The organism is Halomonas sp. 18071143, assembly GCF_019211725.1.
GTDB classification, from domain to species: Bacteria; Pseudomonadota; Gammaproteobacteria; order Pseudomonadales; family Halomonadaceae; genus Vreelandella; species Vreelandella stevensii.
The window spans coordinates 1,761,909-1,818,027 of record NZ_CP078120.1; the positions used below are offsets into that span (position 1 = coordinate 1,761,909).

The 56,119-nt window shown below is 59.4% G+C and carries 53 protein-coding genes and 4 tRNA genes (2 of these 57 only partly in view); 37 read left to right on the forward strand and 20 right to left on the reverse strand.

The features are described from left to right. Positions 1–2,063 carry the 3' portion of a cation-transporting P-type ATPase gene (locus KVY02_RS08175; RefSeq protein ID WP_218314949.1) on the forward strand. The gene continues 649 nt to the left of window position 1, outside the view, so 2,063 of the gene's 2,712 nt are visible here — the last part of the coding sequence; its start codon lies off the left edge, out of view; the stop codon is at positions 2,061–2,063. A gap of 54 nt (positions 2,064–2,117) precedes the next feature. Here KVY02_RS08175 and KVY02_RS08180 read toward each other — a convergent pair whose 3' ends face one another. From KVY02_RS08180 to ppnN, 3 genes are all read right to left on the reverse strand, one after another. Beyond that, positions 2,118–2,321, reverse strand: coding sequence for a hypothetical protein (locus KVY02_RS08180; RefSeq protein WP_039178069.1), 204 nt, complete (start codon positions 2,319–2,321; stop codon positions 2,118–2,120). Positions 2,322–2,410: 89 nt separating this feature from the next. Continuing rightward, on the reverse strand, positions 2,411–3,139 hold the full coding sequence (locus KVY02_RS08185; RefSeq protein ID WP_016913771.1) for a sulfite exporter TauE/SafE family protein: 729 nt from the start codon (positions 3,137–3,139) through the stop codon (positions 2,411–2,413). A gap of 51 nt (positions 3,140–3,190) precedes the next feature. After that, a complete protein-coding gene (ppnN, locus tag KVY02_RS08190) occupies positions 3,191–4,573 on the reverse strand; it encodes a nucleotide 5'-monophosphate nucleosidase PpnN (RefSeq protein WP_305729929.1) in 1,383 nt (460 codons plus the stop codon). Between the two features lie 215 nt (positions 4,574–4,788). On the opposite strand from ppnN, the gene KVY02_RS08195 reads away from it, so the two are divergent. Then, positions 4,789–5,688, forward strand: coding sequence for a LysR family transcriptional regulator (locus KVY02_RS08195; RefSeq protein WP_081135525.1), 900 nt, complete (start codon positions 4,789–4,791; stop codon positions 5,686–5,688). A gap of 32 nt (positions 5,689–5,720) precedes the next feature. Here KVY02_RS08195 and gcvP read toward each other — a convergent pair whose 3' ends face one another. Continuing rightward, complete coding sequence (gene gcvP, locus KVY02_RS08200) at positions 5,721–8,612, reverse strand: aminomethyl-transferring glycine dehydrogenase (protein ID WP_218314950.1); 2,892 nt, start codon at positions 8,610–8,612, stop codon at positions 5,721–5,723. 164 nt (positions 8,613–8,776) lie between these two features. Next, on the reverse strand, positions 8,777–9,166 hold the full coding sequence (gene gcvH, locus KVY02_RS08205; RefSeq protein WP_016913775.1) for a glycine cleavage system protein GcvH: 390 nt from the start codon (positions 9,164–9,166) through the stop codon (positions 8,777–8,779). A gap of 409 nt (positions 9,167–9,575) precedes the next feature. On the opposite strand from gcvH, the gene KVY02_RS08210 reads away from it, so the two are divergent. Next, complete coding sequence (locus tag KVY02_RS08210) at positions 9,576–10,979, forward strand: alanine/glycine:cation symporter family protein (protein WP_218314951.1); 1,404 nt, start codon at positions 9,576–9,578, stop codon at positions 10,977–10,979. An 88-nt stretch (positions 10,980–11,067) separates the two neighbouring features. After that, positions 11,068–12,180, forward strand: coding sequence for a glycine cleavage system aminomethyltransferase GcvT (gene gcvT, locus KVY02_RS08215; RefSeq protein ID WP_193461524.1), 1,113 nt, complete (start codon positions 11,068–11,070; stop codon positions 12,178–12,180). A 47-nt stretch (positions 12,181–12,227) separates the two neighbouring features. Here the strand turns inward: gcvT and KVY02_RS08220 are convergent, their stop codons facing one another. The 3 genes from KVY02_RS08220 to KVY02_RS08230 all read right to left on the reverse strand — a co-directional run bounded on the left by KVY02_RS08220 (position 12,228) and on the right by KVY02_RS08230 (position 15,059). Then, positions 12,228–13,010, reverse strand: a complete 783-nt coding sequence (locus tag KVY02_RS08220) for a LysM peptidoglycan-binding domain-containing protein (protein WP_193461555.1) — start codon at positions 13,008–13,010, stop codon at positions 12,228–12,230. A gap of 119 nt (positions 13,011–13,129) precedes the next feature. Then, positions 13,130–14,011 carry an acyltransferase gene (locus KVY02_RS08225; RefSeq protein ID WP_081135537.1) on the reverse strand — a complete coding sequence of 294 codons (882 nt, stop codon included), beginning with the start codon at positions 14,009–14,011 and terminating at the stop codon, positions 13,130–13,132. A 151-nt stretch (positions 14,012–14,162) separates the two neighbouring features. Then, a complete protein-coding gene (locus KVY02_RS08230) occupies positions 14,163–15,059 on the reverse strand; it encodes a LysR family transcriptional regulator (protein ID WP_081135540.1) in 897 nt (298 codons plus the stop codon). Positions 15,060–15,245: 186 nt separating this feature from the next. On the opposite strand from KVY02_RS08230, the gene KVY02_RS08235 reads away from it, so the two are divergent. Both KVY02_RS08235 and KVY02_RS08240 read left to right on the forward strand, forming a co-directional pair. Beyond that, entirely contained in the window at positions 15,246–15,944 is a 699-nt protein-coding gene (locus tag KVY02_RS08235) for a CoA transferase subunit A (RefSeq protein WP_016913782.1), read from the forward strand. A 47-nt stretch (positions 15,945–15,991) separates the two neighbouring features. Next, positions 15,992–16,654 (forward strand): CoA transferase subunit B, encoded by a 663-nt coding sequence (locus KVY02_RS08240; RefSeq protein WP_016913783.1) that lies wholly within the window; start codon positions 15,992–15,994, stop codon positions 16,652–16,654. 24 nt (positions 16,655–16,678) lie between these two features. Here the strand turns inward: KVY02_RS08240 and KVY02_RS08245 are convergent, their stop codons facing one another. Next, positions 16,679–17,446: a DUF1338 domain-containing protein gene (locus KVY02_RS08245; protein WP_100730647.1), complete on the reverse strand. Its 768-nt coding sequence runs from the start codon at positions 17,444–17,446 to the stop codon at positions 16,679–16,681. Between the two features lie 129 nt (positions 17,447–17,575). Then, positions 17,576–17,839, reverse strand: a complete 264-nt coding sequence (locus tag KVY02_RS08250; RefSeq protein WP_081135547.1) for a GrxA family glutaredoxin — start codon at positions 17,837–17,839, stop codon at positions 17,576–17,578. A gap of 150 nt (positions 17,840–17,989) precedes the next feature. Between KVY02_RS08250 and hybE the strand changes: the two genes are divergently transcribed. Together hybE and KVY02_RS08260 are read left to right on the forward strand one after the other, a co-directional pair. Then, positions 17,990–18,421, forward strand: a complete 432-nt coding sequence (gene hybE, locus KVY02_RS08255) for a [NiFe]-hydrogenase assembly chaperone HybE (RefSeq protein ID WP_081193238.1) — start codon at positions 17,990–17,992, stop codon at positions 18,419–18,421. Positions 18,422–18,514: 93 nt separating this feature from the next. Then, positions 18,515–19,288: a 3-hydroxybutyrate dehydrogenase gene (locus KVY02_RS08260; RefSeq protein ID WP_016913787.1), complete on the forward strand. Its 774-nt coding sequence runs from the start codon at positions 18,515–18,517 to the stop codon at positions 19,286–19,288. On the opposite strand, the gene KVY02_RS08265 is transcribed toward KVY02_RS08260, so the two are convergent. Genes KVY02_RS08265 through KVY02_RS08275 form a run of 3 tightly spaced genes read right to left on the reverse strand, consistent with a single transcriptional unit; the run spans position 19,285 to position 21,556 of the window. Then, positions 19,285–19,824 carry a response regulator transcription factor gene (locus tag KVY02_RS08265; protein WP_016913788.1) on the reverse strand — a complete coding sequence of 180 codons (540 nt, stop codon included), beginning with the start codon at positions 19,822–19,824 and terminating at the stop codon, positions 19,285–19,287. The genes KVY02_RS08260 and KVY02_RS08265 overlap by 4 nt on opposite strands. 37 nt (positions 19,825–19,861) lie before the next feature. Continuing rightward, entirely contained in the window at positions 19,862–21,133 is a 1,272-nt protein-coding gene (locus KVY02_RS08270; RefSeq protein ID WP_016913789.1) for an ATP-binding protein, read from the reverse strand. A 6-nt stretch (positions 21,134–21,139) separates the two neighbouring features. Beyond that, positions 21,140–21,556 carry a hypothetical protein gene (locus KVY02_RS08275; protein ID WP_016913790.1) on the reverse strand — a complete coding sequence of 139 codons (417 nt, stop codon included), beginning with the start codon at positions 21,554–21,556 and terminating at the stop codon, positions 21,140–21,142. Positions 21,557–21,706: 150 nt separating this feature from the next. Between KVY02_RS08275 and pyrC the strand changes: the two genes are divergently transcribed. Next, the gene (gene pyrC / locus KVY02_RS08280; protein WP_016913791.1) at positions 21,707–22,744 is read left to right on the forward strand and encodes a dihydroorotase; all 1,038 of its coding nucleotides are present in this window, start codon (positions 21,707–21,709) and stop codon (positions 22,742–22,744) included. A gap of 42 nt (positions 22,745–22,786) precedes the next feature. Here pyrC and mtnN read toward each other — a convergent pair whose 3' ends face one another. Together mtnN and folD are read right to left on the reverse strand one after the other, a co-directional pair. Further along, positions 22,787–23,494, reverse strand: a complete 708-nt coding sequence (gene mtnN / locus KVY02_RS08285) for a 5'-methylthioadenosine/S-adenosylhomocysteine nucleosidase (protein WP_016913792.1) — start codon at positions 23,492–23,494, stop codon at positions 22,787–22,789. A 48-nt stretch (positions 23,495–23,542) separates the two neighbouring features. Continuing rightward, a complete protein-coding gene (gene folD, locus KVY02_RS08290; protein WP_016913793.1) occupies positions 23,543–24,403 on the reverse strand; it encodes a bifunctional methylenetetrahydrofolate dehydrogenase/methenyltetrahydrofolate cyclohydrolase FolD in 861 nt (286 codons plus the stop codon). 205 nt (positions 24,404–24,608) lie between these two features. Here folD and KVY02_RS08295 point away from each other — a divergent pair. From KVY02_RS08295 to KVY02_RS08310, 4 genes are all read left to right on the forward strand, one after another. Continuing rightward, a tRNA-Pro gene (locus KVY02_RS08295) sits at positions 24,609–24,685 on the forward strand. A gap of 96 nt (positions 24,686–24,781) precedes the next feature. Further along, a tRNA-Arg gene (locus KVY02_RS08300) sits at positions 24,782–24,858 on the forward strand. A gap of 57 nt (positions 24,859–24,915) precedes the next feature. Continuing rightward, a tRNA-His gene (locus KVY02_RS08305) sits at positions 24,916–24,990 on the forward strand. Between the two features lie 32 nt (positions 24,991–25,022). Further along, positions 25,023–25,097: transfer RNA gene (locus KVY02_RS08310), tRNA-His, on the forward strand. A gap of 94 nt (positions 25,098–25,191) precedes the next feature. On the opposite strand, the gene amt is transcribed toward KVY02_RS08310, so the two are convergent. Next, entirely contained in the window at positions 25,192–28,566 is a 3,375-nt protein-coding gene (amt, locus tag KVY02_RS08315; protein WP_218314952.1) for an ammonium transporter, read from the reverse strand. Positions 28,567–28,914: 348 nt separating this feature from the next. Here amt and KVY02_RS08320 point away from each other — a divergent pair, with 348 nt between their 5' ends. The 4 genes from KVY02_RS08320 (at position 28,915) to KVY02_RS08335 (ending at position 33,025) form a co-directional block, all read left to right on the forward strand. Then, positions 28,915–30,156, forward strand: coding sequence for an NAD(P)/FAD-dependent oxidoreductase (locus KVY02_RS08320; protein WP_218314953.1), 1,242 nt, complete (start codon positions 28,915–28,917; stop codon positions 30,154–30,156). 87 nt (positions 30,157–30,243) lie between these two features. Continuing rightward, entirely contained in the window at positions 30,244–30,453 is a 210-nt protein-coding gene (locus tag KVY02_RS08325) for a hypothetical protein (protein WP_218314954.1), read from the forward strand. Positions 30,454–30,615: 162 nt separating this feature from the next. Next, positions 30,616–32,205 (forward strand): peptide chain release factor 3, encoded by a 1,590-nt coding sequence (locus KVY02_RS08330; RefSeq protein ID WP_081135561.1) that lies wholly within the window; start codon positions 30,616–30,618, stop codon positions 32,203–32,205. Positions 32,206–32,251: 46 nt separating this feature from the next. Further along, the gene (locus KVY02_RS08335; protein WP_081135563.1) at positions 32,252–33,025 is read left to right on the forward strand and encodes a TatD family hydrolase; all 774 of its coding nucleotides are present in this window, start codon (positions 32,252–32,254) and stop codon (positions 33,023–33,025) included. Positions 33,026–33,042: 17 nt separating this feature from the next. Here the strand turns inward: KVY02_RS08335 and KVY02_RS08340 are convergent, their stop codons facing one another. Further along, positions 33,043–33,993, reverse strand: coding sequence for a CAF17-like 4Fe-4S cluster assembly/insertion protein YgfZ (locus tag KVY02_RS08340; RefSeq protein WP_218314955.1), 951 nt, complete (start codon positions 33,991–33,993; stop codon positions 33,043–33,045). 217 nt (positions 33,994–34,210) lie between these two features. Here KVY02_RS08340 and KVY02_RS08345 point away from each other — a divergent pair, with 217 nt between their 5' ends. The 6 genes from KVY02_RS08345 (at position 34,211) to KVY02_RS08370 (ending at position 41,125) form a co-directional block, all read left to right on the forward strand. After that, positions 34,211–34,408, forward strand: coding sequence for a hypothetical protein (locus tag KVY02_RS08345; RefSeq protein ID WP_016913800.1), 198 nt, complete (start codon positions 34,211–34,213; stop codon positions 34,406–34,408). Beyond that, complete coding sequence (locus KVY02_RS08350) at positions 34,409–34,816, forward strand: OsmC family protein (RefSeq protein WP_081193228.1); 408 nt, start codon at positions 34,409–34,411, stop codon at positions 34,814–34,816. Between the two features lie 17 nt (positions 34,817–34,833). After that, positions 34,834–36,858 carry an excinuclease ABC subunit UvrB gene (uvrB, locus tag KVY02_RS08355; protein ID WP_218314956.1) on the forward strand — a complete coding sequence of 675 codons (2,025 nt, stop codon included), beginning with the start codon at positions 34,834–34,836 and terminating at the stop codon, positions 36,856–36,858. A 229-nt stretch (positions 36,859–37,087) separates the two neighbouring features. Continuing rightward, entirely contained in the window at positions 37,088–38,593 is a 1,506-nt protein-coding gene (locus KVY02_RS08360; RefSeq protein ID WP_039178005.1) for a fumarate hydratase, read from the forward strand. A gap of 144 nt (positions 38,594–38,737) precedes the next feature. Further along, the gene (gene cls, locus KVY02_RS08365; protein WP_218314957.1) at positions 38,738–40,156 is read left to right on the forward strand and encodes a cardiolipin synthase; all 1,419 of its coding nucleotides are present in this window, start codon (positions 38,738–38,740) and stop codon (positions 40,154–40,156) included. 51 nt (positions 40,157–40,207) lie between these two features. Next, positions 40,208–41,125, forward strand: a complete 918-nt coding sequence (locus KVY02_RS08370; RefSeq protein WP_218314958.1) for a LysR substrate-binding domain-containing protein — start codon at positions 40,208–40,210, stop codon at positions 41,123–41,125. On the opposite strand, the gene KVY02_RS08375 is transcribed toward KVY02_RS08370, so the two are convergent. Further along, positions 41,122–42,216, reverse strand: a complete 1,095-nt coding sequence (locus tag KVY02_RS08375) for a bifunctional nicotinamide-nucleotide adenylyltransferase/Nudix hydroxylase (RefSeq protein ID WP_096923013.1) — start codon at positions 42,214–42,216, stop codon at positions 41,122–41,124. The genes KVY02_RS08370 and KVY02_RS08375 overlap by 4 nt on opposite strands. A 178-nt stretch (positions 42,217–42,394) precedes the next feature. Between KVY02_RS08375 and KVY02_RS08380 the strand changes: the two genes are divergently transcribed. Further along, positions 42,395–43,294 (forward strand): YihY/virulence factor BrkB family protein, encoded by a 900-nt coding sequence (locus KVY02_RS08380; protein ID WP_016913808.1) that lies wholly within the window; start codon positions 42,395–42,397, stop codon positions 43,292–43,294. 149 nt (positions 43,295–43,443) lie between these two features. Here the strand turns inward: KVY02_RS08380 and KVY02_RS08385 are convergent, their stop codons facing one another. After that, entirely contained in the window at positions 43,444–44,397 is a 954-nt protein-coding gene (locus KVY02_RS08385) for a D-2-hydroxyacid dehydrogenase (protein WP_218314959.1), read from the reverse strand. Positions 44,398–44,596: 199 nt separating this feature from the next. Between KVY02_RS08385 and KVY02_RS08390 the strand changes: the two genes are divergently transcribed. From KVY02_RS08390 to KVY02_RS08450, 13 genes are all read left to right on the forward strand, one after another. Then, entirely contained in the window at positions 44,597–44,872 is a 276-nt protein-coding gene (locus KVY02_RS08390) for an FmdB family zinc ribbon protein (protein ID WP_016913811.1), read from the forward strand. A 65-nt stretch (positions 44,873–44,937) separates the two neighbouring features. Further along, positions 44,938–46,719 (forward strand): aspartate--tRNA ligase, encoded by a 1,782-nt coding sequence (gene aspS, locus KVY02_RS08395; protein ID WP_218314960.1) that lies wholly within the window; start codon positions 44,938–44,940, stop codon positions 46,717–46,719. Positions 46,720–46,816: 97 nt separating this feature from the next. Further along, the gene (gene ruvC / locus KVY02_RS08400) at positions 46,817–47,368 is read left to right on the forward strand and encodes a crossover junction endodeoxyribonuclease RuvC (RefSeq protein WP_218314961.1); all 552 of its coding nucleotides are present in this window, start codon (positions 46,817–46,819) and stop codon (positions 47,366–47,368) included. Positions 47,369–47,437: 69 nt separating this feature from the next. Then, complete coding sequence (ruvA, locus tag KVY02_RS08405) at positions 47,438–48,043, forward strand: Holliday junction branch migration protein RuvA (RefSeq protein ID WP_081135590.1); 606 nt, start codon at positions 47,438–47,440, stop codon at positions 48,041–48,043. 79 nt (positions 48,044–48,122) lie between these two features. Then, entirely contained in the window at positions 48,123–49,160 is a 1,038-nt protein-coding gene (gene ruvB / locus KVY02_RS08410) for a Holliday junction branch migration DNA helicase RuvB (RefSeq protein ID WP_016913815.1), read from the forward strand. Then, complete coding sequence (gene ybgC, locus KVY02_RS08415) at positions 49,157–49,558, forward strand: tol-pal system-associated acyl-CoA thioesterase (RefSeq protein WP_016913816.1); 402 nt, start codon at positions 49,157–49,159, stop codon at positions 49,556–49,558. The genes ruvB and ybgC overlap by 4 nt, the downstream gene beginning before the upstream one ends. 110 nt (positions 49,559–49,668) lie before the next feature. Beyond that, complete coding sequence (gene tolQ / locus KVY02_RS08420; protein ID WP_256357594.1) at positions 49,669–50,346, forward strand: protein TolQ; 678 nt, start codon at positions 49,669–49,671, stop codon at positions 50,344–50,346. A gap of 21 nt (positions 50,347–50,367) precedes the next feature. Next, complete coding sequence (gene tolR / locus KVY02_RS08425) at positions 50,368–50,805, forward strand: protein TolR (RefSeq protein WP_081135593.1); 438 nt, start codon at positions 50,368–50,370, stop codon at positions 50,803–50,805. Positions 50,806–50,818: 13 nt separating this feature from the next. Continuing rightward, the gene (gene tolA, locus KVY02_RS08430; protein WP_218314963.1) at positions 50,819–51,955 is read left to right on the forward strand and encodes a cell envelope integrity protein TolA; all 1,137 of its coding nucleotides are present in this window, start codon (positions 50,819–50,821) and stop codon (positions 51,953–51,955) included. Further along, the gene (gene tolB / locus KVY02_RS08435) at positions 51,955–53,241 is read left to right on the forward strand and encodes a Tol-Pal system beta propeller repeat protein TolB (protein ID WP_081135599.1); all 1,287 of its coding nucleotides are present in this window, start codon (positions 51,955–51,957) and stop codon (positions 53,239–53,241) included. Before tolA ends, tolB begins: the two co-directional genes overlap by 1 nt. 45 nt (positions 53,242–53,286) lie before the next feature. Further along, a complete protein-coding gene (gene pal, locus KVY02_RS08440) occupies positions 53,287–53,832 on the forward strand; it encodes a peptidoglycan-associated lipoprotein Pal (RefSeq protein WP_016913821.1) in 546 nt (181 codons plus the stop codon). Between the two features lie 52 nt (positions 53,833–53,884). Beyond that, positions 53,885–54,691 carry a tol-pal system protein YbgF gene (ybgF, locus tag KVY02_RS08445; protein ID WP_218314964.1) on the forward strand — a complete coding sequence of 269 codons (807 nt, stop codon included), beginning with the start codon at positions 53,885–53,887 and terminating at the stop codon, positions 54,689–54,691. Positions 54,692–54,718: 27 nt separating this feature from the next. Then, positions 54,719–55,480, forward strand: a complete 762-nt coding sequence (locus KVY02_RS08450) for a YciK family oxidoreductase (RefSeq protein WP_218314965.1) — start codon at positions 54,719–54,721, stop codon at positions 55,478–55,480. Positions 55,481–55,534: 54 nt separating this feature from the next. Here the strand turns inward: KVY02_RS08450 and KVY02_RS08455 are convergent, their stop codons facing one another. Continuing rightward, positions 55,535–56,119, reverse strand: partial view of an HAD family hydrolase gene (locus KVY02_RS08455; protein WP_218314966.1) — the 3' portion only. Its footprint extends 87 nt past the window's final position; the window shows 585 of its 672 coding nt (coding positions 88–672); its start codon lies off the right edge, out of view; its stop codon occupies positions 55,535–55,537.

A 56,119-nucleotide genomic window follows, 5' to 3' on the forward strand; every position in this document is an offset into this window, starting at 1 on the left:
TGGTGGCGACCGGAGGGCGCTCGGAAATTGGCAAAATTTCCGAGCTGCTGCGCAGTGTCGAGCAGATCAAGACGCCATTGCTACAGCAGTTGGATAGAGCTGGCCGAGTTCTGGCGGTGTTTATCCTGCTGGCCGCTGGGATCACGGCGCTGCTGGGTAGCTGGCTGCATCAGCAGCCCTTGGGCGAGATGTTCATGGCGGCCGTGGGCCTGGCGGTAGCGGCCATTCCCGAAGGCCTGCCTGCGATTGTGACCATTGGTCTGGCACTGGGCGTTCAGCGCATGGCCAAGCGGCGGGCCATTATCCGGCGGCTGCCCGCCGTGGAAACGCTGGGTTCGATTTCCACCATTTTCTCCGACAAGACCGGCACGCTGACCCGTAATGAGATGACTGCCCAGGCAATCTGGCTGCAGGATGCCCGTTTCACGCTCGAGGGTATCGGCTTTGCCCCGCATGGCAAGCTATACCGGGAAGGAGCTGCCGCCGAGGAGCAGTGCAATGGACTGGCCCATGAGCCTGCCTTGCAACGTTGCCTGTTGGCCAGCGTGCTGTGCAACGATGCCGAGCTGCACCAGGAAGATGAACGCTATCGCATCTTTGGCGACCCCACCGAAGGGGCGCTGGTGGTGGCCGCCGAGAAAGCGGGGCTCGATCACCTTGCATTGCGCCAGCAGTACCCGCGTCTCGATGCGATTCCTTTTGAGTCAGAGCACAAGTACATGGCCACGCTGCATGACCTTGAGGGTGGGTGGCGGCTGCTGGTCAAGGGTGCGCCGGATCGCATTATCGAAATGAGCAGCCATGTGATCACCGATGAAGGCGAAGCCCCGCTGGTAGCTAGCGAGTGGGAGGCGCATATCGAAGCGCTGTCATCGAGAGGCTTGCGGGTGCTGGCGATTGCCGAGAAGGCAATGGAAGAAGGCGCTGAGCTCGATCACCCTCATGTGCAGTCGGGGTTGCGCCTGCTGGGGTTGATAGGGCTGTTGGACCCGCCCCGTGAAGAGGCCATCGAGGCGGTGAAACGCTGCCAGCGCGCCGGTATTCGCCCGGTGATGATCACCGGAGACCATGCTGCCACTGCCTTGGCCATTGCGCGGCAGCTGGGATTTCAGCACACCGAGCGGGCCTTGACCGGGCGTGAAATGGAGGCCATGACCGATGAGCAGCTCGAAGCGATCATTCTGGAGGTGGATGTGTTTGCTCGGGCGTCGCCAGAGCACAAGCTGCGGCTGGTCAAGGCCATGCAGGCGCGTGGAGGCGTATGCGCCATGACGGGTGATGGGGTCAACGATGGCCCGGCGCTCAAACGGGCAGATGTGGGTGTCGCCATGGGCATTCAAGGAACGGAAGCGGCCAAGGATGCTTCGCAAATGGTGCTGGCCGACGACAACTTCGCCACCATCGTCCACGCCATCGAAGAGGGGCGTAAGGTTTACGACAACATTCGCAAGACGATTACCTTCATTTTGCCCACCAACGGTGCCCAAGGGCTGGCCATCATGCTGGCCGTGCTGGCGGGCACGAGCCTGCCGGTGACTCCGCTGCAGGCGCTCTGGGTGAACATGGTGGTGGCCATTACACTGGGCCTGGCATTGGCGTTCGAATCTGGCGAGAAGGATCTGATGCAGCGCCCGCCCCGGGACCCCAAAGCGCCGCTGCTGGATCTCTTTCTGCTTTGGCGGGTGGTGTTCGTATCGCTACTGCTGCTGATTGGCGTATTCGGCATGTTCAACTGGATTCTGGGGCAGGGGGGTAGCGAAGCGCTGGCCCGCACGGGCGCGGTCAATATGCTGGTGGCGGGCAGTGCCGCTTACCTGATCAATAGCCGTTATTTGCTCAACAGCACGGTGACCTGGAAAGGCGTGTTTGGCAGTCGGCCGGTGTGGCTTGCCATCGGGTTGGTCCTGCTGCTGCAACTGGGGTTCACCTACTTACCCTTCATGCAGTTCGTGCTGGTCAGCGAGGGGCTGGCTGCTCACCACTGGCTTGCCATTCTGGTGGGAAGCATGGCCGTGTATGGCGTGGTCGAGGTGGAAAAAAGCATCTTGCGCCGGAAGAGGTGAGTGCCACCGCCTGCCATGGGCAGGCAGCGGCAACGTCAGAGCGTTAAGAGGTGTTCAGTCACTCTGGGCTTTATGGTCGGCAAGGGCCGCTGTCACGGCTTCTTGCCACTGTCCTTCGGTAATGCCCCAGTGGTCGGCCTGGTCCTTGTCAGGACTGCCCGCCGCCGCCGCGTTCAGTTCTTCCGGGGAATAACTTTCAAAACAGTGTTTGGCAAAGGCTTTGGCCTTGCCATCGCTCAACTGGTTGATCATTTCCATGGGTCGCTCCTTTCCCTGGTGCTGAAGTAAGAGGTAATAAGTACCTGATGCCGAGCGCAGCCCGGCAACGGACAGCCGTCAGTATAGCCTCAGGCCATCAATGCATCCACGACGATCTTGACGGCAATCGTGGCCAGCAGGCACATGATGAGCCTGTCGAACCAGCGATGGGGCAGGCGTTTGCCCAGTCGGGCGCCCAGCGGCATGGCCGCCAGAATGACCAGCAGGGCAGCCAGGCTGTACAACGAGCGCTCCCAGGTGAGAATGCCGGCGCTGAGCAGAGCCGGGATCTGTACCAGCGTGATCGCCACGAAGAACACCGAAATCGAGCCGATGAACACCGGGCGCTCCAGGCGCATCGCGTTCAGAAAGGTCACTGACGCCGGGGCGGACATGCCCGCCGCACCTTGCAGCACGCCTGCCACCAGCCCCACCGGCAACACGATGCGCTGCGCCAGCGGGAAGGGCAGCGTAAAGCTGCGGTTGGCCAGCTTGATGGCCAGGTAGAGCACGATGGCAGCCGCCACGCCCAGCGACAGCAGCGTGGGCGACAGCACCACCAGCCCCCAGGTGCCGATCACGATGCCCAGCCCACCGGAGAGGCCGAACCAGAGCAGAAAGCGATGCGGCAGCAGATGGTGGCGGTACTGCCAGACCTGCAGGGCATTGCTGAACAGGTTCGGGGCCACCAGCACGGCAATGGCCAGCTTGACATCGTACAGCATGGTCAGCACGGGAATGACGATGACCGGTACGCCAGAGCCGATGGCACCCTTGATGATCCCCGCGGCCATCAGCGTCAGAAAGGCAACGATCATGCGGCGTTACTCAGATTACTTGAGTACATGAGCTTACTTGAGTACATGGGCTTACTTGAGTACATAGCAGGGCGTGTAGGGCTGTCCGTCCAGTTTCATGCGGCCCTGGGCCACGAAAGAGCCGAGCAGGTCGTCCAGGCGCTGCATCAGCTCGGGCTCTGCGGTCAGTTCGAAAGGCCCGTGAGCCTCGATGGCCCGAATGCCCGGCTCTTTCACGTTGCCTGCCACGATGCCCGAAAAAGCGCGGCGCAGGTTGGCTGCCAGCTCGTGGGTGGGCTGCTGGCGGTGCAGCGCCAGGCTGCGCATGGCTTCGTGGGTAGGCTCGAAGGGTGCCTGGAACTCGCGGGCAATGGTCAGGCGCCAGTTGTAGTAGAACGCATCCTGGTGCTGGCGGCGGAACTCGCTGATCTGCTGGATGCCATCGCGCATGGTGCGTGCCACGGCCGTCGGGTCGCCGGTGATGATGGTGTAGAAGCGGCGGATCTCTTCACCCAGGGTGTAGACCAGAAACTCGTCGATTTTCTCGAAATACTCGGCGGAACTGGCGGGGCCGGTGAAGACCAGCGGGAAGGGAATGTCCTGGTTGCTGGGGTGCAGCAGAATGCCCAGCAGGTAGAGAATCTCTTCGGCGGTGCCCACGCCGCCGGGGAACACGATGATGCCGTGGCCCAGGCGCACGAAGGCTTCCAGGCGCTTTTCGATATCCGGCATGACCACCAGTTCATTGACGATCGGGTTGGGGGCTTCCGCGGCAATGATGCCTGGCTCGGAAATGCCCAGGTAGCGGCCCTCCTTGCGGCGCTGCTTGGCATGCGCGACATTGGCCCCTTTCATGGGGCCTTTCATGGCCCCTGGGCCGCAGCCGGTGCAGATGTCCAGGTCGCGGAGCCCCAGGTGATAGCCGACGTCCTTGGTGTATTCGTACTCTTCACGGGAAATCGAGTGGCCGCCCCAGCATACTACCAGGCTCGGGTCGCGGCCCGGCTTCAGCGTGCCCGCTTTGCGCAGAATGTGGAACACGGCATTGGTGGTGCCTTCGCCAGTGCTGAGGTCGAAACGATTGTGGTGCTGGATCTCGTTATAGACGTAGACGATGTCACGGATGATCGACGACAGGTGCTCACGAATGCCGCGTATCATGCGTCCGTCAACGAAGGCTTCCGCTGGCGCGTTGGTAAGCTTCAGACGTATCCCGCGATCCTGCTGCAGCACTTCGATGTCGAAATCCTTGTAGGCTTCGAGGAGGGCCAGGCTGTCATCGGTGGGGCTGCCGCAGTTGAGCACGGCGAGGGCGCAGCGGCGCAACAAATCATGTAACCCGCTTTTCGAGGTGCTCTTGAGGCGATTGACCTCGTGCTGGGACAGCACTTCCAGGCTGCCTTCGGGAGAAATGATGCTGGAAATGGTGGCGCGGGGTGCTGAAGGTTGCGTCATTGTATGGACTATCCCTGAGTATGATCATGACCAATCGGCATACTAGCATGCTGCTCTCTCACGTTCAGCTGCCTTGCCCTGCTACGGGCACCCGTGCCCGAGGCGGTCGTTTTTTATGCTAGGCTAGAGGCTTGGCGCCGGTAGGCATCCATTCCAGGCGCCCTGGTGATCCTCACTGTGACAGTGACCGTTAATGATGAAGTTGCCGGGAATCCATGTTCAACGCTCAATACTTTCGTACCTTTATCACGCTGGTGGAGACGGGCAGTTTCACGCGCACCGCACGACGCCTTGAAATGACGCAGCCAGGCGTCAGCCAGCATGTCAGAAAGCTGGAAACCTATCTGGATAAAGCGCTGATCGAGCGTCACGGGCGCAGTTTCACGCTGACCGAGTCTGGTCGTCGCGCCTATGACTACGCGCTGAAGCTGTTTGCCGAGCATGAACAGTTCAGGCATGGGCTGGACGATGATTCGCTGGATAGCGGCGAGTGCCGCATTGCCTCCCCGGGCAGCGTTGGGCTGATGTTCTACCCGTATATCCTGGGGCAGCAGCAGATGCACCCCAGCCTGACCGTCAACTACAGCTTTGCCTTCAATCATGAGATCGTCAACGACCTGTTGGAAGGGCGTTACGATATTGGCATCGTCACCGAGCAGGTCAACCATACCGAGCTTGCCTGCACCGTCTGGCACAAGGAGCCCCTGTGCCTGGTGGTGCCCGCCGACTTCGCGGGCAGTTCCTTGGCCGAACTGATGGGGTTGGGCTTCATCAATTACTACGATGGCATTAACCATGCCAACGCGCTGCTACGGGCCAATTTCCCCGACGAGTTCCGCTCCATGACGCATTTTCGCCACCAGGGGTTTACCAACGAAGTCAGCATGGTGCTGGACGCTGTGGCTCGGGGGTTGGGCTTTACCGTTGTGTCACGGCTGGTATTGGAAACTTCTCCCTGGCAGCGCCAGGTGAAGCCGCTGGCACTGCCGCAGGTCATTCACGAAGTGCTCTATCTGCTGCGGCGCAAGGATTCCGTGTTGCCCAAGCGTTACGAGAAGCTGCTCAAGGGTTTCCATGACCAGCGGCTACAAGAAACGACGCCTCTGGAACCCTGAACAGGGCCCCAGAGGCGCGAGGGGAGGCTTACCTAGCGGCGATATTCGTCAATGCTGGGGCACGAGCACACCAGTTGGCGATCACCAAAGACGTTATCCACTCGGTTGACCGATGGCCAGTACTTGGCGGCGGCGACGGCTTCGCTGGGGAAAGCCCCCAATTGGCGGTCATAGGGGCGCTGCCAGTCGCTGTCCATGACGTCGGCCTGGGTATGCGGCGCATTGACCAGCGGGTTGTTGTCCAGCGGCCACTCTCCATTCTCGATGCGCGCGATCTCTTCACGAATGGCAATCATCGCGTCGCAGAAGCGGTCGATCTCGTAGAGTGATTCGGACTCGGTAGGCTCGATCATCAGCGTGCCGGGTACCGGGAACGACATGGTCGGCGCATGGAAGCCATAGTCCATCAGTCGCTTGGCGATATCTTCTTCACTGATACCCGAGGCGCTCTTGAGCGGGCGGATGTCGATGATGCACTCGTGGGCCACATAGCCGTTCTGGCCGCGATAGAGAATCGGGTAGGACGGCGCCAGCCGTTTGGCGATGTAGTTGGCGTTGAGAATGGCGATCTCCGTTGCCTCGCGCAGCCCCCGCGCGCCCATCATTTTGATGTACGCCCAGGAGATGGGCAGGATCGAGGCGCTGCCAAAGGCGGCAGCAGACACTGCGCCACCGGGCTGTACGCCATCGATGGGCGTGACCACATGGTTGGAAACGTAAGGAGCCAGATGCGCCTTGACGCCAATGGGGCCCATGCCTGGACCGCCACCCCCGTGAGGAATGCAGAAGGTCTTGTGCAGGTTGAGGTGCGATACATCCCCGCCGAAGTCGCCTGGGCGTGTCAGCCCCACCTGGGCGTTCATGTTGGCGCCGTCCACGTAGACCTGACCACCGTGCTGGTGAATCACCTCACACACCTGACGAACGTGGGACTCGAACACGCCGTGGGTAGACGGGTAGGTGATCATCACCGCCGAGAGCCGCTCGCTGTACTGCTCGGCCTTATGGGTCAGGTCGGCCAGGTCGATGTTGCCGTTGGCGTCGCACTCGACCACCACCACCTCCATGCTCAGCATGGCGGCAGATGCCGGGTTGGTACCGTGGGCAGAGCTGGGAATCAGGCACACATCCCGGTGGGCTTCCCCTTGGGCGGCCTGGTAGCGGCGAATGGCCAGCAGGCCGGCATATTCGCCCTGAGCGCCAGAGTTGGGCTGCATGGAGATATGATCATAGCCGGTCACTTCCACCAGGAAAGCGGCCAGCTCGTCGATCATCTGATGATAGCCCGCCACCTGGTCGCGAGGCGCGAAGGGGTGCAGGTGCGCGAAGGCAGGCCAAGAGACCGGAAGCATCTCGCTGGTGGCGTTGAGCTTCATGGTGCATGAGCCCAGCGGAATCATGGCATGGGCCAGTGAGAGGTCCTTGTTCTCCAGGCGTTTCAGGTAGCGCAGCATTTCGGTTTCGCTGCGGTAGCGCGTGAACGTCGGATGGCTCAGGAAGTCGCTTTCCCGCTGGTACTCGGCCGGAATGCCTGCCAGCTTGCCTTCCACCACTTGCTCGTCGAGGGCGGCGACGGAAAGACCGTGCTCATCGCCGAGCAGCACATCGAACAGGGTCGCGACGTCATGGGCCGTCGTGGTTTCGTCGAGGCTGATGCCGACATCGCCATTGGCGAAATAGTGCAGGTTGATGTCATGGGTCATGGCGCGGCCATGGATCTTGCCTGCATCGACCTGGGTAAGGCGCAGCGTATCGAACCAGCTATCGTTGGCCAGCTGCACACCCACCTGTTGCAGCCCGGTGGCCAGCAGGGTGGTCAGACGGTGAACGCGGCCAGCGATTTTGCGCAGCCCCTCGGCACCGTGATAAGTGGCATAGAAACCGGCAATGTTGGCCAGCAGCGCCTGGGCGGTACAAATGTTGGAGGTGGCCTTCTCGCGACGAATGTGCTGTTCGCGGGTCTGCATGGCCATGCGCAGCGCGGTCTTGCCACGGCTGTCTTTTGAAACGCCGATGATGCGGCCCGGAATGGAGCGCTTGAGCTTGTCGGAGGTGGCAAAAAACGCTGCATGTGGGCCACCGAAGCCCATGGGTACGCCAAAGCGCTGCGAGCTGCCCACCACGATGTCGGCACCAAAGATACCGGGCTCTTTCAGCAGTACCAGGCTCAGCAGATCCGTGGCCACGCAGGTCATGACGCCCTTTTCCTGGGCCTTGGCGAGCAGCGGCGCGAGGTCGGTGATGTTGCCGCTGGCGGACGGGTACTGAACCAGCGCGCCGAACACCTCCTCGTCTGCCAGTTGCTCCGCCGGTGCAATCTTCAGTTCGAAGCCAAAGAATTCCGCGCGGGTCTTGATGACGTCCAGGGTTTGCGGGAAGACGTCTTCAGCAACGAAAAAGGTGTTGGACTTGCTCTTCTTGTTGCCGCGCTTGCACAGTGCCATGGCCTCGGCGGCGGCGGTGGCCTCATCGAGCAGGGAGGCGTTGGCAAGCTCCATCCCGGTGAGATCCATGACCACCTGCTGGAAATTCAGCAGACCTTCCAGGCGCCCTTGAGAAATTTCGGGCTGGTAAGGCGTGTAGGCGGTATACCAGCCGGGGTTTTCCAGCACGTTGCGCTGAATCACGGCGGGCATGTGGGTATTGTAATAACCCTGGCCAATGTAACTTTTGGCCACGCGGTTCTGGCGTGCCAGCTGGCTCAGGTAATCCAGGGCTTCTGCTTCACTGCGGGGGGCGTCCAGTGCCAGTTCGCGGCCCAAGCGAATGTCGCTTGGCACGGTCTGCTCGATCAGATCTTCCATGCGCTGCAAATCGAGCGCTTTTAGCATGGTGGCGACATCGTCGGGGCCAGGCCCGTTATGGCGTTTGATAAAAGCATCGTGGTCGGCCAGTTCGGCCAAACGGCGTGTTTCAAAAGGCATGGGAAGGTTCCGAACGTGATGAGTAAACCGTGGGGTCTCAGGGCAGCCGGTTCAGCGTGGCTACGGTGCAGCGTGTCCAACCCGCCAAGGGGTAGGCGGCCGCGTGATGCATCAGGGTGTTAACGTGAACGCCTGCACGGAGGCAGGCGTTCGGGTAAAGCTTATCAATCGTCGGCGCTGAGCGACGCCTGATAGGCATCGGCGTCCAGCAGGCCTTCGAGGGCCTGGCCTTCGACGCGCACCTTCATGATCCAGCCGCCTTCGTAAGGGGCTTCATTGACCGTTTCAGGCGCATCTTCCAGCGCTTCATTGACCTCGATCACTTCGCCATCCACCGGCGAGTAGAGATCAGAAGCAGCCTTGACCGATTCGATCACGCCAAACTCCTTGCCCTTGCTGAGGCTCTGACCGACCTCCGGCAGCTCGACGAAGACCACATCGCCCAGCGCTTGTTGGGCGTGGTCGGTGATGCCGACGGTAACGGTGCCGTCCTGATGATCCAGTACCCATTCGTGGCTGGCAGCGTAGCGCAAATTAGCTGGAAGATTGCTCATGAAGGTTCCCTTGTTAAACAGTGGAGTGAACGACAGCATACTAGCGTCTGTCGGTCAGCTTGGCGACTGTTGGGCACGGGTTGTCTAGTGTGCCATGTGCGTATGGTACCTTGTTTCCAATTGGAAACAAGTTTCTCATCAGTGGCAAAAAGAGAAAAAATTGGACGCCATTCACTTTGGGGCGACGCGCGTTTGATTTTCCAAAAAAAGAGGCTTTCTCTGCCGTTTGGCGACATGACCATGGATGTTCACCAGTAAGATGGTATAAAACATGCCAATCTTGCGTTTTTTCAGCGTGCAGTAGACGCTATGGTAGGCAGGCGTAGGAGCTTCTTCCCTGAGCGTCATGGGGGAAGCGTGACCGGACCTTTATAATAAACTTGCTAATCCTTCGGTTAAGGAGAGTCGTGTGGAAATGTTAACGAACCTATTAGGGGCCATTAACGGCGTGGTGTGGGGGCCGTTGATGCTGGTGCTGCTGCTGGGGGTGGGTATCTACCTGCAAATTGGCTTGAAACTGATGCCGATACGCAAGCTCGGCATGGGTTTCAAGCTAATGTGGCAAGGCCGCGATGTAAAACCTGCTGACAAGAGCGCATCGAAAGCCAGCAGTGATGGGGAAATTTCGCCGTTCAACGCGTTGATGACGGCGCTGTCCGCGACGATTGGCACGGGCAACATTGCCGGTGTCGCCACGGCCATCGCGCTGGGCGGGCCAGGTGCTGTGTTCTGGATGTGGATCACCGCGTTAGTGGGCATGGCAACGAAATTCGCCGAGGCGGTTCTGGCGGTGCGTTACCGTGAAACCGACAGCACCGGTCACCACATTGGTGGGCCGATGTTCTATATCAAGAACGGCCTGGGCAAGAAGTGGCTATGGCTGGGCGGCCTGTTTTCATTCTTTGGTGCCGTGGCTGCCTTTGGCATTGGTAATACCGTGCAGTCCAACTCGGTGGCGGATGCCATGGATGCCACCTTTGGCGTGCCCCATTGGCTGACGGGGGTGATCATCATGGTGCTGGCCGGGGCGGTGATTCTCGGTGGTATCAAGCGTATTGCCAAGGTGGCCGGTAAGCTGGTGCCCATCATGGGGGTTGCCTATGTACTGGCTGGGCTGCTGGTGCTGATTGTCAACGCGGGGCAAATTGGCGAGGCCTTTAGGCTGATCTTCTACTACGCCTTCAACCCGATTGCCGCTGCCGGTGGCTTTGCCGGTGCTGCCGTCATGGCGGCCATTCGTTTTGGCGTGGCCCGGGGAATCTTCTCCAACGAAGCGGGCCTTGGTAGCGCGCCCATCGCTCATGCGGCGGCGCAGACCCGGAACCCGGTTCGTCAGGGCTTGATCGCCATGCTGGGCACGTTCATCGACACGATCATCGTATGTACCATCACCGCGCTGGTCATTCTGACCTCTACGGTGTGGATCGATGGCGAAGCAGGGGCCTCTCTGACCGCGCTCTCCTTCGATGCGGCCTTGCCGGGCTTTGGTAATCAGATCGTGGCCGTGGCGCTGGCCGTCTTCGCCTTTACCACCATTCTGGGCTGGTCGTTCTACGGTGAGAAGTGCTGTCAGTTCCTGTTTGGCACGCGCTCCATCATGCTGTACCGCGTACTATTCGTATTGGCCATCCCACTGGGTGCCATCGCGCAGCTGGGCTTCATCTGGCTGATGGCCGATACCTTCAACGCGATGATGGCCATTCCCAACCTGATTGCGCTAGCGCTGCTGTCGCCGGTTGTGTTTAAACTCACTCGGGATTATTTTGCCGGTAAGGACATCCTGCCGGGTGAAGCCCTGGATCACGATAAATAAGCGTCTTTCACAGGCGGGAAGATAAGATCCACCAGAGCCGGGAAGCCTTTAAGGCTTCCCGTTTCTCTTTTGACCATTGAGGAAACCCATGACCGATCTTAAACGTACGCCGCTGCATGCACTGCACACTCAGCTAGGCGCGAAAATGGTGCCCTTTGCAGGCTATGAGATGCCCGTGCAGTACCCGTTGGGTGTGAAAAAGGAGCACGAGCATACGCGCCAGCAGTGCGGTCTGTTTGACGTGTCGCACATGGGGCAGATTCTGGTGTCCGGCGACGATGTGGCAGAAGCGCTGGAGACATTGATTCCCGCCGATCTGGTGGGGCTGAAGGTCGGCCAGCAGCGCTATGGCCTGTTTACCGGGACCGAGGGCGGAATCATCGATGACCTGATGGTGGTGAACGCTGGAGATCACTTCTACCTGGTGGTCAATGCGGCCTGCAAGGATCAGGATATTGCTCATCTACGCACCAACCTGGGTTCTACTCACCAGATCGATGTGCTGGACCGAGGTTTGCTGGCGCTGCAAGGGCCCCAGGCGCGTGATGTCATGCAGCGCCTGTGCCCCGCGGCCTGTGACATGACGTTCATGCAGCATGGTCGTTTCAGCCTGGTCGGTCACGAGGTGTGGATCAGCCGCAGCGGTTATACCGGAGAGGATGGCTTCGAGATTTCCGTGGCCGCAGAAGCGAGCCAGGCGTTGGCCGAAGCGCTACTCGCCGAACCGGAAGTGGAAGCGATTGGCCTGGGGGCGCGGGATTCCCTGCGTCTTGAGGCGGGACTGTGCCTTTACGGCCACGACATGGACATGACCACCACGCCGGTAGAGGCCAGCTTGATCTGGGCCATCGGCAAGCCGCGCCGCCATGGGGGAGAGCGCCCGGCAGGTTTCCCGGGGGCGGATATCATTCTGCATCAGGTGGATGCCAAGGTCCATACCCGCAAGCGGGTCGGTCTGGTGGGGGAAGGGCGTGCCCCGGTACGTGAAGGCGTCACGCTGGTGGATGAGTCAGGCCAGGAGATCGGTCAGGTAACCTCCGGCGGGTTTGGCCCCAGCGTCGGTAAACCCGTGGCCATGGGCTACGTGGAACGGCAATGGGAAGCGCCGGGCACGACGGTGTTTGCGCTGGTTCGGGGTAAGTCGCTGCCCATGACGGTCACGCCAATGCCTTTCGTGGAGCCAGGCTACTATCGAGGGTGAGGTACTTCTGTGCAAGCCCCCAAAAGCGGGGGCTTGCTCGATACCTTCTATCTCAACACCTGTCGCGGGTCGATGGGCTTGCCGCCCTGGCGCAGGTCGAAGAGCAGGTCATAGCGCTGCGTCGAGGCGCTTTGGCCGACTTCGCACAGGGCATCGCCAGCGCTCACCTGTTGGCCAACGTTGACCAGCAGTCGCTCGCAGAGCGCATATACGCTTTGCAGGTTGTCGGCATGATGCACGATCACCACCTCACCCAGCTGGCGCATGCCATCGGCAAAGCGCACTTCTCCAGGCGCCACGGCCTTGGCCTTGGCACCGGCCTGGGTGGCCAGCAACATCGGCTGTAGCGTGCCACGGCTATCGGCACCAAAGCGCCTCACGACCCGATAATCTTCCAGCGGCCAGGGCCAGCGGCGTGCCGACGCGGGCAGGCTGGCGCTGGGCGTTGTCGCAGGCGTCGCGGGTGCTGCCGATGAGCCGCTCGACCCGCCACTGCTGGCTGCGACGGCTCTGCCGCTGCCACTCAAGGGTACGCTGATGATTTGGCCCACCCGCAGTGCGGTGGCGGGGGTGCCAGGGTTGGCGCTTTGTATCCTGCCTGTGGTCGTGCCGAAATGGCGTGCAATGCCAGAGTAGGTATCACCCGCGCGTACCTGATAGCGGTAAGGCCCGCCTGAGGGGGCACGCTCCTGCTGGGTGGGAATCAATAGCCGTTGGCCGACGTTCAGGCGCTGAGCATTGACGCCCGGATTGAAACGCTCCAGACGCTCGATGGGCACATTGGCGCGAGCTGCCAACTGCCCCAAGGTGTCTCCTCGGCCTACCTCGATCCAGCCACCGCTCAATGCGCTGGCACTGCTGCTTTCCGAAGTGCGTTGGCTGGTCGCCGGTGTCGAGCTGGCACAGCCCGCCAGCAGGCTGACAACCAGGCAAGCGCTCAGCCAAAGCCCTAGTCGTGATCGCTGAGAGTGTCCAGCAGCGCGTCTTTTTCCTGCCACAGTGAATTGATCCATGCGTGGAAGCGTTCCTTGTGCTGCGAATCTTCGTGGTAGTTGGCATCCTGCATCCACTCCGGGATGGCAATCTGCCGGGCTTCGAGGGTAATGGGGGCTTCTTTGCCACATAGAAAGCCCATGAAGGTTGGCGTCGGATTGGCATAGCTGATGGTGACATCAAGGATACCATCCAATTGGTTGCCCAGCAGGCTAAGTACTTGTCCGATGCCGCCCGCCTTGGGGCGTAACAGATGACGGTAAGGGCTCTGCTGAGCGTCACGCTTGAGCGGCGTGAAGCGAGTACCTTCCACAAAATTGAAAATCGAAATGGGGGCGTGCCGTGCACGGCGGCAAGTTCGCTCGGTGGATTCTCTGTCGATCGTGGCCAGCTTTGGGTTTCTGGCAATCTGCTCGCGGGTAAAACGTCGCATGAAGGGGAATTCCAGTGCCCAAAAGGCCAGTCCGACAATCGGAATCCAGATCAGCTGATGCTTGAGAAAAAAGCGCGGCATTGGGATGCGGCGGTGCAGCGCCATGAACAGAATGAAAATATCGGTCCAGCTGCGGTGATTGGAGATGACCAGCCACCACTGCTCAGGCGTTAGGTTGTCAGGCACCTGAATGGACACCTGAGGCTTCAACCACAGGCGCATCCACCAGAGGTTCACGCCGATCCAGTTCAAGGCCACCGCGCACAGTCCTTTCAGCAGCCACTCCTTGGCTTTACGGCCGGGAGTGATGACCTTGAGCAGCGTCAAAATAATCAGGGGCACACCCCAAACCAGTGTGTTCAGCGTCAGCAGCAAGATGCTGACAGCCCCTTTGATGATTGGCATACCGCGGTCCTCGATCTACTGATGCTACGCACAGAGCGGCTGCCAGGGCTCCCTGAGGGAAGGCGCGCCAGGAGCACTCTGCGCCTGTAGGGACAAATGCTAATGGAACAAGCGCAGACTGCCCAGCATAACTTTGCCGTGCGTGGCGTGATCAGTGGCGCGCCAGTCCGGGAGTTTTAATGTTTTCGATGAGTACGTTACGTAACGCATGGGCGGCCACCGAGAGCTCCTGGTGAGTCAATATGCCCACTCGACAGGCAATGCCGGGCTCGGTCAGCGGCAGGCAGTGGGCGCCTAGCTCGTCCATTTGTTGAATGCACATGGAGGGCACGGCGCTGACGCCTAGCCCCGCCGCGACCATGCGCCCTACGGTCGAGAGCTGATGGCTTTCGAAAGCCACGGGAAGCTCGATACCTTGCCTTGCCAACTCCTGCTCCAGCAAGCGCCTTACCATGGAGGGGCGTTGCAGTGTGATCATGTCGTGGCGCAGCAGCGCTTGCCAATCCAGGCTTTGCCGATGGGCCAGCGGGGAGTCGAGGGGGACGACGGCCACGAACTGATCTTCGAAGAGTGGCGTAAAGCTCAAGCTGCCAGCGCCCTCGGGGGCGAACGCGATGCCCAGCTCGACCTGTCTGGAGCGCACCATGTCCATGACTTCCTCATTGATGACATCGTGCACGGTGACGTTGATTTTGGGATAGCGCTGGCGAAACTTGACCAGCGCGCCGGGTAGCAGATTACAGGCAAATGAGGGCATGGCGGCCACGCTCAGGCGGCCCAGCTGTAGCGTGAAGCGCTGGCGCAAGCGCTCTTCGGTATTGTCCCACTGGGCCAGCAGGTGCTTGGCCAACGGAAACAGTGACTCGCCTTCAGGGGTGAGGCGAACGCTACGCGTGCTGCGAATCAGCAGCTTGCCGCCCAGTGAGTCTTCGAGCCCCTTGATGGCCAGGCTAAGTGCGGGTTGGGAAAGATGCAGGCGTTCGCATGCCTGAGTAAAGCTGAGTGTTTGGGCCACGGCCAGAAAGGCCCTGAGCTGCTTGACGGTCATGAGGACTCTTTATAAGTTATTAAAATAAATTGATAAGAAAAACAAACTTAACAAATATATCATCAAGCACAACACTGACTCTATCGAAGCAACTGCATCCAGCGCGCAGCTTTTGTGCCAGACTGGTCAGCAACCACGTAACGAACAATATCCGATAACGTTTTACCAACCACGTGAGGCAACACAATGGCAGGATTCGACAAGCGTGTATCTTCCTATGAAGAAGCGATGGAAGGCCTGGAAAGCGGCATGACCGTGATTGCAGGTGGCTTTGGCCTGTGTGGCATTCCCGAAAACCTGATTGCTGAAATCAAGCGCCGTGGGGTCAGCGACCTGACCGTGGTGTCCAATAACTGCGGTGTCGACGGTTTTGGGCTGGGCATCCTGCTCGAAGACCGCCAGATCAGCAAGATTATTGCCTCTTATGTAGGCGAGAACGCGCTGTTCGAGCGGCAGATGCTGAATGATGAAATCGAAGTGGTGCTGACGCCGCAGGGGACGTTGGCGGAAAAGATGCGCGCAGCTGGCGCAGGTATCCCGGCGTTCTTCACGGCCACCGGGTACGGCACGCCGATTGGTGAAGGCAAGGAAGTGCGTGAGTTCGACGGTCGTCACTATATCCTCGAAGAGGCCATCAAGGGTGACTTCGCCATCGTCAAAGGGTGGAAAGCCGATCGTTACGGCAACGTCATGTACCGTCACACTGCCCAGAACTTCAATCCCATGGCCGCCACTGCTGGCAAGATTACCGTGGTAGAAGTAGAGGAGATCGTTGAGCCAGGCGAACTGGAGCCCAGTCAGATCCATACTCCCGGCATTTATGTGGATCGCATCATTCAGGGCACGTTCGAGAAACGTATCGAGCAGCGCACCGTGCGCAGCTAATCAGTTTGCCTATTTTCCATTACTGCTCAACGACAAGAGGTGGCACCATGGCTTTGACACGCGAACAAATGGCACAGCGAGTGGCTCGTGAACTCCAGGACGGGTTCTATGTGAATCTGGGAATCGGCATTCCCACGCTGGTGGCCAACTATATCCCCGACGGCATGGATGTCATGCTGCAGTCGGAAAACGGCTTGCTGGGCATGGGGCGCTTTCCTACCGAGGAAGAAGTCGACCCTGACATGATCAATGCGGGCAAGCAGACCGTGACGGCGCGTCCCGGCGCGGCCATTTTCTCGTCAGCCGAATCCTTCGCCATGATTCGTGGTGGGCATGTGGACTTGACCGTGCTCGGCGCTTTCGAAGTGGACCAGGAGGGCAATATTGCGTCCTGGATGATTCCCGGCAAGCTCATCAAGGGCATGGGCGGCGCCATGGATCTGGTGGCGGGCGCAGAGAACATCATCTGCACCATGACTCACGCTTCCAAGCATGGTGAGTCCAAGCTACTGGAAAAATGCTCGCTGCCGCTGACCGGTGCTGGCTGTATCAACCGTGTTCTGACCGACCTGGCTTATCTTGAAATCAAGGACGGCGCGTTTATTCTCAAGGAGCGTGCGCCTGGGGTCAGCGTCGAGGAGATCGTCGAAAAGACCGCGGGCAAGCTGATCGTCCCCGACCATGTGCCGGAAATGACCTTCGACGCATGACGTGGTGGCGTGGGTCAACGCGACTCACGCCATTTCGCAGCGGGTATGGAACGGTAGCAGAATTTCCGCTAGCCGTTTGTGATCATCTTCCACGTGGCGTTGTGTCAGTGAAAGCCCCCCGAGGCAAAGGCGGTGCTCATCGCCTTCGCTGAAGACGATTTTCTGCGGCATGGCGGGATAGAAGCGATGATCCAGCAGGCTGGACACCGAAAATACCCCGTTTTGTTGGCTATCGAGGGCATGCAGCCCGACGTGTTCCAGCTGTAGGCCCAGTGCGTCCAGCGAGGCATCCAGCGTGGCGCAATCGAATCCGGCATGATGCAGGCGTGGTCCCATGACGGCCAGCCAGGCAGCCAATGGGTGTGCCGTATACAGCTGTTGATAGAGTGCCCAGCTTGGCATGGGCCACGGACGCCCTCGGCACAGCAGGTTGTGGCCCTTGCAGTCGGCGGGGTGGCTCTGCTGTATCAGAGCGGTCAGGGCTTCTCTGGGTGTTCTGGAGAGCGCCCCGACCTGCAGCTCCGCCAGCACCAGCCAGCTACTGTCATCGTTGGGTGCCAGCAGGTGAATCAGTAACCCTTTGTCAGCCATGGCGTAGTGGCCGACGGAACGATAGCCCATTCTGGCCAAGGGGGCGCTAAGCGCACTGGTAGCGAAAGGGCCATGGTTGAGTGTTACCAGCGTCAGGTATTCTGCGCTGGTGCTGATGGGCCATAGCCTGAGTGCACCGATATCCGGATGATTATGGATATAGTCCAGCCAAAGCTGTTGTAAAAACTCCTCGCGCTGCATCGGGATTCCTCGCCGCCTACTGGCTTGGGTAAAACGAACACGGTTATCAAAAGCTCAGTATAGGCAAGTGCGTCGTGGCAGCTTCAACGCGAATCGATGAAGGTTTTAACGCCGGATGATCAGGCAGGGTCAGGAGGCGAGCAGCTGGTTGTCGCGAACGAGCTGGTCGAACTCGGTGTACCCGCCCACGTGCTGCTGGTCGATGAAGACTTGCGGCACGGTGTGGATGGGCTTGCCAGCCGTTTTGGCAATATCTTCCTTGGTAACGCCTTCGGAGGGCATGTCGACGTAGCGATAGCCTTCGATCTTGCCACTGTTTTCCAGATGCTCGGCAAGCTGTTTGGCGCGTACACAGAAGGGGCAGGACATACGCCCAAAAATAACCACGAACATGGCAATGACTCCGTTGAATAAGGTATGGCTTGTACAGTAGTACCCCATTGTGGCGTAGCCCGAGGTGTTTCGCCAATAGCAGGACGCTACGCTCTCCATAAAGCCCTACAATGGGGGCCAGCAACACCGAGCGTTCACAGGAGTACTCTCATGCAAGCCTTGCAGGCCCAGGACTATGGCTATCTGGCCGAGTTGGCGAACAGCTACCGAGACGCATCGTTAGCGGCGCTGAAAAAGGAGGCGCACTACAACCCTCGATTGAGCGTCGATGCGCTGTGTTTTCAATACGGCGAGGTGCGAATCAACGGCGCCAGCACCCTGGTCGGTGCGCTGATTACCCCGTGTGCATTATGGATGCTGGTGGTGCCTGAGCAGGCAACGCTGTCGGCCCCCCTGGAAGAGAGCCTGGTGGTGTCCTTGCCGTCTGGCCGTTATCGGATGACGCTCGAGCGCTTGCCGAACGGTATCGAATTCTATCAGCGATGCATTCTGAACGACCTGAGCGAGCTGGAGAGCCTGCAAGAGGCGTCTCGGCTTGCCCAGCGCATGATGGAGCAGTTGATGTCACCTGCTACTCTCTGAGTTTACTCGGTAGAAGGCAGAAGCCCGAGACTGCACCTATAATTTTAAGCGTTTATACCTTCATTTCAGTCGATTCGATAAAAGGAAGCCTGCATGTCAGCAGATAAAGCGTCAACGCCCCGTGTTGCAGTCGTCACCGGTACCAGCAGCGGTATTGGTGCCGCCGTGGTCCAGCATTTTTGCGAGCAGGGTCACCAGGTCTTGGCAGTGGATTTCAATGAGGCAGGTCAGGAGGTGGCCGATCAGGCCGGTGCGGCGTTCTACAAGGCCGATTTGACCGACCCGGACGCCTGCCGTGGTGCCATTGCCGACGCCGTGAAGCGCTTTGGTGGCGTGGATATCCTGGTGAACAATGCCGGTATTCAGCACGTGGCGGCCATCGAGTCTTTTCCAGAGGAGAAGTGGCGGCAAATCATCGACCTGATGCTCACCGCGCCTTTCCTGCTGACTCAGGCGGCCTGGCCGCACATGCGTCAGAAAGGGTGGGGGCGAGTCATCAATATCGCCTCTATCCATGCTCAGGTGGCGTCACCCGGCAAGGCCGCCTACATCAGTGCCAAGCACGGCATGATCGGTCTGACCAAGACGGCGGCCCTCGAAGGGGGTGAGCAGGGCATCACGGCCAATGCCATTTGTCCGGCCTACGTCAAGACGCCGCTGGTCGACAATCAGATTGCCGACCAGGCAAAGCTCAATAATATGGGTGAGCAGGAAGTGATCGAGAAGATCATGCTGAAAAACGCAGCGGTAAAACGCCTGATCGAGCCTTCCGAAGTGGCCCAGCTAGTCGCCTATCTGGCGTCGGATGCTGCGGGCGCAGTGACCGGTGCCAGCTGGAACATCGACCTGGGCTGGACCGCCCACTAACGGCGTACCGGGCGCTTCTGCAGCTTGCGCTGAAGCGTCCGGCGATGCATGCCAAGGGCTCTTGCCGTGGCCGAAATGTTGCCATCGTGCTCCTGTAGCACTTTCTGGATGTGTTCCCAGGTAATGCGGTTGATCGAGGGCGGGTTGTCGGCCAGCTCCACGTTGGGGTCGGCTTCCGGGTGCTCGAAGGCCGCCATGACGTCATCGGCGTCGGCGGGTTTGCACAAGTAGTTGATGGCTCCCAGCTTGATGGCTTCGACGGCGGTGGCAATGCTGGAGTAGCCGGTGAGTACGACGATACGGCAGCCCGGCACGGTGTTGAGCAGCTCGGGCAGCAGTTTGAGCCCCGAGCTGTGCTCGAGCTTCAAATCCAGTGTGGCCATGGTGGGCAGGAACTGCGCGGCGGTCGCCATGGCTTGGTCGGCGTCATGGGCCACCATCACCTCGAAGCCACGGCGCGTCAACGCGCGGCTCAGTACGTGACAGAACATTTCATCATCATCCACGATCAACAGGCGCTGGTCTTGGTTCTGCATGGCATCCTCGATGGTCTGACTTGGCACTGATGGCAGGCTAGCCCGGTGCGGAGCAGCGTGGCAGCGTCACTTCCGTCAGTGTTCCCCCTTCCGGGTGATTATACAGGCTGACACCGCCACCAAACCGATTGATCGTGGCGTGCGTCAAAAAAAGCCCGATGCCCATTCCCTTGCTCTTGGTCGACACGAAGGTGTCGCCCAGCTGGTCGGCAATCGACATGGCGATACCGGGGCCATGGTCGCGGATATCGATCACGACGCTTTCCTCGTGCCAATCCAGGCGAATGGCGATGTGCTCGGGGTTGGCGTCGGCGGCGTTGTTGAGCAGGTTGGTGAGCGCCTGATCGAGGGTGGCGTCCACGGCAATCCACGGCCGTCCCCGCCGCTCGGCCACGTCGAAATGGTGGTTGACGTCAGGACGAATCACCAGCCAGCGCTGAACCACGCCGGCCAGCCATATCTCGGCATCGAGGATTTCCGGTTCGGCCATGCGGCGTCGGTCGGCGTTGTTGACCAGGTGCTGCAGCCGGGATTTGCAGATATCCACCTGCTGACGCAGCAGTGCGATGTCATCGGCGAGCGCAGAGCCTTGCGCTACATCGGTCTGCATCTCCTTCAACAGCACGGCCATGGTCGACAGCGGCGTGCCCAGCTCATGGGCGGTGCCAGCGGCCTGAGTGGCCACTGCCAGCACCTGCTCGTTGCGTAGCGCGGCTTCCCGGGTGCGTGACAGTGCCTTGTCGCGGCTGCGTAGGGCATGGGCCATCTTGTAGATGAAAAAAGTCACGAGCCCTGCCGACAGGCCAAAATTGAGCCACATGCCCAGCACGTGCAGGCTTAAAGGGCCGTCACTGCTGATATGACCTAGCTGCGGAATGGGGTGGTAGAAAAACATCAGGAAGGTATAGCCGCCCATGGCACAGGCAGCAATGATCCAGGCATGTCGCCACGGCAGCGTGGCAGCGGCAATGGTCACCGGCACCAGGTAGTAGGTGATGAAAGGGTTGGTAGACCCCCCGGAAAAATAGAACAGCAGCGTCAGGCCGGTAATGTCTGCCAGCAGGTGGGCCAGATACTCGATATGGGTGACCGCCCTGGGGCGGCCCAGCCGCCACCAGGTGGCAATGTTCAGCATGCCCATGGCAATGACTACGCTGACCACCGCCGTGACCGGCAGATTGAACGCTAGCAGCTCGATGCCGACGATGATCGCCATCAGAAAGCCCGTCCAGGTAATCCCCCGGACGATGGTCAGCCGGACCAGATTGCGGTTGGGCGTGGAGAGCGGTAGGGGCAGGGCGGTAGCCATGGACGATTACTTGTTCGATGTCTTGACGCTATGAATCACGAACTTGATGAATAGCGTCATGACGAAGGTTAACCAACCCGCCGATGCCAGCAGGTTGAACAGCAATATCTTGGGTGGCAGCCAGGCACTCCCCAACAGCGTTTCCAGCAGGATATGGAAAAACATGGCCAGCAACAGGGGCAGGGCCAGGGTATGCATCCACATGTCGGTGCGCCGCTTGCGGATATGGTAACGCATCAGCAGGTAGCGCAGCGGTCGGTGTGCCCAACTGAACAGCAGCAGCGCGCCTACCACGAACAACATGGCCAGCGTCGGCTCGGTACTTTGTTGATACATGGAAATGGAGATCGACCAGGCAAGGCCTAGCCACACCAACCCCTCTATGCTGGCAATGACATCCGCATAGCGTCGTACGTTCTGCATAAACAACAGCATCCTTGGTCTTACAACGTGGCGTCATGATACGACACTTGGCTGGGCCTGTGGGGGTCGTGTGCAGATTTATCCCGCGGGGCGATTGGGTATACTGTGCAGCCGTGACACCCCTCTTTCACTTTCAAGACAGGACTTGCCGTGGACGCTATCACGATCACTCGCCCCGACGATTGGCACCTTCACCTTCGCGACGACGAGGCGCTGAATGCGGTGGTAGGCCATACCGCAGCCCAGATGGGGCGGGCCATCATCATGCCCAACCTCAAACCGCCGGTGACCACGACCGAGCAGGCCATGGCCTATCGTGAACGTATCCTAGCGGCCTTGCCGGCGGGTAGTGCGTTCGAGCCGCTGATGGTGCTATACCTCACCGATACGACGCCCGCAGAAGAGATCGAACGGGCTGTCGCCAGCGGTGTGGTCAAAGCGGTCAAGCTCTATCCGGCGGGGGCAACGACCAACTCGGCTTCCGGCGTCACCAATATCGCTCATTGCGACGCGGCCATTGCCACCATGGCGCGGCTGGGAATGCCGTTGCTGGTCCATGGCGAAGTGACCGACCATGATATCGACATCTTCGACCGTGAAGCCGTGTTCATCGAGCGCGTCATGAAACCTCTGTTGGCTCGTCACCCGACGTTGAAGGTCGTGTTCGAACACATTACGACGCAGCAGGCCGCTGAATTCGTCGCTGACGCGTCGGACAATGTCGCAGCGACCATCACCGCTCACCACCTATTGTTCAATCGTAACCAGATGCTGGCCGGGGGCATTCGTCCTCACTACTACTGCCTGCCAATCCTGAAACGTGAGCAGCATCGTCAAGCGCTGTTGAAAGCGGCCACCAGCGGCAGTGCGAAATTCTTCCTGGGAACCGACAGTGCTCCTCACGCCAAGGGTGATAAGGAGTCAAGCTGTGGCTGCGCCGGCGCCTATACGGCACCTGCCGCTATCGAGCTTTACGCCATGGCGTTCGAGTCGGTTGGGGCACTGGACAAGCTGGAGGCCTTTGCCAGCCTGAATGGGCCGCGTTTTTATGGGCTGGCGCCCAATGGCGACACGATTACGTTGGTGCGCCGTGATTGGCAACTGCCGGAAAGCTACCCTTATACCGCAGGGCAGACCATCGTGCCTTTGCAGGCGGGTGAAACCCTGGCGTGGCAGATGGAGGCGTAAGAGGTCAGTCCCCATCGCCTGGCGGCGATGGGGGTTTCAGAGTCATTCGCTGGCCAGCTTCGACAGCATCTGGTTGACCATGCGTGAAGAGTGGTCGGCGGCCACTTCGAGGAACTGCTCGAAAGAGAGGTGGTTGTCACCGCTGCCCGGGATGTCGGACAGGGCGCGAATCACCACGAAGGGGCAGCCATACAGATGACAGGTCTGGGCAATGGCGGCACCCTCCATCTCGACCGCCAGCATGGTGGGGAACTGGGCGCGGGTCCTGGCTACCCGCTCCGGGTCGGCCATGAATGAATCGCCGGTGGCGACCATGCCTTCTCGCACCGTCACTTCGCCCAGGGCTGCAATGGCGCTGCGTGCCACGCTGCGCAGGTGTTCGCTGGCCGGGTAAGCCTCGGGCATGCCGGGCACCTGTCCCAGGGCATAGCCAAAGACCGTGGCATCTACGTCATGGTGGCGCACTTCGTCCGAAATGATCACATCACCAATGGCCAGGTCTGTGGCAAACCCGCCTGCAGACCCGGTGTTGATGATGGCGTCTGGCTGGTAGCGTTCCAGCAGAATGGCGGTTCCCACAGCGGCGTTCACCTTGCCGATGCCGGATTGGAGAATGACCACCTCCAGGCCATGCAGCGTGCCGGTATGAAACACGAAGCCTGCATGCTCGGCACGCTCAGCGCTCGCCAGTTGGCTCGCCAGAATGTTCACTTCTTGCGCCATGGCGCCAATGATACCAATACGTTGCACCGTGATATTCTCCGCGGGTCGGTGGGGATAAGGCGTTCGTTGCCGGGTTCAATGCTGCTGATCGTGTCGCTCAGCGGCTTCCAGCGTGTTTTCGAGCAGAGTGGCTACCGTCATGGGGCCTACGCCGCCGGGCACGGGAGTAATGTAGCTGGCGCGCTCGACCGCTGCGGTAAAGTCCACGTCGCCAATCAGACGGCCATCGTCCTGGCGGTTGATGCCCACATCGATGACGACCGCGCCGGGTTTGATCCATTCACCCTTCACGATACCCGGTTTTCCGACGGCGACCACCACCAGGTCTGCACGGCTGACGTGGCTTGCCAGGTCGCGTGTAAAACGGTGGCAGACCGTCGTTGTGCAGCCTGCCAGCATAAGTTCTAGCGCCATGGGGCGACCGACGATATTGGAGGCGCCGACGACCGTGGCATCCATGCCGCGTACGGCAATGCCGCTTTGCGTCAGCAGGGTCATGATGCCCTTGGGTGTGCAGGGGCGTAGAGAAGGCAGCCGCTGGGCCAGGCGGCCAAGGTTGTAGGGGTGGAAGCCATCTACGTCCTTGTCGGGCCGGATGCGCTCCAGAATGGGGCCGGCATCGAGATGTGCCGGCAAAGGGAGCTGCACCAGGATGCCGTCGACGCTGGGGTCGGCGTTGAGTTCGTCTACCAGCGCTTCGAGGGCGGATTGTGAGGTATCCGAGGGCAGGGCGTGTTGGAAAGAGAGAATGCCTGCCTGCTCACAGGCGCGGTGCTTGTTATTGACATAGACATGTGAGGCTGGGTCCTCGCCGACCACGACCACGGCTAGTCCGGGCGCACGCACACCTTCCTGCTGACGTGCCTGAATGCGGGCGGCAACGCGTTGACGGACATGAGCGGCGATGGCTTTACCATCGATGAGTTGGGCGGTCATGTAGTGAGATCCCTATTGAAAATGGAGAAGCGAACAAAAGATATGGCTCGGCAAGCGAGCAATTCGGCTGTGCAATTTTCGCATGGCCGGGCGGTCAGGCAAAGCATCGATCGAATCAAACGCTTTAAGTGTTGACTTTAGAATCAGAAATAGTAATATATGCCTCGCTTGAGACGGGACACGCAGCAGCGTTCAAGGCAAGTATCGGGATGTAGCGCAGTCTGGTAGCGCGCCTGCTTTGGGAGCAGGATGTCGGGGGTTCGAATCCCTCCATCCCGACCATTTACTTGAAGCCGATTACTTGAAGTTAAAAGTAACACTGCTTTCCAGGCTTTGGTTGTGGTCAAGTGCTCATCGGTATCTTTGGATACATTATGTGCGCCCATAGCTCAACCGGATAGAGCAACGGCCTTCTAAGCCGTAGGTTGCGGGTTCGAGTCCTGCTGGGCGTGCCATCAAGAATGCGAAATCGTATTCTCCTGTCGTTATTATCAAGCATCTGTTTTGTCATGGTGGGTGTAGCTCAGTGGTAGAGCCCCGGATTGTGGCTCCGGTGGTCGTGGGTTCGATCCCCATCATCCACCCCATCGACAAAACGTTCTGCAGTATCCAGGTTGTGGTGGGTGTAGCTCAGTGGTAGAGCCCCGGATTGTGGCTCCGGTGGTCGTGGGTTCGATCCCCATCATCCACCCCATTAACCTGATCATGTTTCTTCCTCGAAATTCTCGTTCTACTCTTCTCGTTGTTTTCAATCATCCGCCTATCCTTCGTCGCCTACTGTGGCACGATTATCTTGGCATGACTTTGATGTTACTTCCCTCCGCGCGTGTTATTTCCATGGGTGTGCCCAAAAGATAGCCTTGCGCATAGTCGATGCCCAGTTCGTGTAGCTTATCCAGGGTTTCCTGCGTTTCCACGAATTCAGCCACCGTTTCAATATGCAGGGCCTTGCCCACGGCGTGAATAGCTTCCACCATGGCGCAATCAATGGGGTCCTGGTGCAGATTGCGGATGAAGCGGCCATCAATCTTGAGATAGTCGACCGATAGCTGTTTGAGATAGCCAAACGACGACAGGCCGGTTCCAAAATCATCCAGCGCAAAATGGCAGCCCATCGACTTCAAGGTTTGAATCAGCTCGCTGACTTTCGAGAGCTGCGCGATGGCAGCGCTTTCGGTGATCTCGAAGCACAGAGTGCCAGGGGGTAATTTGGCGGCGCGTACCTGGCGAATCAGCTCATGACAGAAATCGCTGTCGGACAATGAATCGCCAGACAGGTTGATCCCCCAGCGACCAACGATATCGGGTTCGGCACTGCGGCAGCGGTCACTTAGCCAGGCCAGCGTGTTGCGAATGACCCAGCGGTCGATGCGCGGCATGAAATGGTAGCGTTCGGCGGCGGGTAAAAAGCTGCCGGGGGTAATCAGCTGACCATGCTCTTCCAAGCGTATCAAAATCTCCTGATATCCCTTGTGAGGGGCGCACACAGGGTAGATTGGCTGTGCAAACAGGCGGAAAGTGTCGTTGTCCAGAGCATTTTGCAAGCGCTGTACCCACTGCAGTTCCCCGTGTCTTTCCAGCAGCAGCTGGTCGTCGGGCTGGTAGCAGTGGATCCGGTTGCGGCCTGCCTCCTTGGCGCTGTAGCAAGCCGCGTCGGCCGCATGCAGCGTGTCGGCAAGGCGCATGGGGTGGGCTGAGGTAATGGCGACGAGCCCAATGCTGACACCGATGCCGAAGGTGTGCTCCTGCCAGGCAAAGCGGAACTGCTCTATATCGCTGCGTAGCGCTTCGCAAATTAGTTGGGCCTTTTCCAACGAGCAGTCGGGCAGCAGCAGCGCAAACTCATCGCCCCCCAGGCGCGCCACGGTATCGCTACTGCGGACATGCGCTTTCAGCTTGCGCGCCACCTGACGAAGCAGCTCATCACCTGCCTGGTGGCCGCAGGTGTCATTGACGATCTTGAACTGATCCAGGTCCAGGTAGCAAAGCGTGTGGTCGCCTCCCGGCTGTGCCAGTAGTTTGCCGAGCAGCGATTCGAAGGCGCGGCGATTGACCAGTTCGGTCAAGTTGTCGTGGGAGGCCTGATAGCTGAGCTGTTCGGAGAGCTTGCGCGTCAGGCTGACATCCTGAAAGACCACGACAGCACCCAGGGTGATGCCGCTGCGCGAGCGAATAGGCGATGCGCTGTGCTGGATCGGGTAGCGCTTGCCATTGCGGTGCAGCAGCATGCTGGGGTCGGTGTATTGAAGTGGACGATGCTGGGTCAGGACATGGCGGGCGGGATTGTTGATTGGTTCGTCGCTATGTTCGTCACGCAGCTGATAGATACGGTGAATCGGTTTGTTCGAGGCTTCGCTGGCGTCCCAGCCGGTCAAGCGCTGCGCTTCGCTGTTCATGAAGGTAATGTTGCCACTGGCATCGCAGGTGATCACCCCGTCGCCAATGGAGGCGAGCGTGGTGCGGGCAAGATCGCGCTCTCGATTCAGCTGCTCCTGCAGCAGTTTGCGCTCGGTGATGTCGCGCACCATGCCTGAACGTTCCGAGTGTGACCCCTCAGCCCCCTCGCTGACCTGAATTTCGAGATAGCGTACCTGTTGGTCTTCGGTGCGTCGCTTGATTTCCAACCGTGTGCCAGGCGCCAGGGAGCGGCGGGGTAACAGCGTGCTGATGGGCTGCCCAATGAGCTGTTGGGCTTGTACGCCGAACAAGGCCTCGGCGCCAGGGTTGAGGCTGGTAAGCGTGCCATCTGCCTGCCAGGTCAAGACGCCGTCACGCAGGTTACGCAGCATGACGCGGGTGTGACCTACGGCGCGCTCCAGGGCGGCGGATACTCGATTGTAGCTGGCAGCGATTTCCCCTACCTCGGTAAACGGGTCGGCGTCGATACGCTGGCGCATGTCGCCCTGGCGTTCATGTTGGCGCATGTGTTCGAGGAGCTGATGCAGCTCATTTTTGGCGCCATGTTCCGCCAGATTGAGCCCCATCTTTTCGGCATCGGGTGAAACTCGCAGAGGCATGATGCGCTTGCTCAGCTTTAGCAGTAGCCAGGCGATGCCAAAGCTCCATGCGCCGCACACAATCACGCCCATGAGCTGAACTTGAAACTGCTCCCAGCGGCTTAGCGAGGTGCCCAGCGCTTCCAGGTTAGCCACCCAGGGCAGTGCCAGCGTGCCCCAGATGCCGGTGACAAGGTGGGCGGGAATGGCGCCTACGGCATCATCGACGCGTTTTTTGAGCAGCCACTCACTGGCGGCCACCATCAGTACGCCGCTAACGCTGCCCAGCATGAACGCAGCGTGCAGCGACAGGGCGTGGGCACCTGCCGTGACCGCGACCAGACCTGCAATGGCACCGTTGATCGCATACATGACGTCGGCATAACGACGAATACGCCAGCCCATCAACATGGCCGATAGAATGCCGCCTGTCGCGCCCAGCAGGGTGTTGGCGATAATGCCAGGAATGGCACTGGTCAATGCCAGGGTACTGCCACCATTGAAGCCAAACCAGCCCAGAATCATGAACAGTGCGCCCAGCATGGCCAGCGGCAGGTTGCCCGCTGGAAAAGGGTTGGCGTTAACGCCGTCGCGAAAGCGCCCGGTGCGGGGGCCAATCACCAGAACGGCGGCCAGGGCCACCCAGCCGCCCACGCTATGCACTACCGTGGCTCCGGCAAAGTCGACGAACCCACGAGCGGCCAGCCAGCCGGGCGTGCCACCGAGTAAGCCCCCCCACGCCCAGTGGCCAAACACTGGGTAGATCAATAGTGCTATCCAGAAGGCTGTCCATAGGTAGCCCAGGAAAGGCATGCGTTCAGCCACTGCGCCCGCCACGATAGTGGCTGCGGTGGCGCAGAACATGGCTTGAAAGATGAACACGGTCATCAGCCAGGCGTTGCTGGTCTCCATCTCCCAGCCGAATAACGACAGCCCTAACCAACCCCCTTGGGAAACACCGAACATCATGCCAAAGCCAATCAGCCAGAAAACCGTCACCGAAACCGCAAAGTCGGCCAGGTTTTTCATGGCGACGTTAATGGCATTCTTGGTGCGGGTAGTGCCTGCCTCCAGGCACAGGAATCCCGCTTGCATGACGAACACCATGGCGGCGGCCCACAGCACCCATAAGGTATCGAGAAGCCTCATCTCCAGAATCATTGCCATGTGCGGGTCCTTGTTGATGCTTTTGTCGCTGCCTGGTGCAGGGTTTGCACTGCATTGGTGCTTCGGGGGTGGGTAAATGCGTCACTGTCGGGTGACGAGAGCAGGAATCCCCGTCGCCGTGACGAACGCTTTCAGCACTGCTAATGTGAATCAAGCAAATGTCATGCCGTGGCTAGTGAACTCCTCCTTATTTTGGTTTTTTACGTGATTAAAAACTGAAATATAGGTAAAAAACGGTATTTATGACTGTGCAATTGCTCTTTGAATGGTGATATTTTTCAATTCACTGAAGTGCTGCCGGGGAGAGTGCTGGTAGCACCATCATCTTTCGGAAAGGAGTGCATCAAAATGGCGCGTCAAACAGTGGTTTTAGGGGCAGGGATGGTCGGCGTCAGTATCGCCTGGCAACTGCAAAAGCGCGGTTTTCAGGTCACCTTGATCGATCGCCGCCAGCCTGGTCGTGAAACCTCGTTCGGTAACGCGGGCATTATCCAGCGTGAGGCGGTACGGCCGTATCCGTTTCCTCGCGATATGAAAACCATTTTGAGCGTGCTGCCTAACCGTCGTGTCGATATTCGCTACCGGCCCACCGGCATGATCAAGGCGGCCTCTCCGCTGCTCAGTTATTGGCACCACTCGTCGTCGCGGCTCTACAAGAAGATCGTCCCGGAGTACGCCTCGCTGATCCAGCTGTGTCTCGACGCCCACGCACCGATGATCGAAGCGGCAGGTGCCGATGCGTTGGTACGTCGCGAGGGCTGGCTGGAGATCTATCGAACCCCCGAGAAGCTGGCCAAGCGTGTCAAGGAAGCAGAGGAAGCCCGCGATCTCTATGGTGTGCAGTTTGCGGTGCTCGACCGCCAGGGGGTTGCCGAAAAAGAGCCCCAGCTGGGAGAGCAGATCATCGGGGCCATTCATTGGCTGGACCCCTGGACCGTTGCTGATCCCGGTGGTCTGGTAGCGGCCTACGCCGAGTCGTTCGTTGCTTTGGGTGGCCAGCTGGTACAAGCGGACATCACCGGCGTCAGTCAGCAGGGGGCGCAGTGGCAGGTGACCACCGCCACCGATACCTTCACGGCAGATGATGTGGTGATGGCTCTGGGCCCTTGGGCGGGAGAGTGGATGAAGCCGCTGGGCTACCACTTCCCGACGTTCGTCAAGCGTGGCTACCATATGCACTACGCCACGCAACCGGACACCAGGCTGCATTATTGGCTGATGGATGCAGAAGTCGGCTACCTGCTGGCGCCCATGAACGCTGGCGTGCGGCTGACCACGGGGGCGGAGCTGGATCGCCTGGAATCGCCGGCCGATGAAGAGCAGCTAGGGGCGGCAGAGAGCGTGGCGCGGACCATTTTTCCGCTGGCCGATCGCAAGGACGAGCGTGCCTGGAAGGGCGCGCGTCCTTGTCTGCCGGACATGAAACCGGTGATTGGCCCGGCGCCACGCCATCCAGGCTTGTGGCTGGCATTCGGTCACGGCCACCAGGGCTTTACGCTGGGGCCTGCTACCGGCCAACTGCTGGCTGACATGATGGAGAATAAACCCCCGGCCATCGATATGGCGCCGTTCCGCGCGGACCGCTTCTAGATGCCAAGTGGCGTTCCGGTTTGTTTGGCACCCGGAAGGGATGTTTGCTAGGCTGTAGATGAAATTCCGCTAGATGGAGGTTCCGCAATGGATGTCGCGGTCAGTAATACGGTGAGCACGGCGCTTTACATGAATCAGGCGCAAACCGTGGAACAGGCGCAGATGCAAATGTTCAGAGATGCGCTGGAGCAGCAAGCCGATCAGATCACGGAAGTTTTGGCGTCGGCGGATTCGGCAGCGCAGCCCGAGCTTGCTCAGGAAGGTAGCGTCGGTACGCAAATCAATACCTTCGCTTAACCCCCGCTGGAACAACGCCTTTCTCAATACCCAAACGCCGACCTTGTCGGCGTTTTTTGCTTTGGTATGCCGCAGGCAGGGAGTTGCGTTACCATAGGCGCACCCCGCCACTGGTCTGGCGCTTTTTTGGTTATTACGCAGTCCCCCTATTTAGAGAACTCCATGTCTGACGCTCAATTAGCGCGCGAAGCAGAGCTACGCCGCACCTTTGCCATTATTTCCCACCCTGACGCCGGTAAAACGACCATCACCGAAAAAATGCTGCTGTTCGGAAACGCCATTCAGATGGCCGGTTCGGTGAAAAGCAAGCGCAATGATCGCCACGCGACGTCCGACTGGATGAAGATGGAGCAGGAGCGGGGCATCTCGGTGACCACGTCGGTCATGCAGTTCCCCTACGGCGGGCGAATTGTCAACCTGCTGGACACCCCAGGACACGAGGACTTCTCGGAAGACACGTACCGTACCCTGACCGCCGTCGACTCCGCACTGATGGTCATCGATGGGGCCAAGGGTGTCGAAGATCGCACCATCAAATTGATGGAAGTGTGTCGACTGCGTACCACGCCCATCCTCACCTTCGTGAACAAGATGGACCGCGATATTCGTGACCCCATCGAAGTCATGGACGAAGTGGAGACGGTGCTCAACATCCAATGTGCCCCGATGACCTGGCCCATTGGCATGGGGCGGCACTTCAAGGGGGTCTATCATCTCTACAACGACGTGATTCACCTCTATACCCAGGGGCAGGGCAGCCGTATCCCTGACGACAAGCGTATCGAAGGGTTGGACAACCCGGAGGTGGATGCCATTCTGGGCGAAGAGCAGGCCGAAGAGCTGCGCATGGAAGTCGATCTGGTGCGCGGCGCCTCCCATGAGTTCGACCTGGAAGCCTATCGTCGTGGCGAGCTGACTCCTGTCTATTTTGGTACCGCCATGGGTAACTTCGGTGTGCGTGAAATGCTCGACGGCTTCGTCGAGTACGCGCCATCGCCGCAGCCCCGCGAGACCGATACTCGAGAAGTCACGGCCCAGGACGATCGCTTTACCGGTTTCGTTTTCAAGATCCAGGCCAACATGGACCCGAACCACCGTGACCGCATTGCCTTTCTGCGGGTGTGTTCCGGCAAGTACGAAAAGAACATGAAGATGCGCCATGTGCGCATTGGCAAGGACGTCAAGATTGCCGATGCGCTGACCTTCATGGCCTCGGATCGCTCCCACGTGGAGGAGGCCTGGCCCGGCGATATCATCGGCTTGCACAACCACGGCACCATTCAGATTGGTGACACCTTTACCGTGGGTGAAGACATGCGCTTCATGGGCATCCCGCACTTTGCGCCGGAGCTGTTCAAGCGCGTGCGCCTGAAAGACCCGCTGAAGATGAAAGCACTTCAGAAAGGCCTGCAGCAGCTATCGGAGGAAGGGGCTACTCAGGTCTTCATGCCGCTGGATAACAATGACCTGATTCTTGGCGCAGTAGGTACGCTGCAGTTCGACGTCGTCGCACACCGCTTGAAGGAAGAGTACAAGGTCGATTGTCTCTACGAAGGTGTCAACGTGCAGACGGCTCGCTGGGTCTATTGTGACGATGCGAAAATGCTGGAAGAGTTCAAGCGCAAGGCAAGTGCTAACCTGGCGATCGATGGCGGTGGCTACCTGACCTATATTGCCCCGACCCGGGTCAATCTGCAAATGACCCAGGAGCGCTGGCCGGATATCCGTTTCCAGCCGACCCGAGAGCACTAATCTCAAGACTCGCCTCAAGAGGCCTACCCAAACGAGAGCGCTTGCCATGCTCATTGACGCCCACTGCCACCTGGATGCCACGGAGTTCGATGAAGACCGAAAGGCCGTCATCGCCGCGGCCAGGGCCGTGGGCGTCACCGGTTTCATCGTGGCTGCCACGGTGCGCCAGCGCTGGCAGAATGTGCTGGCGCTGGGCGAGAGTGACGGGGTCAGCATCTGCCTCGGGCTTCACCCCTATTTCATTGCTCGGCATCACGCCGATGACCTGGCGGCGTTGGAGGCGCTGGTCAAGCAGCAGTTGACCCGCCCGGAAACCGCCCTGGTGGCGATTGGCGAGTGTGGTATCGATGGTCGCTTCAGCGAGAGTCTCTCGCAGCAGTGGGAGTATTTCGATGCCCAGCTCGGTATCGCGAGCCGTTGCCAGCTTCCCCCTGTCGTGCACTGTGTGAAGGCCAACGATGACGTGGCCAAGCGGCTTCATCAATGGGCACTGGCGAGGCCCGGCATGATCCATGCCTTTGCCGGTTCCTACCAGCAGGCCGCAAGGTTTCTGGATGCGGGGTTTGTACTGGGGCTGGGAGGCGCCGTCACCTACGCTCGTGCTCAGCGCCTGCATCGCGTGGTGGCCAAATTGCCGGATGATGGCTTCGTGCTGGAAACCGATAGCCCCGATATGCCGCTGAGTGGCTTCCAGGGGCAGCGCAATGAACCTTCGCGCGTGAAGCACGTCGCTGAGCAGGTGGCTAAGCTGCGTCAGCAATCGCTGGAACACGTCGCAGCGCTGAGCAGTGCCAACGCTGCACGTATTTTTGGCCTGTGAGTGCCGTCTCGCTGGCGCTAGCTCAATTGAGCCGCTAGCGCCTCAGGGTCCAGGCGCTCAATGGGGTAAGGTAGCGCGTGCAAGGTCACTGGCTGCGCTTGCCAGTAGACGGAGATCTGCTCCTCCGCCACTTTGGTATTCATGACCGCCAGCAGTTCTACCTGCTGTTCGTCACTGAACGCGCTGTTGACGACTTCACCCAGGGCTTTCCCTTCCTTATCTACCAGGCTGTCACCTATCTGGGGTAATGCGCTGGCGCTCACGTGCGCATGCACCAGGCGTTTTTTGACCTGGCCGCGAAAGTGCGCCCGAGCGACGACTTCTTGCCCGGTATAGCAGCCCTTTTTGAAGCTGATGCCGCCCAGCGCTTCCCAGTTGAGCATTTGTGGCAGGAAGTGATCCTGCTGTGCCGCCGTCAACCAGGCGAGGCCGCTACGGATGTCTGCCAACTGCCAGGCTTGCTGTAGCGTCTCTTGCGAAGCCTTCTCTGGGGGTGTCTCTTCCAGCATCAGCAGCCAGCGAGGAGTGCCCGGCATACGCAGGGCGGTGCCCAAGGGGCTGGTATGATGCGTATAGGCCTGATCGGGCAACGTCACGCCTGCCTGCTCGAGTAGCGAGGTGTCCGGGGCGCTGCTGCCCACGAACGTTACGGATGTGGCAATCGTCAGCTCGGCCTTGTAGAAAGCGGCAAACTTTTTCAAATGGTTGGCCAGAGGCTCGGCCAGCGAGGCGTCGAGAACCAGCCGATAGTGCTGTGGCGCCAGGCGCAGCAGCTGGGCATTGGCCAACATGCGCCCTTTGGGGGTGCAAAAGCACGTCAGAGGGGCGAAGTGTCCATTGGCGAGGCCGACCTGGGCGCTGGTTTGACCCTGGAGAAATTTTTCGGCATCAGGACCCGTGACGTCCAGCGCTGCCAGGTGCGTCAAATAAACGGTACCGGTGAAGGGGTGAGTCTCGGCGGTGGCCATGGTCTCTCCTGAAGATGAAAGCTGCGCGACATGAAGTGAAAGGCGCGGCAATAGGTTACGCTAGGTGCGGGCAGTGGGCTGCAATTGCAAGCGCACTTGCGCGTGCTAAACTTCAATTCCGCGTATCGGTCTTGCACAAGAATTTTTGCGTCGTATCGCCGATTGATCCCGCTAGCATATACTTAACAAGACTCATTAACACATAAAAGGGCAGCGCATGGCAGTGCAATCACTCAGTTTTCAAGGGGTTTCCAACGCTGATCAGGTGAACAAGATCACCACGGCATTGATGATGCTGGATGGGGTGGACAGCGCCGAAGTAGGGCGTCATGGCGCCGAAGTGGAAGGACGCGCCAAGCGCGACGCGCTGATCAAGGCGGTCGAACAGCTCAAACTACCCATCAAGGTGTCGTGAATGCATCCGCCTATCGTGGTGATCAGTGAGCGCAACCGAGCGTTTCGCCAGCGTATCGAGGTCAATGGCCTGGAAGACCTCTACGCAGACGTGCCCGCAGTGGTGGGTGGCGATGAAAGTGCGCCGGACCCTCACGACTATTTCGATATCGCTTTGGGAACCTGCAAGGCCATTACCGTACAAATGTATGCCAAGCGCAAGCAGTGGCCGTTGGAAGGCATTACGGTCACGGTGCAGCGAGACGACCAGGATGAAAAGAAGGGCGTTTACCGGCTGGCCGTTCAGCTCGAACTGCACGGTATCAGCGACCCTGAGCAGAAAGCCAAGCTGGAAGAGATCAGCCACAAATGCCCCATTCAGCGGTTGATGACCCAGGCCACCATCGAGATCACCACTTGCACCGAGTGACCACCCCAGGAGCCATGATGAGCAAGGAATTTCGTCTGCAGTCAAAATTCAAGCCTGCGGGCGACCAGCCCACCGCGATCCGCAGCCTGGTAAGCGGCCTGGAGTCGGGCCTGGCCCACCAGACGCTGCTGGGCGTGACCGGCTCCGGCAAGACCTTCACCATGGCCAACGTGGTGCAGCAACTACAGCGGCCGACCATCGTCATGGCGCCCAACAAGACGCTGGCGGCCCAGCTGTACGGCGAATTCAAGGCGTTCTTTCCCGACAACGCCGTCGAATATTTCGTCTCCTACTACGACTACTATCAGCCGGAAGCGTACGTGCCTTCCTCGGACACGTTCATTGAAAAAGATGCCTCGATCAATGATCACATCGAGCAGATGCGGCTGTCCGCCACCAAGGCGCTGCTGGAAAGGCGTGATGCCTTTATCGTTGTGTCGGTATCGGCGATCTATGGTCTGGGTGACCCGGACCAGTATCTGAAAATGCGCCTGCACTTTACCCGCGGCGAGCTGATCGATCAGCGTGCCTTCCTGCGCCGATTGGCGGAGCTGCAGTACACGCGCAACGACATGGACTTTCGTCGCGGCACCTACCGTGTGCGTGGTGATGTAATCGATATCTTTCCGGCCGACGCCGATGAAGAGGCTGTGCGTGTCGAGCTCTTCGACGATGAGATCGACTCCATTCGCCTGTTTGACCCGCTGACGGGGGATATACGTGGCCAGGTACCGCGCATGACGATCTACCCGAAGTCGCACTATGTCACCCCCAGGGAAACCATCCTGGAGGCCATCGATGCCATCAAGGGGGAGCTGAAAGAGCGGCTCGAATGGCTGAGAAAGCATGAGCGGCTGGTGGAAGCCCAGCGCCTGGAACAGCGCACTCTCTACGACATCGAAATGATGCTGGAGCTGGGTTACTGCAACGGCATCGAAAACTACTCGCGCTACTTGTCTGGCCGTGCTCCTGGCGAGCCGCCGCCGACATTTTTCGATTACCTGCCCGACGATGCGCTGCTCTTCATCGATGAGTCCCACGTCAGCGTGCCCCAGGTGGGTGGCATGTACAAAGGTGACCGCTCCCGCAAGGAAACGCTGGTGGAGTACGGCTTCCGCCTGCCTTCCGCGCTGGACAACCGGCCGATGAAGTTCGAAGAGTGGGAGTCGATTTCGCCACAGACCATCTTCGTATCGGCCACCCCGGGGCCTTATGAGGCAGAGCATGCCGGTCAGGTGGTCGAACAGGTGGTGCGCCCCACGGGGCTGCTTGATCCGCAAATCGAAGTGCGCCCTGCCAGCACCCAGGTCGACGATCTGCTGTCCGAAATCGGCTTGCGCACCGCAGTGGGCGAGCGCGTGCTGGTGACCACGCTGACCAAGCGTATGGCCGAGGATTTGACCGACTATCTCGACGAACACGATATTCGGGTGCGCTATCTGCACTCCGATATCGATACTGTCGAGCGGGTGGAAATCATCCGCGATCTACGGCTGGGCAAGTTCGATGTGCTGGTGGGGATCAACCTGCTGCGCGAAGGGCTGGATATTCCGGAAGTATCGCTGGTCGCCATTCTGGATGCAGACAAGGAGGGTTTCCTGCGTGCCGAACGTTCGCTGATCCAGACCATTGGCCGCGCGGCGCGTAACGCCAACGGTAAAGCGATTCTCTACGGTGACCGGGTTACCGACTCGATGCGCAAGGCCATCGATGAAACCGAGCGCCGCCGCGCCAAGCAGATGGCCCATAACGAAGAGCATGGCATCACGCCGACCACCGTGACGCGTTCGGTGGCCGACATTCTCGAAGCCGCCCAAGCGCCCGGCAAGAAGAGCTCCCGCCGACGTGGCAACGAGCGCAAGGTGGCCGAGCCTGAGGGTAGCTATGACGTGGCGTCCATGAGTCGGCAAGACCTGCTGGCGGCCATCAGCAAACTGGAAGACGCCATGTTCGAGGCCGCCCAGAACCTGGAGTTCGAAGAGGCGGCGAGATTGCGTGATCAGGTGCACCGCATGAAAGAACAGCAGCTGGCGCTGGGATAGGCGATGCCTGAAGGCCCTGAAATCCGGCGTGCCGCGGATCGTATCGAGAAGCAGCTTAGTTATACCGTTATCTTGTCTGTTGATGATTCGTCAGACCAAAGCCTTACGCTCAGATCAGTAGCGTGGGCCTGTATTGGCTGCCGTGGCTGTTTCAATACGGTATACTTCCCGCACACTTAGACGACCGAGAAGGTCGCGCTCAGCACGATAACCGAGGAGCTGTTCATCCATGACCGTGATTCGCCAGGACGACGTGATTCAAAGCGTTGCCGATGCTCTGCAGTACATCTCTTACTATCATCCCAAGGATTTCATCGATGCCATGGCAGCCGCTTATGAGCGCGAAGAGAATCCGGCGGCCAAGGATGCCATTGCTCAGATCCTGATCAACTCACGGATGTGCGCCACGGGCCATCGCCCCATCTGCCAGGATACCGGCATCGTGACGGTATTCGTGCATGTCGGCATGAACGTGACCTGGGAAGCGGACCTCAGCCTGGATGACATGATCAACGAAGGCGTGCGCCGGGCCTATCAATTGCCCGATAACGTTCTGCGTGCATCGGTTCTGGCGGACCCGGATGGCAAGCGCCAAAACACCAAGGACAATACGCCCGCCATCATCCATCACAAGATCGTGCCTGGCGACAAGGTCGATATTCACGTGGCAGCGAAGGGCGGCGGTAGCGAGGCAAAATCGAAGTTTGCCATGCTCAACCCTTCCGACAGCGTGGTGGATTGGGTCATGGAACAGTTGCCCAAGATGGGTGCTGGCTGGTGCCCGCCCGGCATGCTCGGTATCGGGATTGGTGGAACCGCCGAAAAGGCCATGGAAATCGCCAAGGAAGCGCTCCTCGATCCGATCGACATCCAGGACCTTCAGGCACGTGGCCCCAGCAACCGGGCAGAAGAGCTGCGTCTGGAGCTGTTCGACAAGATCAACAAGAGTGGTATCGGTGCCCAGGGGCTGGGCGGCTTGACCACGGTGCTGGATATCAAGGTCAAGGATTATCCCACCCATGCGGCCAACAAGCCGGTAGCCATTATTCCCAACTGTGCGGCGACGCGTCATGCGCACTTCACTCTGGATGGTTCCGGTGCCGTCTCATTGCCAGCTCCCAAGCTGGAAGATTGGCCGGAAATCACTCGTGAAGCGGGTGATAACGTCAAGCGCGTGAATCTCGATACGGTCACTCCTGAAGAGGTCAGCACCTGGCAGCCAGGCGACACGCTGTTGCTCAACGGAAAACTGCTGACCGGCCGTGATGCGGCGCACAAGCGCATGGTCGACATGATCTCCAAAGGTGAGCCGTTGCCGGTAGACATGAAAGGGCGCTTCATCTACTACGTTGGGCCAGTAGACCCGGTAGGTGATGAAGTTGTGGGGCCAGCAGGGCCAACGACCGCCACTCGTATGGACAAGTTCACCCGCACCATGCTGGAAGAGACGGGGCTGCTGGGGATGGTGGGCAAGGCTGAGCGTGGCCAGGCGGCCATCGACGCGATTCGCGACAACCAGGCCGTCTATCTGATGGCGGTCGGGGGTTCTGCCTATCTGGTGGCCCAGGCCATCAAGAAGTCTCGTGTAGTAGGCTTCGAGGACCTTGGAATGGAAGCCATCTATGAGTTCGAGGTGGAAGACATGCCGGTCACGGTCGCCGTCGATAGCCAGGGCACGTCGGTGCATCAGACGGGGCCTGCCAAGTGGAAAGAAATCATTGCCCAAAAGGCCTGATGGACGATTGGCAACCTGTGTGACCAGATGAGTGATCGGAAGCCCCGTCCCAGGCGGGGCTTTTCCGCATGGTCACGATGGAAAAGTTGAAAAAATTCAGGCGCAGTAAACCGTAGGTGTTCCGACGATGACGAGGAAGCGTTAATGGCCTCATGGCTGCTAGGCACGGCGTTCATGATGATCCACGTTCTGGGGATGGTCTCGGCAGTAATGGCGTTGATGTCCAGTCGGACACCCCAGGGTGCCGTCGCGTGGATCATTTCACTGCTGACCTTTCCCTATATCGCTTTACCCGCCTACTGGTTTTTTGGGCGCCCCCGCTTTTATGGTTATGTAACGGCCCGGGGTGCCAAGGATACGGTGCTGCGCAGAGTATTGGTACGCTATCGTCATAACATCAAACCCCATGTGGTCGAGTCCACCAATACCGACATCAAGGCGGTGGAGCAGTTGGCCATGATGCCCCTGACCCGAGGCAATCACCCGCAGCTGTTGATCGATGGGCAGGCGACGTTCGACAGTCTGTTTGAAGGTATTGCACAGGCTCAGCACTACCTGCTGCTGCAATTCTTCATCGTGAGGGATGACGCACTGGGACGTGAGCTGCAGCAGCATCTCGTGAGCGCGGCAAAACGTGGTGTGCGTGTCTATTTTCTCTACGATGAAATTGGCAGCCGCAAACTGCGAGACGGTTATTTCAAAGAGCTGAAGCAGGCAGGTGTCGAAGTGACCCCGTTTCGATCGTCGCGCGGCATCAAGCACCGCTTCCAGCTCAACTTCCGTAATCACCGCAAGATTGCCGTGGTGGATGGGGAGCAAGGGTGGGTAGGCGGTTTCAATGTTGGCACAGAGTACCTGGGGCAGAGCAAGAAGCACGGCCCCTGGCGTGATACCCATCTGCTGTTGAACGGCCCTAGCGTGCTCGGTCTTCAGGAGGCTTTCTGGGAGGATTGGCACTGGGCCACGGGAGAGGTGATCACGCTGAATTGGCATGCCTCACCCGCTGCGGGGCATGACCAGCAGGTCGTCATCGTGCCGTCAGGGCCTGCTGACAAGCAGGATACCGCAGGGTTGCTGGTGCAGCAGCTGATCCACAGTGCCAACGAACGTTTTTGGGTCACCAGCCCGTATTTCGTGCCGGACCAAGGCGTACAAGACTCGCTGCGCCTGGCGGCCATGCGCGGTGTGGATGTGCGTGTGATGATCCCGGAGCGCCCGGATCACTTGCTGGTCTTCCTGTCGGCGTTCTCGTTTTTGCCAGAGATGCTCAAGGCAGGTGTTAAAATATACCGTTATCAGCCTGGCTTTCTACACCAAAAAGTCATGCTTATCGACAACAGCTCATCTGCCGTCGGTACGGTCAATCTTGACAATCGCTCGTTCAGGTTGAACTTCGAGATTACCGCCTTCATACCCAGTGCAGATTTTACTCAGCAAGTGGCCGAGATGCTGGAAGCCGATTTTGCTCAGTGTCGGCGCGTCACCCTCGATGAAGTCAGCCAGCGCCCGATGTGGAAAAAAGTCGTATCCCGCGCCGCGTACCTGATGTCACCCGTCCAGTAGCCGCTGGGCCAGCCGCGATCACAAAGAACCAATAAACAAAGGGAGTGTTGGGTGAATCTTGAAACAAAATGGTTAGAGGATTTTGTGGCACTGGCCAACACGCGCAGTTTTTCCGCGTCTGCCAGGCAGCGCCATGTGACCCAACCTGCCTTTAGTCGTCGCATCAGGGCGCTGGAACAAGCGGTGGGCGTCACCCTGGTGGACCGCTCGACGACACCCATAGGGCTCACCTCGGAAGGCCAGCTTTTTTTGGTCACTGCGCGCAACCTGGTAGAGCAACTCAATGAATCACTCAGCCATTTGCGTGGCCTTTCGATTGCCAACGAGGCGCTGGATATCGTGGCCGCTCACTCCCTGGCACTGAGCTTTTATCCGCCCTGGATATCTCGGCTGCAGAAGGGATTGGGCGAACTGCCGACGCGCTTGGTGGCCATGAATGTGGGTGAGGCGATTCACGTTCTGCGGGAGGGCAACTGTGACCTCATGCTGGCTTATTACGACCCGTTTGCCACCATGCAGCTGGACGCCGAAGTGTTCCCCTCGTTTTCGATTGGCAAGGTCAAGATGTTGCCGGTGTCACTCCCGGATGAGCACGGCAAGCCGCTCTTTTCACTACAGCGTGACCAGTCGATCCCCTACCTGGCCTATACGCAGGGTGCTTTCCTCGGTCGCAGTGTGCGCATGCTGCTGAAGAACGATCCGCTACGCATGAAGCTACGCACCGTGTACGAAACCGCCATGGCCGAGGGCCTGAAGGGCATGGTCTTGCAAGGGGTCGGCGTGGCCTGGATTCCCGACTTCTGCATTCGTGAAGAGTTGAAGAGCGGCCGGCTGGTTCGGGCAGGAGATGAGGGGTGGGATATTCCTCTGGAAATCCGTTTGTATCGTTGCTCGCTGGTGCACAAGCCCGGGGTAGAGCGCCTCTGGCGGCAAATGATGAAGCTGCCGCGCGATTTTCTGCAGGGCTAAACGCCGCCCAGGTTGGCCGGTAGCCCTAGAAAGTTTTGAATGATGAAGAAGTGATCCTCAAACAGGCTTTCTGGCTCCAGGTCGGCCAGCGCCACCCATCGGGCATGCTCGCCGCCTTTGACCGGCTTCAAGCGAGGTAGCTGTTGGTCGGGAGTCAGCGCAAAGTAGAAGGCTTCGGCCAGCGTGCGCCCGCGCCAGCTGCGATGGGGCTCATCGAACAAACGCTGGCCGCGTAGCGACCCTTTCAGCACCGGCTCCGGCACCTTGAGCCGCAGGCGTTCGCGCAGCTCGCGCAGGCAGGCATCCAGCAGGCGTTCGTGGGGATTGATGAAGCCGCCGGGCAGGGCAAACAGCCCCTTGCCCGGGGCGGCGGTACGCTTGACCAACAACACATGGCCGGATTGTACCACCACGGCATTCACCGTGACGAAAATGGGCGGGTAGGGAGCCTTGGCCCATGCCTGGCGATACTGGTCCAGCAAGTGCTGCTCCTCCAGCAGTTGATGATAGGCGTCGCCCTTGCAGAACTGCCCCACGCTTTTGACCACTCCGGGGGGGAGGTCGTGAAACGCTCCGGTGCTTAGATAGTCGCCGGTGGCGTCCGGTGAGCGAAATAGACGCTCACGAATCTGACTTGCTGAAATTCCCTCCACCAGCGGAACGCTAACCGACTCCCACTGAGGAAACAGCGAAAGATAGTAGCTGGATTGGCCTCGACTGGCTCCGATCAGGCCGATACGTGGCAGGCGCACGTTGGCTGGAGTGGCCAGGTCACGCACTTTGCGCTGTACATCCCGTACCCAGACATCGTCATTATAAAGAGCGTCCAGCAGTGGGGTAATTTCCAGGCGGCGGTTCTCGGCCTCGTCGAACGCCGAGCGGATCATGGCCTGACGCTCATTGAAGTGCCAAGGGTTACGCAAGGAGCGCGCTTGCCACGAAGAGCCGACCATGACGATGACCTGACGTGCCTGTTTGAGGGCTTCGCGGATGATGGCCAAATGGCCCAGGTGCGGCGGCTGAAAACGACCGATGAATACCAGGCAGTCGAATTCGTGGGTCGATGTCGTGGGGGCCGCATCCAATGTCATGGGGTGTCCTTGTTCGCTGATCAGTTGGTCGTCAAGCGAGGCCATTATGGTCAGAGCGCTAACGCTGTGCAATGCACCAAACCCTGCGCTCAACGGTTTCATTCGGTATGCTTACCTACTGATAGCAATAGTGGCGTTATAAAAAAGGACGCTGGGAATGGTTTTAAAGGGAATAACTATGCTGAAGCGCACGCTCGTTTTCTGGTGGAACGTGGTACAAGATGCAGTCTCGCTATGGTTGGAGCGTAATGCCTTCAGCTACGCTGGTTCGCTGGCGTTCTATACGCTTTTTTCGCTGGCTCCGACGATCATTATTGCGGTCACCGTGATCGGGGTGGTGCTGGGGGAAGATGCTGCTCAAGGGCAAATCGTGGCGCAGCTTCAAGGCACGTTAGGGGCCGAAGCGGCCCAGGCGGTGGAACAGGCGGTTGCCCAGTCGCGTATCGAAGAGTCCGGGCTGCTGCCTACTGTTTTAGGGGTGGTTGCACTGCTGGTGGGTGCCACCACGGTCTTTGCTCAGATGCAGTTTTCGCTCAACACCATCTGGGGCGTCACGGCCAAGCCTACCAGCAACAGCGCCTTCATTTTCATCAAGACGCGCCTGCTGTCGCTGACCGTCGTATTGTCGATTGGCTTCATTCTGCTCGTTTCTCTGGTGCTGGGCGTCTTCCTGCGCAGCATGCTGCACGCCACCAGTGACCTGCTGCCCATCGCGACCATTGTCACCACCACTGCCGAGTCGCTCATCTCGCTGGCCATGGTGACCTTGCTGTTTGCCACTATCTTCAAAGTGCTGCCCGATGTGGTGTTACGCTGGCAGGACGTGCTGATCGGCGCGCTGGTAACGGCGATTCTGTTTACGATAGGCCGTAGCCTGATCGCCATCTATCTGGCCTATACGGCCACCGCATCTACCTATGGTGCCGCGGGATCGGTGGTGATGATCCTGTTATGGGTGTACTACAGTTCATTGATACTGTTGTTCGGTGCGTCGTTTACCCGTTCGCTGCTGCTGCGCCGGGGGCGCCCACTGGTGCCCCGCAACAGCGCCGTATTGGTACGCCAGGAACTGCTTTGATGAGCAGGAGATTGCCATTGTCGCAGTGCTGTCAGCGTGGAATGGTGCCTGGGAAGGTTCAAGGGGCCAGGATGGCCCACGTATCAATGGAGCCCCTGGCCCTACATCACGCCCCCGGCCATTTTGCGACGTTTTAGCGTGTCACCGCGTCATACGGTCTGCTTTGCCTGCCAGTCAGTGATGTTTTTTGCGGTCAGCAAGACGATGTTCTGGCGCGCTTCGGGGGTGATCCAGGCGTTGTGCGGCGTAACGATCAAGTTGAGCGGCTCTCCTGCTGCCAGGGCATCCAGCAACGCATGCCCCTGGCGGGGTGGTTCAGCGGGTAGCACGTCAACGGCCAGCCCGCCCAGCGCTCCTTTGCGCAACGCCTCCAGAGCGGCCTCTTCGTCGATGATACCGCCGCGCGCGCAGTTGACCAGCAGCAGTGAAGGCTTGGCCTTGGCCAAACGCGTTTGATTGATCAAGTGTCGTGTATCGTCGTTCAGAGGGCAGTGCAGGCTAATGACATCGGCGTGGGGCAGCAGGTCGTCCAGGGCCGGGCGCTTATCGGCGGCTTCGTTGCCAGGCCGCGCGGCGAAGGTCACCTGCATGCCGAAAGCCTCGGCCAGACGAGCGACTTCCGAGCCCAGCTCGCCACTGCCTACCATGACCAGTTGCTTGCCAGCCAGCTGCAGCGTCGGGTGGTTCTGAAGGCAGAAGAAATCACTTTTCTGCCAAGCTCCTGCGGCGATATCTGCCTGATAGCGCGACAGGCGATTGGCCAGCGACAGCATCAGCATCAGCGTGTGCTGAGAGACACTGGCCGTGCCGTAGGCGGAGACGTTCTTGACGACGATGCCATGCGCCTTGGCTGCGTCAAGATCGATATTGTTCAATCCCGTGGCCAGGACACAGATCAGCCGTAGCGAAGGCAACTGCGACAACGTGTCGGCGTCCAGTGTGACCTTGTTGACGATGGCGATATCCGCGTTCTTCAGGCGCTCGCGTGCCTGCTCCGGGGTGCTTTGTTGATAGGTTTCCAGGTGATCGACGGCCTCACGAATCGGCGTCAGGTCGATATGGGGGCCCAGGCTTTCTGCATCCAGCATTACCGCATGAGGCATGTTGTTTTCTCCATTGGCTGCCAAGTGGCGCTTGGTCTTGCCCGGCAGGGGGCACAAAAGGGTATAATGTTCGCGCTATCAACCGCAGTCTTGGAATTTATCCCAGCAGGCCACATATTGTCAGCTCGGCGGCCTAGTCGTTCGCCACTTTTCTGTAAATATCAGTCTGTTGACGTTGTGCTTTTCAGGAGCCCTCAACATGCCTATCTATGAGTACGAGTGCAAGGCCTGCGGCCATCGCATGGAAAAACTACAGAAGGTCAGCGCTGATCCGCTGACTCAATGCCCCGCTTGCCAGCAGGATGACCTCGAACGGCTGGTGTCTGCGGCAGGCTTTCGTCTGGCCGGTGGCGGCTGGTACGAAACCGATTTCAAAACCGGTAGCAAAAAGAACCTTGCTGCTGGCGGTGGCTCGGCTGGCTCTTCGTCCAGCGACACCAGCACGCCATCCCCCAGCAAAGGCGCCGCGGCTTAGCCGCGGCGGTCAGCCGAGGTAGTTGGCGACCCCTTACATAGTCACGCAACAGAACAGGAAGAGACATGCGCAGCCATTATTGCGGCCAGCTGAACGAAACATTGGTGGATCAAACGGTCACCGTCTGCGGTTGGGTACATCGCCGTCGTGATCACGGTGGGGTTATCTTTCTCGACATGCGCGACCGCGATGGGATTGCGCAATTCGTCGTCGACCCCGATACCGCCGAGGCGTTTGCTAATGCCGACCGTGCGCGCAGTGAATATGTTCTGCGTATTACAGGGCGTGTTCGCCTGCGTCCCGAAGGCACTCAGAACCCCAGCATGCCGACGGGCATGATCGAAGTGCTGGCCAAGGAAGTCGAGGTGCTCAACACCGCTCTCACGCCGCCTTTCCAGCTGGACGAGCATGGCAAGGTGGGTGAAGAGGTGCGTTTGAAGCATCGTTACATCGACCTGCGCCGCCCGGACATGATCGAGAAGCTGCGTCTGCGCTCGCGTATTTCACACAGCGTTCGTGCATTCCTCGAAGGCCAAGGGTTTCTGGACATCGAAACGCCCATCCTGACCCGGGCAACGCCGGAGGGTGCGCGTGATTACCTGGTGCCGAGCCGTACCCATGCGGGTAGCTTTTTTGCACTGCCGCAGTCGCCGCAGCTGTTCAAGCAACTGCTGATGGTGGCGGGCTTTGACCGCTACTACCAGATTGCCAAGTGCTTCCGTGACGAAGACCTGCGTGCCGACCGTCAGCCAGAGTTTACCCAGATCGATATCGAGGCCTCGTTCGTCGAGGAAAACGATATCATGGGCATTACCGAAGCCATGATCCGCCAGCTGTTCCAGGAAGTGCTGGATGTCGAGCTGCCTGAGTTCCCGCGCATGACCTGGCAGGAAGCCATGGATCGTTTCGGCTCCGACAAACCGGACCTGCGTATTCCGTTGGAGCTGACGGATGTCGATGACCTGATGCAGCAGGTGGATTTCAAGGTATTCTCTGGCCCTGCCAGCGCGGAAGATGGCCGTGTAGCTGCCTTACGTGTGCCGGGTGGCGCCAAGCTGTCGCGCAAAGAGATCGATGAATACACCAAATTCGTTGGTATCTACGGCGCCAAGGGGCTGGCCTGGATCAAGGTCAACGAGCGCGCCAAGGGGCTGGAGGGCCTGCAGTCGCCCATCGTCAAGTTCATGGAGAGCGTCGTCGAGGAACTGCTCGATCGCGTGGGTGCCGAAGATGGCGACATCATCTTCTTCGGTGCCGACAAAACGAGCATCGTCAACGAAGCCATCGGCGCACTGCGTGTCAAGCTGGGCGCTGATCTGGCCATGTATACCCAGCCCTGGGCGCCGCTGTGGGTGGTCGACTTCCCGATGTTCGAAGCCGATGATCAAGGCCGCCTGAGCCCGCTGCACCATCCCTTCACGGCGCCTTCCTGCACGCCGGAAGAGCTCAAGGCCAACCCGGCCGCCGCGCTATCGCGTGCTTACGACATGGTGCTGAACGGTACCGAGCTGGGCGGTGGCTCCATTCGTATCCACGATCAGTCCATGCAGAGCACCGTGTTCGACATTTTGGGGATTGGCCATGAGGAAGCGCAGGAGAAGTTTGGCTTCCTGCTGGATGCCTTGCAGTACGGGGCGCCGCCCCATGGTGGTTTGGCCTTCGGCCTGGACCGCCTGGTCATGCTGATGGTCGGTGCCAAAACCATCCGTGAAGTCATCGCCTTCCCGAAAACGCAAAGCGCGGGCTGCTTGATGACCGATGCCCCCGGCGAAGTCAGCCCAGAGCAGCTCAAGGAGCTGAGCATTCGCCTGCGCCAAAAGGCCAAGGCGGAGACAGCGGGCGAATAGTCTCTTTATTGTTTGCCAGTGGTAGTCAACACCGACGCTCTGCGTCGGTGTTTTGTTATGTGTCACGCTAGGGTCATGCGTTACCAGGAGTCAGTGCATGGAAGGAAATCAGTCCGCAGCAGCCGTGCGGATCATGGGTATCGACCCTGGGTCACGGATTACCGGCTACGGCATCATTGATCTGAAAGGCATGAAGCCTCGCTATGTGGCCAGCGGCTGTATCCGTACCTCTGATGGGGCGCTGGAGCAGCGCTTGGCGCAAATCTATGCGGGACTGAGTGAGGTGATCGGCCTGTATCGGCCTGAAGCGGTGGCGGTAGAGCGTGTGTTCATGGCCAAGAATGCCGACTCGGCGCTAAAGCTGGGGCAAGCCCGCGGCGCCGCGCTGGTATGCCTGGCCAACCATGGACTGAGTATTTCCGAGTATGCGGCTCGACATATCAAGCAGGCCGTCACGGGGCATGGTGGTGCCGAGAAAACACAGGTGCAGCACATGGTGACGACGTTGCTGCAGCTGGCTGCCACGCCTCAAGCCGATGCGGCCGATGCGTTGGCCATTGCCTTGACCCACGCCTTCACGGGAAGCGGGCGAGTGCCAGCCGCGGCCAAACAGGGCAAGCGTCGCTCCACGGGGCGTTGGCGGCTGTAGTCGTTACTGGTCATCTGTACAGAGTCGCTTTATAGTGGCTTACCGTTTTCACTACCCGCGAGCACTCCTATGATTGGTCGGTTAACTGGTTTATTGGTCGAAAAGCATCCGCCCTGGATCGTGGTGGATGTCCATGGCGTAGGCTACGAACTGGAAGCCTCCATGAACACGCTGGTGGCGCTGCCTGCACCTGGCGAAAACGTTTCGTTATACACGCACTTGAGCATTCGCGACGATGCTCATTTGCTGTATGGCTTTGGCCGTGAGCATGAGCGTGCGCTGTTTCGCGCCTTGATCAAGGTCAGCGGTGTAGGCCCCAAACTGGCGCTGGCGATTCTATCGGGCATGGATGAAGACGCCTTCATGCGCTGCGTGCGCGACGATGACAGTAAGGCACTGACCCGTTTGCCGGGCGTGGGCAAGAAGACGGCCGAACGGCTGATCATCGAAATGCGCGATCGCTTTCCCGATTGGGAACAGCGCCATGCCCCTCTGGCCTTGGAGGCGACCAGCGGTCGCCCAGCCCCGCGCGACAGCCTGGCCGATGCCGAAGCAGCGCTGGTCAGCCTTGGTTACAAGCTGACGGAAGCCGCTAAAATGCTGGCCGATGTAGATCCCAATCAATCCACCGAAGCGTTGATCAAGGCGGCGTTGACTCAGCGCATGAGCGGCTAAACAGGCTCCATGTGGTAATCAGCAGCGTGCCGGATGTCGTTGAGCGCCGGCGTTGATCAGACCCAGTAGAAGAGTTGCCATGCTAGAACATGACCGATTGATTGCCGCTGAACCGGAGCATGGGGAAGTGCGCATCGATCACGCCATTCGTCCCAAGCGCCTGCAGGACTACATTGGCCAGCCCCGAGTCCGCGAACAGCTGGAAATCTTTATTGGTGCGGCCAGACTGCGGGAAGAGAGCCTCGACCACACTTTGGTGTTTGGCCCACCAGGCCTGGGCAAAACGACGCTGGCCAATATCATTGCTACTGAAATGGGCGTTGGGCTGAAGTCGACCTCTGGCCCGGTGCTCGAGCGGGCCGGGGATCTGGCGGCGATGCTGACCAACCTGGAACCGGGTGACGTTCTGTTCATCGATGAGATACACCGCCTATCCCCCGTGGTGGAAGAGGTCCTCTATCCCGCCATGGAAGACTTTCAGCTCGACATCATGATTGGTGAAGGGCCTGCGGCGCGCTCCATCAAGCTCGACCTGCCGCGCTTTACCCTGGTGGGGGCGACCACGCGAGCAGGGTTGCTGACCTCGCCGCTGCGCGATCGCTTCGGTATCGTCCAGCGTCTCGAGTTCTACAATCTTGAAGAGCTAACGGAAATCGTCGCTCGTTCGGCACGCCTGCTAGGCGTGGAAACCAGTCGAGAAGGTGCGGTGGAGGTTGCCCGCCGCTCGCGGGGAACGCCTCGCATTGCCAATCGCCTGCTGCGTCGCGTACGTGACTATGCCGAGATCAAGGGCAACGGGGTGGTCGATGTAACGCTCGCCGATGCGGCCCTGAACATGCTTAACGTCGACCATCATGGCCTGGACCATATGGATCGTCGCTTGCTACTGGCCATGATCGACAAGTTCGACGGTGGGCCGGTCGGGGTCGACTCCCTCTCCGCCGCGATTGGCGAGGAGCGGGATACCATCGAGGACGTCATCGAGCCTTATCTGATTCAGCAGGGCCTGATGATGCGTACACCACGGGGGCGGGTCGTGACGCGCCAGGCGTGGCAACACTTCGAGCGGGTGGTGCCCGACAGCGCCATGAGTGCAGAAGGGGAGCGGCGACCATGAGCGATGGTTTTGCCATGCCGGTGCGCGTTTATATCGAAGATACTGACGCGGGCGGTATTGTCTACTACGTTAACTATCTGAAGTTTATGGAACGCGCCCGTAGTGAATGGTTGAGAGAATTGGGCTTGAATCAGCAAACGCTGCTAGACGAAGGGACGCAGCTAGTGGTATACCGCATTGCCTGCCGCTATGCCAAGCCAGCACGTCTCGACGATGCGCTGACCGTAACGGCCACCATGGCCAATCAAGGCCGCTGTCGAATGACATTCGAGCAGCAGGTGTGGCGAGACAAGGAACTCTTGTGCTCCGCCACAGTCGAGATAGCCTGTTTGAGCGCTGATACCTTACGGCCCAAAGCGTGGCCAGTATCGCTCGATCTTTCTGTGTCGGCTCATTAGTCCGCAGGCCGCGATATCTCGTAATGCTAAACCCGGTGAAATGACCACCGCTACCCTGTCGCCATGGCGACACTAATAGATTGAAGAGGGCAACTGTGAACGATAACACCATGTCCATACCCCACTTGATAATGAGTGCCAGCACCGTCGTGCAGCTCGTCATGTTACTGCTGGTGGTGGGGTCGATCCTCTCTTGGGTGGTGATTTTCCAGCGCAGCATGGCATTGCGTCGTGCCAAGCAGGAGTACAATCAATTCGAAGAGTCATTCTGGTCGGGTGTCGACCTCAATGAGCTGTACCGTGAGATCCCCGCCGATGATCCACGTCACGGCGCAGAGCACATCTTCCAATCCGGCTTTCGTGAATTCAACCGCCTGATGTCCAGGACGCGTAACGCGGACACGATCCTCGAAGGCGTCCAGCGCAGCATGCGCGTTGCCTGGTCCCGGGAAGAAGACCGCCTTACCCAGCACCTGGTTTTTCTGGCCACCGTGGCGTCGGTCAGCCCTTATATCGGCCTGTTCGGTACGGTCTGGGGCATCATGGGTTCGTTCCAGTCGCTCTCCATGACCCAGCAAGCCACCCTGGCCACCGTGGCGCCCTGGATTGCCGAAGCCCTGATCGCTACTGCCATGGGCCTTCTGGCAGCGATTCCTGCCGTTATCTTCTATAACCGTCTTTCCAACGAAGCCGCTCGCCTACTGGGCAGGTACGAAAATTTTGCTGAAGAATTCCACGCGATCCTGCATCGCAATTTGCAAGGCCGCGATGGCAAGCCGCAAGCCTGATGCCCGCTAAAGGAGTTCGTTATGCAAGGTTCGTTTAATCGCGGCGGCAAGAAAAAGCCCATGGGGGAGATCAACGTCGTCCCCTTCATCGACGTCATGCTGGTGCTGCTGGTCATTTTCATGATCACGGCCCCCATGTTGACACAAGGGGTGCAGGTGGATTTGCCGCAGGTCTCCTCGGAGCCTATTGAAACTCAGGAAGATAGTGATCCGATCATTATTTCGGTGGATCGTGACGGCGGCTATTTCATTACCCTGGGTGAAGACACCAGCAATGTCTCTCTGGAGCAGATTTCCGAACGCGTCATTGCCATTCTCCAGCGTAGGCCCGGCACACCTGTCATGGTTCGCGGCGACCGCAGCGTGCCTTATGGCCAGGTCGTCATGTTGATGAGCACCCTGCAACGCTCTGGTGTAGCGAACGTTGGGCTGCTCTCAGAGCCGCCGCAAGATGGCTAAGGGCGAGTCACCGATGGCAGTGAAACCACCACGCGACCCCCAGGATGTCGGCTATACATTGCCGACGCTCTTGGCGATTGGCGTGCATCTCATCGTGATTGCGTTCACGCTGATTCGGCTACCCAGCACGCCTGCAGAGCCCGACTCCTCATCGATCGTGCAGGCCACTTTTGTCAGTACGGAAACCTTCACCGATCAGGCGCAGCAAATCACCGAGCAGCAGGCCGCGCTGAACAGTGCGGCCGAGCCTGCCGAGAGCGAACCCGCGCCTGAGTCGCCAAGCCAGGCAGAACAGGCGGCGGAAGCAGAGGCTGCGGCGGCGGCACAACGAGAAGCGGAAGCGGCGGCCCGTGCGGAGCAGCAGGCCCGTGAGCTGGCCGAAGCCCAAGCGGAGGCGGAGGCAGAGGCCCAACGACGCGAACAGGAAGCTCAGCGGGCAGCAGAAGAGCAGGCCGCTGAGCAGCGCGCCCGAGAAGAAGCAGAAGCTCAACGCCAAGCCGAGGCGGAAGCGCAGCGAGAAGCCGAAGCAGAAGCCCAGCGCCAGCGGGAGGCTGAAGCAGAAGCCCAACGCCAGCGGGAGGCCGAAGCAGAAGCCCAACGCCAGCGGGAGGCTGAAGCAGAAGCCCAACGCCAGCGGGAGGCTGAAGCAGAGGCTCAACGTCAGCGGGAAGCCGAAGCAGAGGCTCAACGCCAACGGGAAGCCGAGGCAGAAGCCCAGCGCCAGCGAGAAGCCGAAGCAGAGGCCCGGCGCCAACGGGAAGCCGAGGAGCGTCGTGCTGCCGAAGCGGCAGAAGCGGCCATGCAGCGCCAGTTGGCGGGTGAAGCCGAAGCGGCCGCCAATGCTCAGCAGGCCCAGCAGGCGGCAAACAGCTTTATTAATATCGTGCGGCGAGCCGTTGAGCAGGCCTGGGTCATTCCGCCGGGAGCAAGTAACTCGATGAGTGCTACCATACAGGTAAGGCTTGGACCATCGGGCGAACTGCTAGCCACATCGGTGGTCACTTCAAGTGGTGACAGTGCCTTTGACCGGTCGGCGATGCAGGCGGTCGAACATGCAGCACCGTTTGGCGAGTTACGCGACTTGCCAGCGGATCAGCAGCGCAATTTACGTCAATTTAATCTGCGATTTACCCCGGGGGATGTTCGCTGATGCAAACGTTGAGCAAAGTGTGGCTTTTTTGCGTACTGCTATTGATCAGCAGTGTGGCAAGCGCAAACCTGACCATTGAAATAACCCGTGGCAGTGACCGTGCGCTGCCCATTGGTGTGGTTCCGTTCGAGGGTGGCGAAGGCTTGCCCGAGGACGTGGCTCAGATCATTCAGGACAACCTTGAGCGCAGCGGCTTCTTTTCACCGCTGGACCGTGGTGCCATGTTCGAGCGCCCCAGCCAGGCCAGCGACGTTCAGTTCGGTACCTGGCGTTCACTGGATGTTCGCTATCTGGTGGTAGGCCGGGCGCGCCAATCGGGCAGCGGCTATGAGCTGCAGTTCGACCTGATGGATATCAGCGGTCAACGGTCAATTCTTCGCGAAACCGTCACCGCCAACAGTAATGATCTGCGTGGGGCGGCGCACTATATCAGCGATGAGATCTTCGAAGCGATCACCGATATTCGTGGTGCATTCTCCACGCGTATTGCCTACGTAACGGCGCAGGGCGTGGGCGATAACATGCAGTTCGGCCTGTACGTGGCCGATGCCGATGGTCGCAGAAGCCAGCAAGTGTTGACCTCTGACCAGCCGATCATGTCGCCGGCATGGTCCCCGGATGGCCGCAAGTTGGCGTATGTCTCCTTCGAATCTGGCAAGGCGGCCATTTACATTCAGGACGTGGCCACCGGCCAACGTGTCCAGGCGACGTCGTTCGACGGGATCAATGGCGCGCCAACCTGGTCACCTGATGGTCGTCGCATTGCCATGTCGCTCTCCAAGGATGGTCAACCGGAAATCTACATTCTGGATGTGGCCAACCGCTCCGTTGAGCGTGTCACCCAAAGCAACAGTATCGACACCGAGCCCGCATGGTCACCCGATGGCCGCAGCCTGATTTTCACTTCTGACCGCAGCGGTGGACCGCAAATTTATCAATATTCGCTGGGCAGTGGAGAAACTAATCGCATTACGTTCACAGGTAACTATAATGCCCGTGCCCGCTTCTCTCCCGATGGTGAAGAGATCTTCTTCATCCATCGTTCGAGCCGGGGATATCAGGTTGCCAAGCAGGATCTTGGGGGTGGTCGCTTAGTGGTGTTGAGCGAATCAACAAGAGATGAATCTCCTAGTGTTGCACCGAACGGTACCATGGTAATCTTCGCTACCCAGCAGGGTGGTGCGGGTGTGCTCAGTGCCGTGTCAGCCGATGGCCGTTCATCGTTCCGTCTGCCAGCAGCACAAGGCGAAGTACGTGACCCTGCATGGTCACCTTTCTTAAATTAATGAATGAACAGCACTAATCTCTGTTTTCAGGCAAGGAGTCTGATTATGCAACTTAAGCCGTTGGCTCGCTCATTGGCAGTAGCGTTATCTATCGTGGTTATCGCTGGCTGTTCCAGCACCGGCGGATCCCAGGACGGAGACGCTTACGGCAGCCAGACTGGCAGCAGCGTGGGCACGGGCACCTCGGGTGCAGGTGCGGGTGGTCAGTATGGCTCTACTACTGGCTCGGGCGCGGGTGCTGGCCAGCAAGCTGACTCGCGTATTCCTGAAGTGCGTACCATCTATTTCGACTTCGACCGCGATACCATCAAGAGCGAGTACGAGTCGGTCGTCATGGCCCACGCTCGCTACCTGCGTGCCAACCCGAACGCGCGCGTCGTTCTGCATGGTCATACCGACGAGCGAGGTACACGTGAATACAACATGGCCCTCGGCGAGCGTCGTGCCGGAGCCGTGCAGCGCTTCCTGAACATTCAGGGCGTTTCTCCTTCACAGATGAGCGTTGTCAGCTACGGTGAAGAGCGTCCGGCGGTAAGCGGTCAGAGCGAAAGCGCTTACTCTCAGAACCGTCGCGTAGTCTTCAACTACTGATAGCGTTGGCGTGCCTGTTATCAGGCACGCCAATGGCCCTTCGGAGCTATCAATGAATCACAGTCTCAAACGCTATTTTGAGAGGCTGTGCGGTGCGGGAGCCCTGGTGCTCCCGCTGTCCGTATTGCCCTTATCCCTGCTCTCTGCTTCAGCCGTTGCCCAACAGCCGCTGGTGCAAGACCTCTCTTCCGGTTCCTCGGGTTTCTACCAGCAGACGCAGCGTCAGGAAGCGTCGGGTGGCAATCTGGTGCTGTTCAATCAGGTGCAAGAGCACCAGCAGGAAATCCAGCAGTTGCGAGGCCAGATCGAAGAGCTGCGCCACCAGTTGGAACAGCTGCGTAGGCAGTCTCAGCAGCAGTATCTGGATATCGAAGACCGCCTGATGAGTAGCGGCCCCAGCCAGATTGAGCAGTCCACGCCTCAGGTCGAGCCCGAGGCCGCCGAGCAGGTCGCCCAGGCTCCCTCTGCTCGCAACGTCAGTGACGACGCTCAGGCCGATTATCAGGCCGCCTTTGCTCACGTGCAGGCGCGCCAGTTCGGCGATGCCATTGCGGCTTTCGAAGCGTTCGTGGCCGACCACCCGGACAGCAGTCTGACCGCCAACGGCCACTACTGGTTGGGCGAGTTGTACGCGGCGGAAGGTGAGTTGGACGCGGCAGATCAAGCCTTTACACGTGTCATCGAGCACTACAGTGGCAGCTCCAAAGTGCCTGATGCGCTTTACAAGCTGGGACTGGTCAAGGCGCGCAAAGGGGAAGCGGCACGCAGTCGTGAGCTGTTGGAGCAAGTGCGTGACGACTACCCGCAAAGCAGTGCTGCTGGCCTTGCCAATGATTTTCTCCGTCAATCAGCCGGTTAATCGGCTTTCTTGGATCAAGGAATCCTCATGAACTGCAAAGTCGACTATCAACCAGCGCCTGGCTTGCTTGAAAACCGCGTCGTGTTGGTAACCGGTGCGGGCGATGGCATAGGGCGCGTTGCAGCGCTTGAGTATGCCAAACATGGGGCAACCGTGATTTTGCTTGGTCGTACCATTGCCAAGCTGGAGCGCGTTTACGATGAAATCGAAGCGCAAGGTGGCCCGCAGCCGGCCATTTTTCCGCTGAACTTCGAAGGCGCTACGTTAAAAGACTTCCACGACATGGCCGAGACGTTGAACAACGAGTTCGGCCGGCTGGATGGCTTATTGCACAATGCAGGGCTGTTGGGCCGTATCACCCCCTTCGACCAGTACAATCCCGAGCTGTGGGAACAGGTCATGCAGGTGAACATCAACGGCCCCATCTGGATGACCCAGGCGCTGTTGCCGCTGCTACAGGCGTCTGATGATGCGTCGGTGATCTTTACTTCCTCCAGCGTTGGACGTAAAGGCCGTGCTTACTGGGGCGCCTACTCAGTCTCCAAGTTTGCCACCGAAGGGTTCATGGAGGTGCTGGCAGACGAGCTCGAGAATCAGCCGCACGTGCGGGTGAATACGCTCAACCCTGGTGCCACTCGGACTCAGATGCGGCGTTCGGCCTATCCAGGCGAAGACCCGCTAACGTTGCGCACGCCGGAAGAGATCATGCCAACTTACCTATGGCTCATGGGCCCAGACAGCAAAGGGGTCAGCGGCCAGAAGTGGGATGCCCAGCCGCCGCGCAGCTGAGTCGTCGGCAGGAGATAGGAAACACGCCAACGGCCCCATGGGCCGTTGGGTAGATTACGGGGAGCGGTGGTCGTTTAGTGCGGCCACCAGCTCCTCGCACGTCGCAAACCAGACATCGGCAGGCCACTGCTGGTAGTCGTCCTCTTCGCTGATGTAGCCATAGCCCACCGCAACGGCCAGCATGCCAGCAGCACGTGCGGCCTGCATGTCCCTGACATGATCGCCAATGTACCAGCACCGCTCAGGCGCGACTCCCAGCTGTCTGGCGGCCTCCCACAAGGGTTCCGGCGCAGGCTTCTTGACGCTCAAGTCATCGGCACACAGCAGTGTGCCGGGGGTAAGGGCCAAGGCATCCAACAGCGGAACGGTATAACGCCGTGGCTTGTTGGTAACGATCCCCCAAGGGCGAGCGCTTTCCTGCCAGGCATGCAGCCACACGTCCAGCGGCGAAAACAGGCGGCTGTGTACGGCCACTTTTTGCTCGTAGGCATTGAGTAGAAAGTCGCGCGCCTGCTCATGCTCGTCACTGCCATTTTCGAGGCCCAGAGCCAGGGTGACCAGCGCGCTGCCACCGTTGGAGACCTGTCCGCGAATCTGTTCGAAGGGCAGGGCCGCGAGGCCATGATGGGCTCTCAAGGC

Excerpts from the sequence above, each read along its gene's own strand:
- KVY02_RS08180 (WP_039178069.1), bottom strand. The coding sequence starts at position 2,321 with ATGGAAATGATCAACCAGTTGAGCGATGGCAAGGCCAAAGCCTTTGCC.
- KVY02_RS08185 (WP_016913771.1), bottom strand. The coding sequence starts at position 3,139 with ATGATCGTTGCCTTTCTGACGCTGATGGCCGCGGGGATCATCAAGGGT.
- ppnN (WP_305729929.1), bottom strand. The coding sequence starts at position 4,573 with ATGACGCAACCTTCAGCACCCCGCGCCACCATTTCCAGCATCATTTCT.
- KVY02_RS08195 (WP_081135525.1), top strand. The coding sequence starts at position 4,789 with ATGTTCAACGCTCAATACTTTCGTACCTTTATCACGCTGGTGGAGACG.
- gcvP (WP_218314950.1), bottom strand. The coding sequence starts at position 8,612 with ATGCCTTTTGAAACACGCCGTTTGGCCGAACTGGCCGACCACGATGCT.
- gcvH (WP_016913775.1), bottom strand. The coding sequence starts at position 9,166 with ATGAGCAATCTTCCAGCTAATTTGCGCTACGCTGCCAGCCACGAATGG.
- gcvT (WP_193461524.1), top strand. The coding sequence starts at position 11,068 with ATGACCGATCTTAAACGTACGCCGCTGCATGCACTGCACACTCAGCTA.
- KVY02_RS08225 (WP_081135537.1), bottom strand. The coding sequence starts at position 14,011 with ATGCCAATCATCAAAGGGGCTGTCAGCATCTTGCTGCTGACGCTGAAC.
- KVY02_RS08230 (WP_081135540.1), bottom strand. The coding sequence starts at position 15,059 with ATGACCGTCAAGCAGCTCAGGGCCTTTCTGGCCGTGGCCCAAACACTC.
- KVY02_RS08235 (WP_016913782.1), top strand. The coding sequence starts at position 15,246 with ATGGCAGGATTCGACAAGCGTGTATCTTCCTATGAAGAAGCGATGGAA.
- KVY02_RS08240 (WP_016913783.1), top strand. The coding sequence starts at position 15,992 with ATGGCTTTGACACGCGAACAAATGGCACAGCGAGTGGCTCGTGAACTC.
- KVY02_RS08245 (WP_100730647.1), bottom strand. The coding sequence starts at position 17,446 with ATGCAGCGCGAGGAGTTTTTACAACAGCTTTGGCTGGACTATATCCAT.
- KVY02_RS08250 (WP_081135547.1), bottom strand. The coding sequence starts at position 17,839 with ATGTTCGTGGTTATTTTTGGGCGTATGTCCTGCCCCTTCTGTGTACGC.
- hybE (WP_081193238.1), top strand. The coding sequence starts at position 17,990 with ATGCAAGCCTTGCAGGCCCAGGACTATGGCTATCTGGCCGAGTTGGCG.
- KVY02_RS08260 (WP_016913787.1), top strand. The coding sequence starts at position 18,515 with ATGTCAGCAGATAAAGCGTCAACGCCCCGTGTTGCAGTCGTCACCGGT.
- KVY02_RS08265 (WP_016913788.1), bottom strand. The coding sequence starts at position 19,824 with ATGCAGAACCAAGACCAGCGCCTGTTGATCGTGGATGATGATGAAATG.
- KVY02_RS08270 (WP_016913789.1), bottom strand. The coding sequence starts at position 21,133 with ATGGCTACCGCCCTGCCCCTACCGCTCTCCACGCCCAACCGCAATCTG.
- KVY02_RS08275 (WP_016913790.1), bottom strand. The coding sequence starts at position 21,556 with ATGCAGAACGTACGACGCTATGCGGATGTCATTGCCAGCATAGAGGGG.
- folD (WP_016913793.1), bottom strand. The coding sequence starts at position 24,403 with ATGACCGCCCAACTCATCGATGGTAAAGCCATCGCCGCTCATGTCCGT.
- amt (WP_218314952.1), bottom strand. The coding sequence starts at position 28,566 with ATGGCAATGATTCTGGAGATGAGGCTTCTCGATACCTTATGGGTGCTG.
- KVY02_RS08320 (WP_218314953.1), top strand. The coding sequence starts at position 28,915 with ATGGCGCGTCAAACAGTGGTTTTAGGGGCAGGGATGGTCGGCGTCAGT.
- KVY02_RS08325 (WP_218314954.1), top strand. The coding sequence starts at position 30,244 with ATGGATGTCGCGGTCAGTAATACGGTGAGCACGGCGCTTTACATGAAT.
- KVY02_RS08330 (WP_081135561.1), top strand. The coding sequence starts at position 30,616 with ATGTCTGACGCTCAATTAGCGCGCGAAGCAGAGCTACGCCGCACCTTT.
- KVY02_RS08335 (WP_081135563.1), top strand. The coding sequence starts at position 32,252 with ATGCTCATTGACGCCCACTGCCACCTGGATGCCACGGAGTTCGATGAA.
- KVY02_RS08340 (WP_218314955.1), bottom strand. The coding sequence starts at position 33,993 with ATGGCCACCGCCGAGACTCACCCCTTCACCGGTACCGTTTATTTGACG.
- KVY02_RS08345 (WP_016913800.1), top strand. The coding sequence starts at position 34,211 with ATGGCAGTGCAATCACTCAGTTTTCAAGGGGTTTCCAACGCTGATCAG.
- KVY02_RS08350 (WP_081193228.1), top strand. The coding sequence starts at position 34,409 with ATGCATCCGCCTATCGTGGTGATCAGTGAGCGCAACCGAGCGTTTCGC.
- uvrB (WP_218314956.1), top strand. The coding sequence starts at position 34,834 with ATGAGCAAGGAATTTCGTCTGCAGTCAAAATTCAAGCCTGCGGGCGAC.
- KVY02_RS08360 (WP_039178005.1), top strand. The coding sequence starts at position 37,088 with ATGACCGTGATTCGCCAGGACGACGTGATTCAAAGCGTTGCCGATGCT.
- cls (WP_218314957.1), top strand. The coding sequence starts at position 38,738 with ATGGCCTCATGGCTGCTAGGCACGGCGTTCATGATGATCCACGTTCTG.
- KVY02_RS08375 (WP_096923013.1), bottom strand. The coding sequence starts at position 42,216 with ATGACATTGGATGCGGCCCCCACGACATCGACCCACGAATTCGACTGC.
- KVY02_RS08380 (WP_016913808.1), top strand. The coding sequence starts at position 42,395 with ATGCTGAAGCGCACGCTCGTTTTCTGGTGGAACGTGGTACAAGATGCA.
- KVY02_RS08385 (WP_218314959.1), bottom strand. The coding sequence starts at position 44,397 with ATGCCTCATGCGGTAATGCTGGATGCAGAAAGCCTGGGCCCCCATATC.
- KVY02_RS08390 (WP_016913811.1), top strand. The coding sequence starts at position 44,597 with ATGCCTATCTATGAGTACGAGTGCAAGGCCTGCGGCCATCGCATGGAA.
- aspS (WP_218314960.1), top strand. The coding sequence starts at position 44,938 with ATGCGCAGCCATTATTGCGGCCAGCTGAACGAAACATTGGTGGATCAA.
- ruvC (WP_218314961.1), top strand. The coding sequence starts at position 46,817 with ATGGAAGGAAATCAGTCCGCAGCAGCCGTGCGGATCATGGGTATCGAC.
- ruvA (WP_081135590.1), top strand. The coding sequence starts at position 47,438 with ATGATTGGTCGGTTAACTGGTTTATTGGTCGAAAAGCATCCGCCCTGG.
- ruvB (WP_016913815.1), top strand. The coding sequence starts at position 48,123 with ATGCTAGAACATGACCGATTGATTGCCGCTGAACCGGAGCATGGGGAA.
- ybgC (WP_016913816.1), top strand. The coding sequence starts at position 49,157 with ATGAGCGATGGTTTTGCCATGCCGGTGCGCGTTTATATCGAAGATACT.
- tolQ (WP_256357594.1), top strand. The coding sequence starts at position 49,669 with ATGTCCATACCCCACTTGATAATGAGTGCCAGCACCGTCGTGCAGCTC.
- tolR (WP_081135593.1), top strand. The coding sequence starts at position 50,368 with ATGCAAGGTTCGTTTAATCGCGGCGGCAAGAAAAAGCCCATGGGGGAG.
- tolA (WP_218314963.1), top strand. The coding sequence starts at position 50,819 with ATGGCAGTGAAACCACCACGCGACCCCCAGGATGTCGGCTATACATTG.
- tolB (WP_081135599.1), top strand. The coding sequence starts at position 51,955 with ATGCAAACGTTGAGCAAAGTGTGGCTTTTTTGCGTACTGCTATTGATC.
- pal (WP_016913821.1), top strand. The coding sequence starts at position 53,287 with ATGCAACTTAAGCCGTTGGCTCGCTCATTGGCAGTAGCGTTATCTATC.
- ybgF (WP_218314964.1), top strand. The coding sequence starts at position 53,885 with ATGAATCACAGTCTCAAACGCTATTTTGAGAGGCTGTGCGGTGCGGGA.
- KVY02_RS08450 (WP_218314965.1), top strand. The coding sequence starts at position 54,719 with ATGAACTGCAAAGTCGACTATCAACCAGCGCCTGGCTTGCTTGAAAAC.